Origin of the sequence: Natronomonas amylolytica (assembly GCF_037031205.1) — an archaeon.
Taxonomy (GTDB): Archaea; Halobacteriota; Halobacteria; order Halobacteriales; family Haloarculaceae; genus Natronomonas; species Natronomonas amylolytica.
In genome coordinates this window covers 54,617-111,252 of the sequence record NZ_JAYEZM010000010.1, presented here as the reverse complement: position 1 = coordinate 111,252, position 56,636 = coordinate 54,617, and the positions used below count along the sequence as shown (strand labels likewise).

The window sequence follows — 56,636 nt, the reverse complement described above, 5'->3', positions numbered from 1 at the left end:
CTCTCGCTCGGAGGTGAAAGCCGCGGTTGATCTCCCTCCCGACGCCGTGGACGATGCCATCCAACACCTCACCGAGAAGGACGTCGTCGCGGTCGACAATGACGTGATTGTCCGGAAATCAACCAACCTCTGACAGAGCCGCGATGTCGACGAGTGCGACGTTGAACACGTAGGCGTTTGGCAGCCCTATCTTCTGGCGCCGTCGTCGGCGCCTGTTCGACCTGTTTGCCGTCGACGGCAGTGTAACCGATCCCCGGTGAATCTTACTTGAGCTACGGCGCCGTCGACGGCGGTTTCGAACGTATGAGATGATTCAATCGATTCGCGCGCTTTCAGCGGTTACAGCGTTTAAGACGGCTGTCCACTTCCGCCCTAGTTGTCTTGGATTTAAGTACTCAGTCGCGGTCAGAGCGGTTTCAACGGTTGATTTGGAGGTTGTTGACGGACAGTTATCCGGAGGAACTGGAGCCGCGGCCGCGTGACGCGCTGCGGATGGTCATCGATTCAGGTCACATGATTGATCTCCTCTGACGCGGCGCCGACGACGGCGCCAACCGATTTTTGGACACTACTGTGGAACCTGTCCGAGCAGTTGGAGTACTATCCTTACGTCCGGTTCGAGATGATTCTACCCGCGAGGGCTCGGATCGGCTTATACGTCTCGATAGACAGATTCTGTGAGTGCTGCTTGAGAGGGGGTGAGCCCTTTTGGCCATCTACGGGCACGAGGAGCATGCGATTATGGCAGAAGAAACCGAATGCGAGATAGAGGCGCTGGCCGACAAGTACGGTCTATCTCTGGATGTTCTGGACGCAGACATCCGTCAGGACTGGACGGAGGGAAAGAGTCTTCAGGAGATTACTGATTGGTTCAACGAGAGGTTGCTTCGCGCCGCTGGCGATCACCTCGGACGGTCTGGGCGCCCAGTCGAGGAATACAGAGCGAAGATGACGGAATCGGAGGTGAGTGAGTGTCGATTCGCGCGTGTTGCGGGAGATGCAGCAAGAGGGAATCGATCCCGCCGAAATCAGTAATGACCAGGTGACGCCAAGCACGATTCGACGGCACCTCCGGGAATGCGTGACACCGGAGAGGAACAATGAAGCGACGGTCGATTTTGCGGCGACGGAGGAGAGCTTACGCGCGTTGCAGTCGAAGACACGGATTGTCTTCGAGCGGACTATCGACCGCTTGATGCGCGAGGGGTTCGTCTCGTCCGGTGATTTCAACATCGAGGTTCACATTCGTTACCGCTGCAACGAGTGTGGCGATACCCGCGACGCGTTCCAGTTTCTCCGAATGCATGGATGCTCGTGCAGTAGCGAGTCCAACACGTGACTGGTTTCGAGGCGGCGCCGACGACGGCGGATTGATTTTAATCACTATCTTGTCCGTGTTTAGTGAAGGATTCACCTCACGCCCGGGATAATAGACCCTTGTTTTCTGGAGGTAGATGCGGTCTTCTCGTTATTGGTGTTCCCGACGTGGCGCCGTCAACGGCGTCGTGCCGATCTCGATTGGTAAGGGGCGCAACGGCACGTCGACGGCTGCCATCCCCCAACTGGTTCCAATCGGACTACGCAGTAAGGGGAATAAAAGGGGGATGAGGTGTTGTTGTTGTAGCTATAGTATTGGGGTCGGGTATGGTGTCGGTGCTCTTCACGTGACGATGGAGAATCCGGTACAAAGGGCAAGACACGCGACTGTTGACGCGCGGTCGACGCTTGGACTCAAATCGGGTGAATGCGGTACGCTCGTTCGCATTCACTCACTCACTGTACCGCAAACACGGTACCCTCGCTTCGCTCTAAGAACTAGAGACACTTAAGCTACTCCCTTGTTACCGTGTTACACATTATGGTATGTCATAGAATGTAGTGTAGTGCCAACTCACGTGGCTAATCTTGGGGCCCTCTGCCGTGAAGATGGATGAGCGTCAGCCGCCGACTGGAGTGTTCACCGTACCCTATTGGTGGGTTAGCAACAACAACACGTTTTGTTTAAGTAGGGGTGTCGGAACTCCCCGTCGTTTGGGTGAGGTAGCGTCCATTGGAGCTCTATCGCAGCATAACAACAACAACCACCCGTTACGTTATAAGTGACTAATGGCAACCGCCGAGTACGATGCAAGAGACGACCGAAGAGAACCACGACGAGGGCGAGGTCGTCGTGAAGCTGGCGGACGAGACTGTGGATCGGCTTGCCACGCGACTGGCAGTCGCCCTCGGTGACGGAACCGGAGTTGACGGGGCGGACGAGCAGTTAGAGGAGCGAGTTAGCGATTTAGAGGCGCGTCTCGAGGAGCTGACCGGCAGCGGGAGCAACCCGAACAGCGACGAACCGGATTCTGTACTCGACAACTACGTCAGCAAGCGCGAGGAGGGGACGTGGGGAGGCCGACGACTCCCGCCCGCGGCACTCGGAGAACTCGTCGAGCGAGATGCAATGGAGATGCCGGCCGTCGAACCGGAGCACCTCCCCGAAATTAGCGCACAAGGCCATAGTCGCAAGAAGAAGGCAGCAGCTGTACAGGCTGCCCTCGCAACGGAACGGAACATCGTCGAGGAGCCGGAGGTGAACGATATGATTGTGAGCGTGGTGCCAACGAGCACCAAAAAGAACGTACGAGCGATTCGGTCAATCTGCCTCGATCGTATGCTCACTATGGGGGATGTCTGGTCGGACAGTGGACGGAAGAGTGACCTACTGAAGAAGATGGTCAATGGCACGCACTTTCCGACTGAGGCATGCGTTGAGGGATGGCTTGAAGGCGTGCTGGATGAGGTGCAATCTAATCTAGAGGCAACAGCTGCCGCCGACAGCGTGGAAGACGTGATTTCGACCCTCCAAGCGCGAGACCGCGACGGGGCGGTGCGTGCCTTCCGCGATTACGCGGCGGCGGTCATGGATGTTCAAGATAGCGGCCTCGATCTGGATGGGGCCGTAGAACTCGGGAAATGGGCGATGATGGCCGCTGATTGGGCCGATGAAGATGCGGGCGTTGAGGAGTTTCCTAGTCGTCCTGAGATTTCAAGCACCGCCGAATAACTCTTCTACTTCGGGCGAGGATTCTGTGGGACTCTTCGTATGGCGCCGTCGACGGCGCCGTGGCTGAGGTTCGGTTTTGTGAATTGACACCCTGCCGTCGTCGGCGCCGATACTCAGAACTAATCGGGTGTACAACCCCCGTCTCTCGGTGTTCCTCTGTCGTCACGGGTACTGTTATAGATGGTCTGTTTTCTTCATCTAGAATCGAACTGAAACAGCCGCGAGAACGAGCGTGCGGACTAATCAATCTGTTTTCAGGTGTTTCCGTACGCATTCGTGCGTACATCTATACGCGAGACTGTGGTAACGTGACTCATGCGAGAGTTCACACTTCGAGCTGATGAGACTGGCACGCTCGAACTCGTCTGTGAGCGGAACGACAAAGAGGCCCCCGAACCCAATGTTCGCTCATTCGCTGAACGTGACGAGTTCGGATTGCTCGTTGATGATCTGACGCCAGGAGAACAGGTACTGCTGTTTGTTCCCGATACCACCTCTGAGGAGTAATGCTGAAAGATACGATCAACCCCCTGTCGGCAGGAAGGATGCACTACGTCTCCGTCACAACGCTCACTAACTGATTTACACCGACCGATCCGTAGACATCCTGTATCGACCGATAGGTGAGTAACCTATATCGGCCGAATCAAGAGTGGCACTGTTACAGACGCAGCGAGACTGAACCAGCCGTAATAGCGAGCGTATGGGTCGTTCGAATCTGTTGAAGGAGAGGCTATGAGGAGGTGTAGCCGTTAAAGCTCGAAATGTTAGTAGCGGCAGTAATTTGCTCGGTACAGCGTCTTCACACTCTGAAAGCCATAGAACCAGCTTAATACGCCGCAGACCTACCAATCCCTTGAGTGACCGATTTAGCCAACCAAGATCGGGCAATCTCGCCAGTGATTGGTATCGTATTGCTGGTGGCGGTTGTCGTGGGGCTATCAGCTGTATCTGCTGGAATGTTCTACTCGCTTAACCAAGAGAGAGATCCTGCACCGGCCGTCACGATGTCGCTCGAACCAACGGATGTCGGTGCCGTCCAGACGTTGAGTGTGGAGCAGGGTCAAACCCTAGAGGGAGAGAACATCGAGATTCGTGGCGGGGTCAAGTTGGCTGATCTCTCTTCCCGAGAACTCGCGGCCGGCGATCAACACCGGATCGTACCGACAGCGACGACTGTCGAAGTCGTCTGGTTCGGCAGCCAAGATACAAGTTACGTCATCTGGGAAGAGTCAGTCTCCCAAGAGGCGACAGCGCCCACCCCGGACAAGGGTTGCTCGTGGGTGGAAACTGAATCAGATAGCGGTACGGACAACGTGAAAGTCATAGGCGAGGTCGTTGCTTGTGATGTCGAGACGAGTAAGGGCATCGAGGTGCAAGACGGCGGTGTCATCATCGGCGAGACGACGAGCGGCGCGAAGGACATCGACGCCGACGACGCCACCTTCTACGGCGATGTCGAGGTGGAGACGGTGTTCAACCTCCAAGACGGCCTCGTGACGGGATCGATCCAGTCGCACACAGCGGATATAAAGCTCGATAACGGAACTGTCACCGAATCGGTATCCGCGGTCAAAGTACTCGAAGTCGTTCACGGGAGTTCGGTCGGCGGCAACGCTACCAGTGACAAGCAGGTGAAAGTCCTCAACAGTGAGGTCGCTGGTTCTGTCGTCTCGGATGATAGCGTCAAGCTTCAGGATGCCACCGTCGAAGGAGAGGTGTATGTCGACGCCGCTTCCTTCGACTGTACGAATTCAACGATAAACGGCCAGAGTTGTGCCTCGTACTCCCCGAGAGACCCAGCGACATACTGAGCAATCTCCCGCACTCACTGACGCCTACGGCACTTTGAGGAGTTCGGGAAAATTCCTGAAGTAAGAGGTCAACCACGGATTGCTCTGTAGCTCACCTGTAACCACCACACTAGTCCTACTGAACCGACGTACTCTGGGCGATTCGTACGGTCGTTCTTACGGCTGGTTCAGTCTCGTCGTGGTGTAACAATTCCACTCCCGATTCAGTCGATATAGGAAGCCGACAGACCACCTCCGACGGTCGAATAGTAATCTAGAATAACTGCCGTTCGACCGCCCGACGAAGGCGCCCAGGCTGGCTTTCCCCGTAGACGACCAGCGTGCCGTGTTCCGTCCCCGCAGTCACCGGGTCAGCGCGACCGAACAGTCGGTCAGTAAGACCGCGCTGGACGCCGCTGACAACAACGACGTCGGAGTTCTCAGCCGCGAGTTCGATGGCATCATCGAGTCCCGACCCGATAACCCTGGTCTCGACCGGCGACTCACACAGGGCAACAAGTTCGGAGAGATAGTCGTCGGTCGTGTTCCGGCGGCTCTCCGGGGCGTCCGCCCCAAGCGGGAAATAGAAAGTGACCGTTCCCCCAACAGCCGTGGCGAGGGCGTCGGCCAGCCCCACCTTCGTGGGGTCGAACGGCCCTTCGTCGGTCACGACGCCGATGCGTTCGGTGGCGTCGTGGTCGAGATTCGAGACCTCGATAACATCACACGGAGCATGGTCTTCGATCCAGTCCGCGTCGCTGCCCAACAACGGGGTCGATCCGGTCGAGCGCTCGATAATCAGCGTGTCGGTTCCAACCTCGGCGGCGTAGTTGACAATCGCGTGGCGGGTGTCGTGGCTGACGACTTCCCCGTACCGAATCGGTATCGTCGAGTCGGTCGCCCGATCGGCCATTCTCGCCTCGAAGGCCTGGTCGGCCTCGGTGAGGGTATCGGCGGACTGCGGAAGCGGCGTCTGGTCGGGCGCCTCATCGAACTGGACGACCCGGACACCACCCTCACGAGTCTGCGCCAAGTCCACAGCGAGGTCGATCAGCGACCGCTCAACGGCGGGGGCCGTCCGCTCGGTGACCGCCACCAGCACCTCGTCGCCACCGGTGTCCACCTCAGCTTGGGTCTGCTCGACCACGTCTCGGCCAACGCTCCGTCGGACGGCGTCAGTCATCGCGCCCTCGCGGCCAACCCCGCCCCGGCGGGCAACGAAGAGATGGTACCACACCATCGAGCCAGCGGTGATGACGACAGCCCCGACCAGCGGGACAAACCCGATGTAGCGCAGGAGAACAATGCCACCGACAATGCCGACCAACTGAGGAAGGGGGTATAGCGGCGACTTGAAACTGGGGTCGTACGCCTCAATCGATCCCTGACGGAACGCGATGAGCGCGACGTTGATGAGAATAAACACCAGAATTTTGAACGCGCTGGCGAGTTTGGCGATGTCGTCGATGGGGACGAACGCGATGAGGACGAGCAACACCCCGCCGGTAATCGTGATTGCGTTGACCGGTGTCTCGAACCGGTCGCTGACGTTCTCGAAAATGTCTGGGGCGAGGCCGTCACGACTCATCGCGAAGGGATACCGCGATGAGGAGAGAATACCCGCATTGGCGGTGCTGATCAGCGCGAGGAGGGCCGCGATAACGACAGCGATGACTCCAATAGCGGGTAGTGCGGTACTGGCGGCGACTTCCATCGGGGTTTGGGTGTCGGTCAGGGCGGCCTGGTCGGCGACGCCGACCATGACGGTCACGATGGCGACGTAGATTGCGGCGGTGATGATGAGTGATCCAAGGATACCCAGCGGGAGGTTCCGGTCGGGGTTTTCGACCTCTTCGGCGACGCTGGCGATTTTGGTGACACCGGCGTAGGAGACGAAGATGAACCCGGTCGCCCCGAGGATGCCCTCGAACCCACTATCGAAGAAGCCCTCGAAGCGGGCGCTCTCGACGTCTGGTGCGCCGGCGACGATGAACCATACCATTACTGCCAGCATAACCGCGACGATGGCGACTTGCATCCGCCCGGTCTGCTTCGCACCGACGATGTTCAGGATGATGAGAAGTGTCGCGACGGTGAGCGCAACCGGTGTCACCGGCAAATCGAACAAAAGCACTAGGTACGGTGCGCCGCCGACCAGCGCCAGCGCTCCCTTGAACGTCAGCGAGAACCAGGTTCCGACCCCGGCGATAGTCCCGAACAGCGGGCCCATCGCTCGCTCGATGTAGAGGTAGGTGCCGCCGGCCTCGGGCATCGCCGTCGCCATCTCGGATTTGCTGAGTGCCGCGGGCAACACCAGCACCCCAGCGAGGAAGTACGCGAAGACGACCGCCGGCCCGGCCATCTTCATCGCCAGTCCCGGCAGGATGAAGATGCCGCTGCCGACCATCGCACCTATGCTGATGGCCGTTACCGACGGGAGTCCCAGGTCGCGCTCGAGTTGTTTTCCCATTGTGTAGAGATGCCAACACGCCAGTAGTATGCGGGCGATTCCACAATCGACGCGGCCTCGAAAACGGATGGCCGGTCGGGTACCCGTATCGGATACTCAACTGCGAACTCATTAAGTATCGGGATAGGGTGAAGAGTCTACCGCAAACGCGCCGACGGAGATAGTTCATTGAACTACAATAGAAACCATTACTGTTGGAATCGATTGAGACAGGAGCGTATTTACCGCACATTGATTCCGATTAAAAGGTCAGGTATGGGGAGTCCATCCCCACCCCCATGAGGACGTCTTCTCCCCGCATAATTCACGACGGAGAGGTAGGTAATAGAAGGGCCAGAAAAACTCCAATATCTGCCAACTTCATAGATTATTTATAAGGCCACTAATATAGCATCGAATGGCTTCCAACTGGAGGCCGCTACACCGTTCCCCACCGTAGCCCCACCGGAGACTGGTATCCCCCCTCTCGGTGATTTTCAGAAGGTTACAAAGTCGTTCTCTCTAAGTAGGAGGAAGAAGGCCTGTAATCTTGGATTTGAGCATATTCTTTTGTATATCTCAGCTGTGTAGCACAGCACTCTAATCCTCTTGATTTGCACGCTCGTCCGAACGGCTGGTTCATCGGATTTCGGCGTAAAGAAACAACGCTAGACAGACCGGTGAACCACGCCGTCGTCGGCGCCGTTGTAGCTTTGAACGGGTGTGATGGTTACGCCCACGCATTGGAAGCGGCGCTGAACTCCCGCTACTGTGACTTAGCCCTTCAGTAAGGTTTCCAGTACGCTTGTGTAGCGCTCGTTGATTGGGCCACACTCGCACCCATGTGCGGATCGAGGGAGGAGAGGGATAACCACACACTCCTTCGCTCCGATGTTCTGGATCGCTTGTCTGGTTGACCTGTGAGCCGCCGCTGACGCTTGCCTGTGAGTCAGGTGTCCTGTGTAGGGGGACTGATTCCACCGCTCGCTCGAGGCCCTGTGCCTCGCCCCTGCGCTGGGCCTGCGCTCCCACGCCCGCACACGTGGTGGATGACGTGGTGCTTCGCTTCGTCGCTGATCTGGTCTCCTCCAGACCACTCCCCCCTTCCTGCTCATCGGGAGGGCCTGTGTGGCTCGCCTGTGAACCGGGGGAATCCCTGTCACTACCCCTCCCACGAGGAGCGCCATTCTCCATTATAATCTCGATAGCACCGCAGGGGGAGTGGAATCAGGGGTTAACCTTGACGCCGCTCCTGTTGTCCGGGATTGTCCGGGACTGTGTCCTACACCTTATCCTTAAGACTGCTGATAGGACAGATTGTCCGAGGGCCCTCGTGACTCGCCTGAGAACGCTGCTGCCGGTTCATCATCCTACTTGCTCCTTGACGCCGCTCCCGCTGTATATACTTGTATAAACAATTGTACAAGGTGTTTGTACAAGGGGGAATCTGCTTGTACACTCTGTAGAACGCTCTGTACAACTCCAACTCTCATATCTAATTTGACCTCAATTTTTTAAGGGGCTACCCGCCTCGCCTGTGGTGACTCTGCTGGTCACCCCAATCCCCTGTTCTATCCTTGACGCCGCTCCGCCTGATGGTTTGTGAAGGTTTACCTGAAGGTGCCCTCTGAAGGTGCCCGCCGATGCAGGTTCACCCCAAGGGTGTTCCTGGAGGTGGTCGGAATCCATGTCCTACGTGACATAACTATTTACGTCTCATTAGGGGCATCCGCCTCGCTTGTGGGGTCACCGGGGAAACCCCTGCTCTTTTCTTGACGCCGCTCATTCTTTATATCAATTTATATATCGTTTGACATGGGTGTTTGATATGGGTGTTCAGGGGTATCAAACGTTTATATTCGATTTGATATGCGCGGACGCATACGTTAAGTGATAATAGCCTATTTGTATTGTTCGGATTGGACGGACAGCCAACCCTCTGGAATCTCTACACTGAGGTCGTCAGCGACCCCCACGAGTATGACCCTGCGCGTGTTCACCGCACCCTGATCTCCCCGTCGTCGTCGCCGTTTGAAACGCTTCACACGCGTCACTCGTTTGCTCCGTTTCGGGCGTTTCATATGGTTGAAACGGCCGTTTCACTTTCACTCCGGACGACTTGGGTTTAAGTAGTCGGCCCTGGCTGAGCAGGATATGCGTGGGCCAACACGGTCGGAGCCCCCTGTCAAATTCGGGGAAGTCAAGATTACAGACGATGAACGCGCCGCTATCTCAGAGTACCTCGATGATCCAAGGTACAGCGGACCGCGCGGATATGCAGCTGTTGAGCAAATCCTGATTCGCGAAATCCACAGACGGGATGGGGTTGCTTGGGATGATTTCGTTGACCTGTGCTTGGCTATCGGACTGGCGATCGACGGCAAGCCACACACGCAGAAGTTGGTTTGGGGTTTGATGACCGACAATTATCCGGGGCAGGAGGAACCGCGGCCGCGGGCCGCGTTAGAGTTAACGGTTGATGACGAGCATCGGGCGGTCGACGACCTTGTTTAGAGCTCTGGCGCCGACGACGGCGCCGAATGGGAGTGGTAAGGCTATTCAAAACCCGTACCGCTTGTGGGCTTCATCGATGTCGAGTATCTCGACGACGCGAACTTCGTCATCGTCTTTGAGGATGTCGTAGAAAGCGGTGTGAGTCCGCCCGATGTGAAGCCGATACATCTCCTCACCGTCGACAGTAAGCTTCTCCTTGTCGCCGCTGCCGGAGTCCGGCCGCGGATACGGGTCGTCGGCTAACTTCTGGAGGTTCTTTTTAACGATTCGCTGACTCTTTTCGTCGAGGGCCGTGTAGTATTCTCGGGCATCATCTCCCAGGAGAACTTCATAGGTCATCGAGCGACGTCAGCTCCTCTGAATCTGCGTCCCTGACTTCGCGCACCCGGTCGGCGAGTTGACTTCGGTTGTGTTCCTGTACGAGTTGTTCGAGGAGATCGTCGTAGGTCTGTCCTGCATCTTTGAGTTCGTTCAATTCTTTCCATCGTTCTTCCGTCACCGGAATCCGCTTGTTTGCAGTAGTCATATGCTGGTACCCATTTGTTGCCTCTACGCCCGCAGCGTAGAGGGGAAGGGAGCTACCCTTCATCCCTGCGCGTACGTGCAATCCTTACAACTCTTACAGCATAAGCTTTCGGCGCCGTCGACGGCGCCAACGCACCGATGGAAGCTCCCAGGCCTGAATCAAGAGCTGAGATGTGTTCTACAGAGGAATCAAGGCGAGTGCCTCGGGGCTTGACTCCGAGGCGGTTCACTGAGGAGAGTACACAGTATGCCGATTCCAGAGCTGCTCGTGTCGAGTCGAGCAGTCGCTTGCGGGCGACCGGGATGGAACGAGTCTGATTGTGCTCTCTACGGCCGTGCCCCAGGAAAGCGGGTCACCTTCGTTCGTCCAAAGGACGGCCTCGTGCTCTCCGACCGTCGGTTGCTCTCCTTGCAGTTCGAATCCGACGCGAACAGTCGCTGGCAACTCGACGGGGTCGCAGGCAGTCCACCACACCAATCCCTTGTATCTATCTTCACGGTAGTAGGAATCCGTGATGAGGGGAGCCGATGTCCCATCTATCGAGATCGACCACCACATCCGTTCTTGATGGTCGACGCCTTCGTTGAACAGGCGACTTCCCAGCGGTGACCGGATTGGAGGGATACGCGTTGGAGTTCCTACAGCGAGAGCTGTCCAGCAAAACAGCGTCCTGTCACGTGGAATCTCGAATTCGTGCGTTTCCCCGTCAAGTGGGAGTGGAAGCTCGACCGCGGGGTGGTCGAGGCCGTCAATCCGAGCCATCGGAGACTTCGGGGTCGTGCTGTAGCACTCGGGTGTTCATCGTTATTCCTCGTCGGTGGCCTCGATCTCGGCCTCGTAGTTCCAGCCGAGGTCTGCGTGTTCCGCATCTCTTGACCCAGAGATGTGGCCCTTGATACTGCGTATAGAATCCGATCGGTACTCCCCGCAGATCGGACAGGTGTATCGCCCCTCGTCATTCCGCTCGTCGGAGATGATCTCATCGAACGAAAACGGTGGCGTATCTGAACTCATATGCCCCTCTTGGCGGGATACGAGCAAAAAACCCGTTACCGTTTCCTAGATGACCGCTAAACGCTGTTTTCCTAGATGCAGTCCCTAGGTTCCACTGCAGTCACCGCCGAGCGTATCGTTGGCCCACTCCATGAGGTCGCCTATCTCCTGTCGGGAAAGCACGCGCCGCTTGACTGCGCCGGTGTCGGTAAACACGAGGGCGACTTCGACCGACTCGGCGTCGCCGTCATTCTGGATGAGAGCCCCAGCATACGCGACCAGTTGCGGGAGGTAGTGTTCCGTCAGCGTGGCGAGGGACTGCCGCTCGAGATCGCTCGTCTTGTAGTCGACCACGAGATAGTCATCGGCGGTCACCGACAGGTGGTCGATGTCGCCCACCACGCGTGCATCGGGTAAATCCAGCGTGACCGAGAGTTCGCTGTGCCGCGAGCTGATCGCATGGTCTGCCTCGAGGCGCTGCAGCCCCTGTAGGCCTGCTTCGGTGTGCTCGACGATTGCATCGATGGCCGACGACGACACCGCGTCGGGGTCGTCGACGCAGCGGCAAACGATGTCGGGCCAGTCCGACCGGGGTGGATCGAGTTCGCAGAGCTTGTGGACGGCAGTACCGACGGTCGCCGCATCGAGCGCGTCGATTGCGGCCTCGTCGTCGACCATGCTTGTCCCGTCTTCCTCCGTGGTGTCGGCCTCGCGGAGCACGGCGGGCCAGTGGGTCGCCATCTCGGCGAGGTGATCCCGGAACCCCGTCGCAGAAAAGCGGGTTCGTGATGGCTCCTGCGTGGGTGCCGGAATCTCGAGATCGGTCGGCAGTGATTCCGCCTCGTCGACCGGCGACCAGTCGGCCGGCGGCGTCGGTCGCCGGATGGAATACGGCCCCTCGCCGAGCGTCGTCTCGAGCGTTCCGTCTCGCCCGAGGTGCGTCACGAGATCGGGCACATCAAGCATCGTCGGCTGCACCCAATCGCTCCAGTGCCAGGCCTCGTCCCAATCGCCCACTTTCGAAAGTCCGGACGCTGTCTCGGTATCGACGCCGTGCGTACCGCTCAAGAGGAGGTGGTCGCGCGCACGGGTCGCGGCCACGTACAGCAGTCGCCGTTGCTCGGCGCGTTCGCGCCGGCGGTGGTGCGTTCGAACGTGTAGGTAGGTGGCCGTGTTCGTGCTGCGATATGCGTTCCCTGCGGAGGGGGCCTTCATTCCGATAACCGGATCATCGTCGATGCGCTCGATGTGTGCCTTGGAGAGCGAGGAACGCATGTTGAACTGTCGGGTGATCTCGGGGATGAGGACGATCGGAAACTCCAGGCCCTTGGCCGAGTGAATCGTGCGCAGTTGGACGCCCTCGACATCGCCGGGAACGGTCGCTTCGCTCGGGTCGGCGTCGCCATCGCGGGCACGTTCGATACGGTCGATGAGGTCGGTGACCGACCGGGCGCTGCTTTCCTCCCAGTTGCGCAACTGTTCGCGGAACTTCTCGACGTTCGCGATCGCTTGCTGGGGGCGGTCGTCCGCACCAATCGAGATCAGGTAACCGGTGTCATCGATGATTCTCGAAAGGAGCGTGCTCCACTGGCAGATCGTGTCGGTATCTTCGAGCCCGGCGGACTGCCGCCAGTCGCTAATCTGTTCGCGCGCGGCCCGCAGTTCCGACGTGGTCGAGGCGAGACCATCCCAAAGCGACATATCGGGCGCTCGCGCTCGTGCGATTTCCGAATCGGTGAACCCGAACAGCGGCGACCGGAGAACGCCATAGAGGGGAATGTCAGCTGTCGGGTCTTCGAACACCTTGAGCAGGTTGAGCAACGGAACGACCTCCGGGGTGTCGTAGAAGCCGCTTCCAGCGAGGTTGGTGTACGGAATTCCTTCCGCGTCGAGTTCGCGCTCGAACGCGGCCAGTCGGTTCGAGGAGCGGAAGAGAAGCGCCACGTGACGCGGCTGAGCGGCCACACGGGCCTCCGCATCCCGGTCGTAGACCTTTCCGTCGCCGTCGAACAGTTGCGTCAGCCGCGCGGCAACGGCCTTGGCCTCCCGTTCGGCCTCCGAGACGAACGTCTCCTGCGTGAACCACGAGTCCGCCAGGCCGAGAGCGGCGTCGGCATCCTCGTCCTTGGGAACGACCATGTACTCGACCGACCCGTCGATGGACGTCCCGTTCTGTCGCCGCGTGTCGAGCCACTGTGGCTCCGCCTCGTACGGCTCGTGGTCGACCTCCTCGCCGTCTGACGAACCGTCGGTGTCTGCTTCCGAACCCTCATCGTGAGCTGCCGGCTGGAGAACCTCCTCGAAGAGTTCGTTAATGACGGTCAGGGTCGGGTCGATCGTTCGGAAATTGCCAGTTAGCTCGAGGTTGCCGTCGACGGCGGAGGGGTTGTCGTCCAAAAGCCTCGAGCGCGCCGCTCGGAACTGGGTCACGTCTGCATCACGGAACCGATAGATGCTCTGCTTCTCATCGCCGACTAGGAACACGTTCCCGCCGTCGAAGCGGTCTGGATCGTCGCCCGAGAGCAGTTGTATCAGGTTCCACTGCCGCGGATCGGTGTCCTGCACCTCGTCGATCATGATGTACTCGAATTGGTCGCGCAGGGTTCGGCGGGCGGTGTCGTGTTCCGCGAGGAAGTCGATGGTTTCCGTAATCAAATCGGAGTAGTCGAGGGCGTTCCGTCGATCCTTCAGCCGGTCGTATTCGACGCGGACGGCTTCGAACACGCGGGCGAGTGCGATCGCCTGCTCCGCCCCGTTCCGGGCGACGACCGGGTTGTGGTCGAGATTGCGCGCCTCGGGTTCGATGACGTCGGCCAGTGTGTCGAGGGCCTCCTTGAGGGCTGCGCGCTCGTCTTCGCGACCGTAATCGCTCCATGTCCCCTTCGATCCGGCGTATCGCCACGTCTGCGATTGCAGCGTTCCCGATCCGGTCGTCACGGCATCGGCCGCGTTCAGGAGGAACAATTGGCGATCGATCGTGCTCCCTGTCGGCGTATGAGCGCCGGTATCACGCAGGAATGCCGTGAGTTCGTCGAGTATCTCCACCCCGTTGTCGTCCTCGGGGATTTCGAGGGCTAAGTCGCCCAATCGAAGCAATTCCGCGATCGCCTCCTGCGTGGCGTCGGCTTCCATCAGCCTCTCGGCCTCCGTGGCGGGGATCGAGACATCGACGAACTCGGAGCAGTGGGCCAGATACTCGGAGGGTGACTGGTCGGCCCACCGATCGGCCCATTCGGTGCTGTCGGGCCGCTCGGAGAACAGGCTCTCCAGTGTCGATTCGAGGTTGGATCGTGAGTACAACTGCGTGAGTGTGGCCAGTTCCTCGCGGACGTCCCAATCCCACTCGCCCATGGCGTGTTCGTCGGCCGCTTGCGTGAGGCGGCCTGTATCACTGGCAGCGCGTTCGTCGAGGCCGTAGCGATCCAAGACCGCCGTTATCGCCTCTTGAATGAGCGTTCCCGCGTCGCCTTCATCGAGCGTCTCGAATTCGGGGTGGACGTTCGCCTCGACGGCGAACTCCCTGAGTACCCTGCTACAGAAGCCGTGGATTGTGTGGATGTACGCATCCGTGAGTTCGTCCTTGGCACGCCGCCAGCGGTCGTAGGTCTCGTCGCTGGCCGCCGCGAGTTGCTCGTCGATCACCTCCCGAATCTGGTCGTGCATCTCGTTGGTGGCGTCCTTCGTGAAGGTGAGCGTGAGAATTCCGTCGGGCCCAGTCTCGGGTTCCGTCGTCAGAATCTTTCGATACCGCTCCTTCAGGGTCGTGGTCTTGCCGGTTCCGGCACCGGCGGTGACCGCGATGTTGTGACCGAGCGCGAGTGCATCCCGCTGCTCCGATGTGAGTGAAACCTCGTCGCCGGTCTCGTCGGCCCCGGTCTGTGACTCCTCACTCATCTCTATCCCTCCTCGGCAGATACTCGACCGTATCGCCGGGCCTTGCCCCATCCGGAACGTAGGTGGAGGCGTCCGTCTCGTCGATCTGTTCGATCACGTCGTACCGACGGTGGTGGCGAACGTCGCATACGTCGCTGAACTCGCAGTACTCACACTGGGCGGTGCTCTCGCCGACGAGCGCCGGCTGGAAAGCGCCGTCGTCGATGCCGTCGATGGCGTGCTCGATTCGATCGGGAACGACATCGTCCAAAAACGCACCCATGTCGACCTCGTCGAAGCGTTCCGCGAGACTCGGACGGAGCGTCGCCGTCGGCCCATCGTTGAGGAGATAATAGCCCGCATCGACGTGATGTGGACGCAGCCCGTCTCGGCCGTCGAACAGGGTCGGTGCCCCCAGCATATAGAGTGGCAGCTGGAAATCCACGCCGGCAAGCGCCTGATTCTCCCGCCGTCGGGCACCGGCTTCGCTCGACGATTTGTAATCGAAGAGCGAGACTCGATTATCGGCCTCGTTGGTGTCGATCCGGTCGACGCGGCCACCGATTGGAACGGTTCGCTCGCCGAGTGGGACGCCGTCGTCGGCGCCGATTTCGATCTCGAAGTACGTGGGACGGTGTCCGTCAGTTGCCCGGTCGAGTTCGGTCTCAAGGAACTGCAGGAACAGTCCTGTGGCCTCGCCTGAACGCGTTTCGGCATGCGGGTCGTGATAGTCGTTCAGCTCCGGCGTCGCCAATCCCGCAAACAGAGTCTGTAGCGTCGCCCGATCGAACACGCCATCGAACGATTCGTCGGCGCCGTCGACGGCGCCGAGGCCGGCCTCCAGCAGGCGCCGCTCAAGGTCATCTCGGTCGAACGCGGTCGGGTCGACCGGCTCACCGACATCGGGCTGAAGCCCCCGGTAGAATCGCTCGACGGTCTCGTGGATGACCGATCCTATCTCGAGGGAACTCACGCCGGGCTCGAGATCGTCGTCCGCCTCGAACTGCCAGCCGGTGCGGAGCATGTACTTGAATCCACACTTGGCATATCTCGTCAGCCGAGTGTGACTGAACGGGGTCTTGGTGAGCCGGTCGTCGAGTACCGCAATCGCTTCGGTCGAAAGCTGTCCGTCGTGCTCGCTCAGCGCGTCGGCTGCTCGGGACGAACCGCATTCGGCTCCGCGAAGCGCCATTTCCGAGAAGGCCTCCGGTACGTGGCCGTTCTCCTTGGCCGCGGTGAGTGCCGGCGCTAGCGACTCGGGGTCGGCACCGGCCATTGCTCGCTGTAAATCTTCACGAGCGCCCCGCGCTTCGGATGCAACGCCCGTCGTCGGTTCGATGCTTGTCACTCTGGCGAGCTCATCGACGAATGGTGACACCAGCAGCGGCTCGTCATCAATGGTCGTCTCGGGTGTCGTGATATGCACTCGCTTTGCGTTCGCCAGCAGCATCCCGAACCGATAGCGGTCGCGATCCCGCTGGGTGTGCCGCTCGAAGAGGTCGAGCGCCTCGCCAATCGACTGGAAATACCGGGGGCGGGTTTCCGTCCCCGACAGGTTTCCGTCGGTCGCCCCCAGTACGTACAGCTCGTCGAAGTCGGCCATCGGGGTGTCCTGTAACCCGATCAATTCGACGCAGTCGTCGGTCACCTGCGGGGGCGGCGGGACGCGGACGCCCTCGAGCGCCGTCGCCACTTCGGTCAGGGGCTCGTCCGGGTCGAGTTCCTCACAGACCGTCTGGACGGATTCGAGGATTCGACTGATTCGGGAGAACGCAGCGCCTTCGTACCCGGCGTCGATGGTCGCCTCGGGCGCCAGCGTTTCGATGGCCTCCTCGAGTCCGAGGTGCTCCAGCAGGCGTTCGAACGTTGGGACAATTTCGGCGGGACGGGCATCCCTGACGGCCGCCACGTGGTCGAGAAGGCTCTCGACGCCGGCCTCGGAGGGGCCAAGCTCGGCCGTAAACTGGTCGATCGATGTGGTGTAGAGTCGCCGCTGGACATCCGATACCTCGGTCGCGTCGACATTGGGCAGATCGACCAGCGGGTTCGTGGCGAGTTGCCCGATTCGGTCGCTTCGTGGCTGTTCACAGAGTTCCACAGCGTCGAGGACGGCCCGTCCGACGTGCGTCCGTTCGAGGAGGATGCTTACGCGGTAGACGTGGTCGATCCCGTAGGCGTCGAAAATATCCGCGATTCCCTCCCGATACGAGAGCAATCCGGGTGCGAGGACGAGGATGTCGTCCGGTGTGCAGGTCTCGTCGGTGGCTAGCCGCCTGCGAAGCCGTCGTGCAAGGTGTCGAATCTCTCGATCCGGCGTCGGTGCTTTGTGCCACGAGATTTCTTCGGGCGGCGTCTCCAGTGGGCTGACTTGCCGGTACAGTCGCGCGGCCGTCTCGGTTAGTGGCTGTTCGTCGGACGAGGATGTCCGCTCGGACTCGAAGCCGCGCTTGACGAGCGCATCAACTGTCTCCTCGATGGCGGAGCCGATACCCGCCGTCGGAGTGTCGGGTGTCGGTGTCGGCAGCAGAACGAGCACCGGGAACTCATCGGCGAGTCGCTCCAGTACGGCCAGTTCGACGGATGAAGGGTCGATGAAGCCGGAAATGACGATGGCGTCGAGGTGTGGAAACGCGTCTTGCAGTGAGCGTTCGCTGTTGGCGACGGCAGTCAGCTTGGCGTTTTGCGAGCGGGCCTCCGGATGAGCGATGGTCTCACGCAGGTCGAGATACTGCGTGTATGCAGCCACCAGCATATCCCGCTGCGTACTCGAGCAGTCGGTCGCACGCAGGCGTTCACGAAGTGTCGAGGCATCTCGAACGCCGTCGGCCTCGAATTCGCGAAACAGTTCGGAGATTGATGGGGTGTGATGCCGGGGCGTCGCGAGATCGTCTCGCTCGTCGAGTGCGAGGAGCGCCTGTTCGATCATCCGGCGCCGGTCGAGCGTCTCAATATCGGGATATGGCCCGAAGAGGCGCTCGTGAATCGTGAGCGCGAAATCCGAAAGCCCGGAGACGGTCAACCGTAGCCCGTTGTGTTCCTCTCGCCACGCGTCTTCGATTTGGTCGCGCTGGTAGTCGTTCGTCTCCAAGAAGCGGGCACTTTCCGGCGTTGACCCCGCGTTGCGGTTGAGCCACCGAAAAGCGCTGTTGCGTAACGATATAAAAGACGAGCCGAAGCAAATCTGGCCTCCGGACATGCGATGGGCATCACGATGAGCGGGGCGTACTTGGCTATTGGGACGAGAAGTAATATGCCGGATGAGTGAGTTCACAGCGCTCCCTATGACGCAGCTATCGACTCCAACAGTAGGCAATCCTGGAGAACTATTGGGCTAACCAGTCCGAACGAGATAAACATCAACTACTACAGTATCTCCCGTAGACACGCACACCTATGGCAAGCGGTACGGGCGTCATTATCGGGCTTTTCATCATCGCATTGAGTATACCGATGCTCGTCGTCCCGGAGAAGGCAGCACGATTCAGACACAGACATGCGACCGACCCGGAACCGACGGAAGCCGCAATCACGAACGCCCGACGAACAGGGGTCGTCACACTTGTCCTGGGGATTCTGGTCGCCGTGACGTTGTAACTCAGGGGTTCTATAACGACCGATTTAGCGTTGTGGACAGGTCAAGAGAGTTGAATCAGCCACAAGGGTGCGTTCACGTGGCTATAGGAGACGTTTAGTGGCAATGTACATCACGACAACCGCAACCCTCCCGACTGTTTTGCTGAATATAGGACGCATATCGGTCGCACGCCAATCGTTATCTACGCCTGTTCGGAATGACCGACACAGGCTGTTCACAGATCGGTCAGTTGAGGCCATACCGAGTCATCCAAATGAGTTGAACAAGGAACTGGGGACTGGTTCATCTCTCTTTGGCGTACATACTTAATGGCAGGCGGAGATGTCCCGCTTAATGGACGTCTTGCAGTCTCTTTCATTCTCTCCACTTTGGGGGTACGTGCTGGCGTTCGGCGTCGCTGCGGCCATCTGTTTCGGTAGTCTCCCCCGTACACGCTACATCGAGGATGCCGATTCGCGGCGAGGCCTTGCCGCCTTCCTCCTTCTGAGTGGTGGGTGGGCGCTCGCACACGTCGGGTATCTGATTGCCCCCACGCCAGCCATCCAGTACACGTTGTACGTCGTGGGACTCGTCGTCGGGTTTGCCGCCGTCGGCCCGTGGCTGTACTTCTGTTCGGCCTACACCGGACGGTCACTCCATCAAAACCCGACCGTCCGCTGGATCGCCATCAGCGTCCTCCTCGCTATCATCGCCCTCAAGGTCACGAACCCGCTGCACGGCCAGTACTTCACAACCGAACCGACGACCACGCCGTTCCCGTATCTGGTAATCCATCACGGGCCGCTGCATTGGGTCGTGATGGGGCTGGCCTACGCGCTGGCCTTCATTGGCTTTTTCATACTCTTCGAGTTGTTCGCGCAGGTCGGCTATGACACGAAGCCCCTCTTCGGCGTCGTCTTGCTGACGGGACTTCCAGTCGGCCTCGACGTACTCGGGGCAACTACCCCGTACCTTCTCCCGCTTACGTACTCGCCGCTGGGTGTGGCAGCTTTCGCTGTCGGCGTGTTCTACGTCTATCTAGAGCGATTTCAAGCGATTCACCTCACGGGCGAGACAGACGATCCGATGATACTGCTCGATGCAGAGAAGAAGATTCGTGATTGGAACCAGGCCGCCCAGCACCTCTTTCCAGACCTCGCGGGGACACGGGGCGCCCCCCTCGCTACTGCTGTCCCATCGGTTGCCGATCTATCAGATGAACCAGATTCGATACTCGAACTCGACCGGCACGGGCAGACGCGGTATTACCGGATGACGGTGAACCCGTTTTCGGCGAATAGCGCTCGGTTAGGCCAACTGATTACGCTCACAGACATTTCCCACCGAGAGCAATACCGACAACAGTTGGAGCGGCAAAACGAGCGGTTAGAGCGGTTTGCGAGCATCGTCTCCCACGACCTTCGGAACCCACTGTCGGTAGCCAAAGGCCGCGTCGAGTTGGCGCTGGAGGAAGGCACTCAGCAGGAACATCTGGAGCCAGCGAGTGAAGCCCTCGATCGAATGGAGGAACTCATCGACGAATTGCTCACGCTGGCCCGCACCGGGCAGCAAATCGACGAAACCGAGGCCGTTCGGGTAGAGGCCATCGCGACGAAGAGTTGGGAGATGGTGGATGCCCCCGAAGCCTCGTTAACGGTTGAGGGCGAGTTTACTGCGTCGGTAGAAGCCGACCCTGAACGGTTCCAGCAATTGTTCGAGAACCTCTTTCGGAATGCTATCGAACACGGAGGAACCGATGTCACGGTCACGGTTGGAGCGTTGGACGGTACCCGGGGATTCTACATTGAGGACGACGGGGCTGGGATTCCAGCTGAGGTTCGAGAGGAGGTGTTCGAGCCAGGGTTTTCGACGACCGAACAGGGGACTGGATTCGGGCTACCGATTGTTCGAGAAATCGTCGAAGCCCACGGGTGGACGATTCACGTCACGGAGGCCGATGATTCCGGGGCACGGTTCGAAGTTCGAACGGACTCGTCTCGCTAGCCATCGCAGACGGGTCTTGCGTGGGTTGTGGAACCACTCAACCTAAGTCACTCTAGTTCGATACTGCCCTAGGGTCGGTCGGTGTAGTCTCTATATTCAGAATGTCATTCGTATCAACCACCTGGGTTTCAATAGAGCCAATTGATACTCTACAATGGCGTCAGTCGTAGTAACTCACGCGCTCAACAACTTCCGCGAAGGCAACGTTCTCACGTACATCGGTGATCTCGATGGCGACACGCTCGCCCTGTTCAGTATCGGGAACGATGACGACGAAACCACGCTCGACACGGGTGATACCGTCGCCTTGCTCGCCAATATCGTCAATCTCTACTCGTCGGGTTTCGCCTTCCTCGACAGGTGGTTTCTGGGGGCCACTCTGACGGCCTTGTCGAGTATTTGTAGCTGTGTCTTCGCTCTCATCCGCTTCTTTCGATGGTGACGGAAGAATCGCCACGCGATACGTCTCACCTTGCTGAATGTTATCAAGTCGAACTTCTTGTTCTGGAATTTCAATCAGATATGATTCATCTCGCTTTTCGACAGTAGCAGAGAACAGACAGCGAAGTTGGTCGGAAATTTCCATCAGTAGTATCTTGGACGAGTTACCGAGACCGAACACTTCATTCTACTGTCTGACGTACTACGGCGCTACAGCGTCCTTACTGGCCGGACAGTCGACTCACACCCCAACTGATTCCACGCTCAATTCAGGGAGTGCACAGATCAGTCTGTACCGTGGTTATCCCCGAGGGGTGTTTCCTTTCGAGTGGACGTTATTCCTATCCCGGGTCTGCCACTTCCGAGCTCACTTCGAGGGGTCTGTCGGATGGTTCTTGGATCGTAACAGTTGGAGGACGTGACGTTCTCCACTTCGGAACATGTGGGGCTTGCGAATGACGAGGGGATACCGACCCACTTCGTCAGTGCGGTCGGCCGCGATAGCCCGTATCACCTCGACTAGCATCTCACGCAGCCGTGTGTTCTCGACCTCGCAGTAATCGAGGATATACTCGTAGTCCTTCTGCTTGTCGAGCCGATAGATGATCACCTCCGAGTCCTCGTAACAGACATCGCAGGTGCGGTCAAACTGCTCGATTCTGGCCTCTAACTCGCGCTGTAACTGGGCGAATTCTCCACGAACCGCGACCATCGAACACGCGTCGTCCTGCGTGAATCTCTCTCGTGACTGAATCCGGGTTTTGAGTATCTCATCCGGTAGGATGTCCGTTGCGTCACCTCCCTTCGACACCCTCGGCTGATCGACCTCGCTAACGGAGGGTGTCTCCGTGGTGCCTGCGTTCGTCGACGTGTCCTCTCGTGTCTCTGGCAGGTGCACTATATCCATAATGGGTTGGTAACATGGTTCGTACTACAATAATTGTAACTCCAGTACTGGAGGCGAAACCCTGCTAGCATTCGATAAATCGAACACTAAGCAGACTTGGTATTGCGGGTGGCTCACCGAATTTTACCTGTAACCTTCTCTAATCGATTTATGAAAGAAGGTGGTTAGTTCGATCAATAGAGGAGGTAGCTATCGATGAGGGGTCACTCGATAGTGACGTTCTCTTGGTTATCGATACCGATACTAACCGTGTCATCGTCGGGGGCGAACGTATGCGTCAGGACAGTCGTTTTTCCATCGACAGTCACAGCCACCTCGTACTCACCCGTGCCTTCGAATGGTTCTAACTCCACATCAGACTCCCCATCGAGGGTTCGACCTGCGGTGTAGTCCGGATTCGGGTCGTCTGTGAGAGTTCCGATTTCAACGACTACTGCATGATCTACGTCGTCTTGGTTGACGACGGTCAGGGTCGTAGAGGACGATTCGGTTCCTTGAATCCCGCTACAGCCCGCTGTCAGTACGATAAGACAGACGAACAGGCTCAGCGCGATTTTTCGAGTGGAGGGCCGCACACGGAGGCATTTTCTGCCGGTCTAATATTATTTTGGATTCCCGGCTAATAGTATCCACCATTCTATATATTAAAAAGTGAGACTCTGTTGAAATACTCAACAGTTGATTCGCAGGCTTACTGACCGGCTAATTCGTCAGAGCCGGCGTGAAACCAACAATGGTCGACTGCTGACTACATCCTCTATATTCAGCAGGCACCTATGTGGTCGCTGGTGTCCCCCCATACCAATTGCTCCCTATACGATTAGTTGCTAAAAAAAGTAGGTGGAGAGACCACCTAAACCACGGTATATAACGGCGATGGGGCCTTTTGAGCGGGTTAAACGCGCTTTCCAACTACTGACCTCGGTCTGTTGCGCCTACTAATTGAGGCCGTCAAATCGCCGCCAGTCGCCTTCTAGAAGAACGAGTACCGGCCGCTCGTGTTCCCAGAATCAGAACGCGATGATGACGTCCTCGGTCGAGAAGAGGCGGAGGTCGTCGCGCTCCTCTGCGGCCTCGATTAGGCTCTGGCTGAAGCCGCTCCGAGAGAACAAGCAGAACTCGTGGGCGACGTTGCCCCTGCTCTGCGGCGTCCAACGGATGTCTTCCACGTCGCTCTCGAGGACGCTTAGCACGTCGTACCCCATCGGCTGGCTGGTGAACTTGCACTCGCCGGCGACCATCGTCTCGTCGGTCGTCAGTCCGACCACGTCGACCTCCTGCTCCTGATACCACCAGCGACCGACTCGATCGAACGTGTACCCGTCGTAGAGGTTGTACACGGCGGTTCGACACAGTTCCTCGAACTTCGGGCTGACCGCATCCGCGAGGTGTGGTTCGATCAGTTCCTCGTAGGCGCCGGTGCCTGCCCGGTCGTACTTCTCGCCCTGTCCGTAGACGAATCGGAACCAGAACCGGAATAGCGCATCCTTCAACACGTACTGCCCGCGTCGAGATTGCGCGGGGTTCTCGGTCACCGGTACTTCCCGGTCGACGATTTCCAAGTCCTGCAGATTCTTCAGGTAGTGGCTGATCTGGTCGGAGTCGATGCCGGCTGCCTGCGCAATCTCGTTCGACGTCTCGTTCCCAGCGGCGATCGTCTTCAGGATCGAGAAATAGCGGTTCGGATTCTCCAACTCGGTGCGCAGCACGTACTCGGGTTCATCGTGGAGGAACCCGCGCTTCGAGAGGACGGCATCCCGGATGTTCTCCTCCAGTGGCCGATCATCGTCGACGGCCTGCAGGTAGTGGGGCGTCCCGCCAAAGACGCCCCACGCCAGCACCGTCTCCTCTGGATTGTAGTCAGGAAAGAATTCCGTGGCGGCGTCAAACGGCAGCTCCTCCAACTGGAGGCGCATATCGAACCGGCCGTGAAGCGGGCTCCCGCCACTCATCACCTTTTCCTTCATCATGCTGATCGATGAGCCGACAAGCACCAGCGTGGCGCTCGTGCCCTCGACCTCGTGATCCCATAGTCGCTGGACGACCGAGGGGAGGCTCTCGTCGCTTTCGATCAGGAACGGGAACTCGTCGAGGACGATCAGTGCGTCCTGCTCGATGAGATAGCCGAGAACGTCCTCCCACTCGCGGCGGATGCGCTCGATACCCGGGAAGGTTCTCGCCGCCTCCGCCACGAAATCGTCGAGTTGCACCTGCTTGGTCGTCTCCGTGGCTTGGTAGTAGACGACGTCGTCCCGATCTCGAATGGAGTGTTCGACCAATTCTGTCTTCCCGACCCGCCGGCGTCCCCAGACGGTAATCAGCGATGGCTCGTCGGTGTCGTACCGCTCTTGGAGGGCGGCGATGTCTGAATCGCGGTCGACAAACGCGTCCATACGGTCACAGTCTGAGGCCGTCGCAATAACAGCGTCGAATAAGGTAGGGTGAAATAGGGTATTTTAGAATACCTAATTCTGAGATACCTTATCTGGAACGTCCGGTCAGCGAAGCAGGGTGGGGTAGTTGACTAGACCAACAGTATCGGTATCATCTCGACTCCTTAGACCGTAATCCACAACGGGTCTCGGCGATTTCGACGTACTCGGGGTTTAATTCGAACCCGATGAACCGACGGTTGTGCTCAGTTGCAACCTGACAGGTTGTCCCTGATCCGCAGAACGGGTCGAGCACGATGCCCGGTTCTCGTTCGTCCGTGTCGCACTCGCAGTCCTGTGCCCACCGGGCGCCGTCGTCGGCGCCGGTACTCGACTGCTCCGAGGTTTGCCGGGTGTAGGGGTTGCCACAGTTGGCACAGACGTTCGGTGGGCACGTCGTCTGAAGGGGAGTGCGAACGATTTCAGTCGGGAACGACGCAGGATGGTTGGACGACTTCGCTGTAGGTACCTCGATGACATCGCCGGGGTTCTTGCCGCCGGGATGAAGAACATCTCTGCGCGTATTCTCCGCAGTTCCGATGCCTTGGTGAGGGTCATCGACTCCTCTATCGGTGTCCGACTCCTGCCGCTCGAGGTTCTGCCGGGTGTACTCCGAGTAGGGCTCGCGAACGCTATCCAGGTCGTAGAAGTAGTATCGCTGTGGAACCACGTGGAGGATGCTTTCGGTGCGTTCTGCGAGGCGATCCTTGACCGATTCCGGCGTTGCGTCGGGCTTGACCCACGTAATCTCGTTTCGAACCCGCCATCCGCGCCGTTGCATTGCGATGGCGATACGCTCGGGCAGGAACAGTTTCTGTTTCCGTCTCGCTTCATACTCGGTTAGTGTGACATCAGATAGGATACCCGGACTGTCGGCATCTGCGGTCTGCTGACCTCCGGGAACGTACGTATCCCCGAGAACGAGCCAGAGGCTACCGTCTCCCCGGAGGATACGGTGAATCTCCTCAATGACGGTGAGCAGATTCGAGATGTACTCACCGACAGTCTCCTCGCGACCGAGTTGACCGTTGACCTCGTAATCCCGGGCCTGCCAGTACGGTGGGGACGTGATGACAGTATGAACGCTATCGGCAGGGAGTCGTTGGAGTATCTCCGTACAATCCCCGTGGTAGATACCAGAGGCCCAGTCTCCTATGCCATCAGGTTGTTCGGGGGGTTTCATCGTTGAGTCGGATATTGTGCTGCTTCAATCGCCGTGCGTCGAATCGTTGGTATCACCCATAATGTTGCTGCCGTCGTCGGCGCCGTGGGTTGTCGCCGTCGACGGCGCCGAGGAAAGACCGCGAGGATTGGAGGGCAGAAAAATGAGAAGTACATCCAACTCGGCGCCGTCGACGGCGCCGCGGAACGTATGGTTCGGTACCCGCTGGCGACGGGGAAGCCGCTGCCAACGAGAACCCTCTATTGAACCACTAAATCCCCCAATAGATAGCCACCAACGCCGTATATCGGCAACTTTGCCGATTTGTGTTTGAGTCGTAACAAGTCTGCTATCCCTTTTATGCACACCCCCCTCAATGGCAATCAGGTTCGCAACGCAGGGGAGTCGGCTACAAAGACTGACGAACCCATTCAAAATACGACGGGTTCCTATTGCGACTCCGATAGCGGCGCGTATCGCTATCATCCCTGGGAAGTTGCGGCCACCCAAGAAAGATGAAAGAAGATATGCAGCAAGACGGGGGAACAAAGGGCCCGTCGTGTACGAACTGCAGCGAAATCAGTCGTAGTGTGCCGAGAACCGCTGCCGCAGATACCGAGATGAAGGGGAGGAATTACTGATGTCCACCGATCGTCCGTCGGACGACTCGCGGTACTACGATATAGCCCCAGAGGACGCCGTCCAGAGGTTCGTCCAGAGCAAGAGTCGGTGCGTCAATTCCACGAAACGGTCGTACAGGAACCAGCTGACGTGGTTCGCTGAGTGGTGCGAAGCGGAAGGCATCGAGTCGATGAAGCACCTCGACGGATACCTCCTGAATGAATACAAGGAGTGGCGCCGCACAGAGGGCAACGCAATCGAGGAAACCCTCAGCCCCAGTACCCTGAAGGGAGACATGAAAACCCTGCGAGACTTCCTCGAATGGTGCTGGCGGCGCGAGTACGTCGGCAACGGGCTCCACCTTAAGGTCGAGATACCGAGGCTGGATTCACCGAAGGAACGGTCAGAAAACAGACTCACGGCAAGTGAGTCGATTCCGATTTCGAACTACCTCGAGAAGTTCGAGCACGCGGAATTACGCCACGCCGTCTGGGCGCTCCTGATGTCGTTCGGCGGACGTCCGACCGGCCTAGTAGCGCTTGACGTCAAAGACTTCGAGCGCGACGGATTGCGGGGCATCCTCCGGTTGCGCAACCGCCCCGACGAAGGGACGCGGCTCAAGAACGGAAACGACAGCGAGCGGAACATCACCATCTCACCGTACTGGTGCGAGGTGCTGGAGGACTGGCTCGCGGAGAAGCGACCTGACATGACCGACGATCACGGCCGCGAACCGCTGCTCGCAACCTCTCGAGGCCGCATCAGCCCGACCACCATCCGACGGTACACGAACCAGCTGACGAGACCCTGCGTGACGCAGTCGGGATGTCCCCACGGTAGGTCAACAGACGACTGCGAGGCGCTGACGAAAGACACCGCACAGCAGTGTCCCTCGAGCAAGCCCCCGAAGGCCGTTCGCTCGGGCTACATCTCGTTCTATCTGAAGCGAGGTGTGCCGGTCTGGGCGGTCGCTGAACGATGCGACGTATCGCGAAGAGTGCTGCGTCGCCACTACGACCTACGTTCGGAGGAAGAAAGGAGAAAACAACGGACGGAGGAGTTCTTCGGCAAACCTTCGGGCCATCAGTCTCGAGATGGCGGAGAGCTGAGTGGCCGGGAAAGGGACGAGTGGTTCGTCGGTTCAGACCACGAAAGCTACGGGCGATGACATCCTCCCCGGCGTGAACGTCGGGGGTAGGAGTTGACCACGAAAACGTTCGTTTTGGGTGGGGTTAGGTACCCCAACGAAGACCGGTCATAGTGAGAATAATCGCCAGCATCAGGATGGTTTGAATCAGTCCCCACTGGGTGGTCTTGCCGAATAGTTCCTCTATCCGGTCGCCGTCTGGTTCCGGTATCGAGAGCTCGACAGCCATCTTTGTCGTCAGGAAATGAATCGGGCCGAACCCGATAATCAGCATGAGGATGCCGATGCCGAGCGCTGCCCACAGCCATATCGAAGGGGTCGCCCAGTATCCCATGAGATCGGCTAACCCGATTCCAGACGCGATTACGCCGACGCTCAATGGCTCGGCGACGAGCACCATCTTCGGAATAATCTGCGCGTTGACTACTGCCGCTGCATCATCCGGGGCAGCATCAAGTGATGGGCCGAGCACGAATTTGAAGAAGAAATCGAGCCCAAACCAGAACGCGCCGAGTGCCACATGAACGTAGAACAGTCCACGAGGATCGCCGGCGAGGTAGGCGACGAGCGGTGCTCCGAGAAAGAGACCCGTTGCGACGGCTGCGAAGCGTTGGCCTGCGGAGTCGAGCAGGATACCCAGTTCACCTCGGTGACTAGATGGACGGTCGACAGTTGCCATCGGTGACTCAGAGCTCCAACTCGGTCGCGTCGCTGACGTCAAACTTGACGACCTCAGGTTCGCCGGCCAGCAACTCCGGCAGTTTCTCTTCGAACGTTTGGAAGTGCTCAGTTTCGTTGTGGGCCTCGAGTGCTTCGGCGTCTTCGTACTGTTCGAAGAACCGAATCATGTGGTCGTCTTGAATGTCGGTAGTCGCCCGGTAGTCGAGCATACCGGGTTCCTTGTTAGATTCGGTGACGAGTTCGTCCGCGAGTTCCAGTGCCTCGTCCAACTTGTCCGGCTTGACGGGGAAGGATGCGTGCAACACAATCATACGTCAGTGTACGGATTTGTGTTTTCCATTCGGGATAGATATATCTTAGTGACGCAGAAGGTGTCTCTTATCGACCACATCGTGTACCGGCAACCTGCTCCAGTTCGCTGCTACATACAAAACCAGTCAATATTGAGCGAGTAGAAACCCTGAATAGACATCCAAAACCGATGTATGGCGTGGTGGTAGGGTGGTGGGAAATCTGTGACGAGCCGTCGGCTACGTAGCGTCATCTCTACCACCCGGATTGTTCCTCTCGAGGTGATGACACGGTAGATGACGGAACACATTCGACGACGTGATGTCCTTGGTGTTGGTGCGTTAGCAGTCGTTACGGGATTGAGTGGGTGTGCTGGAGATACTGAGACGGCCGACCCAACAGAGGACGACGATACCGAAGGAACAGACACGGAAACAGCGACTGAAGACGAACGCGAATCTGAACCTGCAGCCATGCCATCGACGCCACTCAACGGAGACGTCGAACAGCACGGAGAACTGTCGCTTTCCAGTCCGGATTTCGAAGACGGCGAGCGACTCCCCGATTGGACTGGAAAGGCGAATGCCGACGAAAATCCGGCACTGGAGATCGCCGGTGTCCCGGACGACGCTGCCTCGTTGGTTCTCGTGGTCGATGACCCGGATGCACAGCCGGTCACTGGCCACACGTGGGATCACTGGTACGTCTGGGACATCGATCCGGAGATCGGGACGATTCCCCGCAACTGGGACGGTAGCGATGCAACGGAAGGCCACAACGATTTCATCGAATATGGGTACGGCGGGCCGTCGCCACCGGAGAACAGCCACGGCTATCGCTTCAAACTCCTCGCGCTTGATGCCGAACTCGGTGTGCCGGCGGAAACGCGAAAGACGCGGGTTGGCTCCGCGATTTCGATGAACGCTGAGGTGCTGGGAGCCACCCAGATCGTGGGTGAATACCACGCCGACCAAGGGACGACGTTCTGAAACGACGTCCGTTTGGCGAGCCGCTGCGTTCCCGCCCGAGTCGCCCCACCTCGATGGGGCCGCAACTCGGCCGGCGAACGTAGAAGCGACCCTGAACTTACGTCTCAATCACTCGTTGAGCGAACGGTTCTCCGAGTTACGGACATCGGTTCCGCTGATTTCGAACCTCGTACCGCCTTCCTCGCTGTCGGTCAGCGTTATCTCCCAGCCATGCGCTTCGGCAATCTCGGAGACGATTGCCAACCCGAAGCCCGTCCCGTCCTCCGCCGTCGAGTACCCGTAGGTGAACACGTCGTCTCGCTCGGCCTCGGGGATTCCCGGCCCGGTATCGGCGACATAGAATCCGGCCGTGTCGGAAAGCCCACCTACGCGAACGGTAACATCCTCTCCGGCGTGATCAATCGCGTTACGAAAGAGGTTTTCAAAGAGTTGCTGGAGCCGACCGGAGTCGGCCTTGACTGTCAGGTCGTCGTCGTCGACCTGGAGCGTCGCCGCTTTCGTGTCCACGGTCGCCCACGCGTTGTTCGCAACCATCGACAGGCTCACCCAGTCAGTGTCATCGATGGTCTGTTCCTGCCGGGCGAGGGCCAGTAATTCGTCAATGAGCGTTTCCATGCGTTCGAGGGCTGTCTCCATGGCGTCCAGATGCTCGCTATCGCCGTCCTGTCGGGCGAGTTCGAGGCGGCCCGCGGCAACGGTAAGCGGGTTGCGCAAGTCGTGGGAGACGATGTGAGTAAACCGCTCTAACCGTTCGTTTTGGCGTTCCAGCTCCCGCTCGCGGGCGGCGAGTTCCGCCCGTTCGGCTTCTAACGCATCCCGGTACTGCCGATGGCGAGCGTTGTAAATACCGATTAGAAACCCGCCGAGGGCGCCCGTCGTCGCCCAGTTTACCATGAGGAACGGAATATCGGCAACTGTGATTCCATGTACGGCCTGATACGGTACGACCGGATAGCCGAACGCGACGCCGCCGAAAAGGCCGATGCCCGTCCATGCCGCGACCCGAGCCGTATACGAACTCTCGAGTGGGCTCCGATACAGCCAGATACCAGCGAACACGAGTATGCTTGACAGGATGAGTGGGAAGACGACCCCCAGCAATCTGCTGTGGATGCTCTCCTCGATACGTAGGTGATAGAGATGAGCGAGAACGGTGAGACAGCCGATCAGGACAACCCCACCCGCAGTAACCTCACGTCGCGGCGACCCTAGAGCCATCACGATTTTGAAACCGTATCTATTCTATATTACGCTGGTGTTTCGGGGGCGGTATCGTGTTCATCGGCTACTTGTGGTAGACGTACGCCGGCCGACTGAATATCAATCTCGACCCCTGAGCGTCGAACGAATCCAGAGACCAACACAACTCGCAGGAATCCACGAGTAGGGTCATTCCTCGGTGTCGAAGACTTCGAACCGCGCGCCACCGTCGATGCCATCCCGTACCCGAATCCGCCACCCGTGGGCGGCGACGAGTTGGGCTACGCTCGCCATCCCGAATCCAGTACCCCCCTCCTTCGTGGTGAAACCCGGTATGAACACGTCGTCCCGCTCGTCTACCGGGATTCCGGGGCCATCGTCCTCTATATAAAATCCGTTTTTGTCGTCCAGTCCGCCTACGTGAACCGTCACATCCTCCTCACCGTGCTCCAGTGAATTCCCCAGCAAGTTCTCTAGCATCCTTTGCAACGCTCTCTCGTCGGCGTACACGTCCGAGATTTCGCTATCTACGTCCAGCGATGCGTCCCTCGCATCCAGCGTGTGCCACACGTCCTCGGCCAATTCAGCTACGTCGACGGACTCCCTGTCGCTCACTAATTCCCCGGTCTGCATCACGTCGGCCAAATCTTCGGTCAACTCCTCCACTCGGTCGAGCGTCTCTTCTACATCCTCGAGATGGTCGACAACTCCTGTTTCCTGCGCCAACTCTATGCGTCCCTGGATTACGTCGAGTGGCGTCTGCAGGTCGTGTGCCAGCACTTGCCCGAACCCCTGCATCATCCGAATCCACTCCTCGTGTCGCTCTTGTAACTCGCGGCGTTTGGTCACATCCTGCTGGAAGCCGACGAAGTAGTCGGGCGTTCCGCCCTCGTCGAGAATCGGCGCGAGGCTAACGCGGTTCCAGAACATCTCGCCGTCGTTTCGGTAGTTCCGCAACTCGACGGTGACGGGGTCGGCGTTGTCGATTGCCTCCCGCATCTCCGCTCGCAGTTCCTCCCGGGTCTCCACGCCCTGCAAGAACCGGCAGTTCCGACCGATGATGTCTTTACGGAAGTAGCCGGTCAGTTCGACGAACTTGTCGTTCGCATAGATAATCGGATTGTCCTCTTGGGCGGGGTCTGTAATCGTGATGCCGACCGGCGCTTCGTTCATCGCGCGTTCCTTCAACGACAGTTCCGCCCGTACCTCCTCTGCCTCCGACACGTCGGCGATAGTGCAAATCAACGTGTTATCCGTCGTGTAGGTGAGTCGGTGATCGACATCGACCAGATCGCCGTCCTTCCGCCTGTAGACTGTCCGTCCTTTCCATTCGTTCTCTCGAGCCTCGGGAAGCATCTCCTCGTAGGCTCGATCCAGTTCGTCGTCCGGGTACAAGACGTCCCAGTGGCTGCCGAGCAACTCATCGCGGCCGTACCCAGTAATGTTGGCGTAGGCCTCGTTGACGTAGATGAACTGCCCGTCGTCGTCGAGGAGGCTGATGCCGTCGTGTGCGGTTTCGATAGCGTGAAACCCTCGGGTTACCTGCCGTTCGGCTCGGTATCGGGCGACTGCCTGTTCGATACGATTGGCCAGTACCTCGTACTGCTCGGTGCCGCCGCCCTTCTGCAAGTATTCGGTGACGCCCTTGGAGATGGCTTCGCTCGCGATTTCCTCGCTTCCCTTGCCGGTAAACAGGATGAACGGCATATCCGGATACTCGTCTCGTACTCGTTCGAGCACGTCCAACCCGTCCACCTCCGGCATCTCGTAGTCGCTGACGACGCAGTCCACATCCTCGTTTTTGAGATATTCGAGTCCGTCTCGAGGATGGGTCTCGGTCTCGACGTTGAAGTAGTCGTGCTCGCGTTGGAGAAACGTTGAAACGAGATCAGCGAAACTTCGGTCGTCTTCGATGTGGAGGACGTTTACCTCCTCCCCGACATCGGCAATGAGGCGTTGTTCATCAAGTGCCTCACTAGCCCCCCGAAGAAGTGTATCTGCCATTATTATATATGGTTGACACAGGTTTAGTTAAAGTGTTGGTTTAAAACATTCAGCGACACTCCTAATGCATAACTGATGGATTATTAAGCAAATACATATGAAAATATATGGATGGGGAATTCTGACGTTAAACTGAACCGGTGGTGAGTTAGACGAAATCGGCGCCGAACTTCCGACCGGATCGTTCCCCGGGAACGAGCCGATAGTACTCGGTAGTGAGGTCTTCGAACTGGCGGTCAGGAAGCACGTTAAGCGTCGGGAGTTCCGAATTTTCGGCGATGGCCTCTGTAGCGAGAAGCTCATCATCGGCAGGAATCCGCTCCAGCGTTCCACGAACAATGACACTCTGTGGCGGCGTTTCAGTAAAGGCCGTGAACGTTACGGTATCCGTCGTTTCCATGAATGCCATCTTTCGGCTGTCTTCGTCGTAGATGAACTGAAAATAGAGGTGGTCACCGTCATAGCCAAAGGACTCAGGAACTGCGTATGTGTCTGTCTCACGTGTCAGGGAGAGTACTCCCGCCCCCCGTTCTTCGAGAAAATCGTCGATTTCACGGCGACTCATCTTCCTCGTGGGCATCGTTTTTGAAAAAATGGATGTGTGATTTTTATACGTCTCGGTGAATCCCACCAGACAGAGAAGGCTTGCAGCCAGGTTTCTGTCGTCGGCGGCTACGAGTCAAAGTACGGTGTCCCTCTGTACTCAGACCAGTTGTGGGATGAACTCGCCAAACTGTGACTGATAGATGCGGTCGGAGGGTTCTCTGCGAAGACGTGACGGAATCTCGCTTACGCATCGCCGTCGGCTACTCGTCCGATCTCGACGCCGACCAGTCCATAGATGAGTACGAGGAGACCGAGGTAGAACCCCACGTGGAGCGCCCACAATTCGCTGGTCAGGTCAGTGGCCATTACCGTAAATCCTCCATAGAGGACGAGCAGAATCGAAAACAGTTCGAGAAGGAGGGCTTTCTGGAGGGACATCCCTGTGACGCCCCCGTTCTGACCGCAATAAGTTACCGATGGTGGTTCACATCGACTGACTAATCGATGAAACGTGTGAATCGACAGTACGCCGACCGCTCTCCCGACTGAAATCGGGGGGCTTGAAACGAAAGGCGAACGCGGCCGTCAGAACGATCCGCCGATACCGAGATAGACGAAGATTCCGACGACCGTCGCGATTACATCGAGAGCGAACAATATGGCGTAGTCTTTGGGCTCCATACCCCACCCCCTCGGCCCGCTCACTAAGGCATTGGGTGACATCCATTCAGCGTTCGTACGTCTGCTGAACGACCACGTTGGCCGAGAACGGTCTCTGAATACCGAAGCTGCAAGTCAGTTCACGTATCCGACGCGTCATCTGCTGATTTCCAGCGAAGCGTTGGCCGAGTCATGAGTGAAGCGACCCGCAGTCGCCCACGGACGCTGTAATACCACGCCACGACCAGCCCGATGCCGATGACGGCACCCAGCAGACGGACGACGACCGACTCGAGTGGAAGTGCAAGCGAGTCCTGTACTGTCGTTTGGCTCGTTATCTCGAAGAGACTCGCCTGCTGAGCATTCGTCCCAGCGAGTACCCCCGCGAAGTTGAACCCGAAGTGGATACCGATTGGTACCGAGAGATCACCACTCAGCACGTAGCCGAGTCCTAACAGGAGCGATAAGCCACCCATCTGGAGCCCGACCATGAGACCTTTTCCGGCCGCATGCGTCATGTAAAACACCCCGGAGGCTGCGACGATTCCGATTCCAGCAGCCACCCATCGTGGCATCTGTTGTATGCCTTCGAAGCCCTCTATTATGTTGGTGATGAGGTATCCACGGACGAACAGTTCCTCCGGGATAACGAAAATCAACTGGAAGACAGCGCCGCCAACAGCCAGCAGTAGCCAGACGAGTATTGAGGGTATTGAGGCGACGCCCGCGAATTCGTAGTACCCCACAACGAGGCCAACACTGACCGCCAGTAGTGTGATACCAACACCGAGGACGGTGCCCCCAGCAAGCCCATGCCACCATCCTCGATCAACCTGTAGCCCAAGATCGGTGAGGCGTCGCCGATCAAGCACGAACGCGGCGATGACGACCGCAAGGGTGAGCCCGACTGCGTTGGGGAGCTGTCGCCCGATCATATTAATCGTCCTGATGAGGGGACTGTCACCCGCCAGCAGCGTCGGACGAAACTGGTTTCCAGCCCCTGCCAGCACGACGAACAACACGAAGGCGGCGACGAGGCGAATGGGAAAGCGGGGCCGTCGGTCGGTGTCGTTCCAGACGAGGCGGAACGGTCGCCGTAGCTGCTGGTTCGCGTCCCGGAAGATGGAGGGCTTTCGCATAGGCGTGCGTCCAAGGCCCCCTTGATAAAATTCACGCCGGGACTCAGCAGGAACCCCCATCAGATAGATGAAACCCCATAGAGGCTTCCACCGGTAACTAATCTCAGAGGTACTCTCGTCGTTGCTCCATCTTCTCCTGTTCGCTTCGTCGGTCGTAGTGCAACTCCAGCACGCGCTTCGTCACGTCCGCGCGGTCGCTGACGACTTCCTCCGGCATTTCCGTGTTGAGATGGTTGGTGATCGAACCTCGCCGGACAGCATGAGGACTAACGCTGGAGGGACAGTCGTAGGCTCTATTGACGGCTTGGGCTGCGTCGCAGTCCTCGGGCGACCTGTCGTGCGGGCAGCCATCACCACGGATGCAGGGCCTCGTCACGCCGTAGACGTACTTCTGAATGGTGTTGACGTGTGGACGGCCTTGACTGGTCGCGAGCAGCGGTTCGCGGCCGTACTCGTCGGTGACGTCGGGTCGCTGATTCGCCAGCCAATCGTCCAAGAGTGAACAGGTGTCATCGCGAAGTGCGATGTACCGTTCGCCATCCTCGCCGTTCTTGACAGGGGTATCCGTCTCGGGACGATGTTCGACGTGCAGGTACTGCTCGTCGGAGTCGTAGTCATCCACGTCGAGTGCCCGGATGGCGCTTCGGCGCATCATCGTCTGCCACAGGAGAGCGATGGTGACGTGGGAGAGACTGGCGTACTCGTAGGTTGAGTAGTACTCCAGGATGGAAGCTGCCTCATCAGCCTCGACGCGGACGTCCCGGACGTTGTCGCCGCCGGTGAGCGTCGGTGATTGCACCTTGGCGTGGAGATCGCCGTCGACGGCGTCGATGGTGCCGAGCCAGCGAACGAACACGCGAACGGTGTCCATCTGGGTCTTCTCGGTCGACGTTGAGAGGTCACCCTCGTTGCGTCGCCACAGTCGGTACTCGTGGATGTCGCGACCGGTGAGAACGTTCAGGTTGTCGATGTCCTGCTCGTCGCACCACCTGAGAAAGTGGCCTAGCCGCGAGCGGTGGGCTCGGAGGGTCGATTGGGCGATCTCCCGCTCGCGCGCGGAGAGGTACATCTCAAGTGCGGTCTCGGGGTCGATGGGTTCGAGTTCGTCGGTTGGCATTGGTCGTTCCCAGAGACCGCGCGTCGGCGTCCGGGAGCCGTCCCGTGGTTTGGGCCCGGCAGACTGGGCGGGAATCCCTGCAGCGCCCATGTTTTCGCGACACGTTCCGGATTGATCAGACAGAGGACCATCACATTGCCCCTTCGGCGGGCGCGTCGGTCGGGAGTGGCCCTCGCTGGCGGCGGCGTCCGTAGACGCCGAGCGCTACCGCTCCCAGACCGAGCAGGCCGAGCAGGAGGTTTATAAGCTCCCCGACGACGGGGAGTAACGCGAGTATCCCGCCGGCGAGCAGGCCGAGGACCAGCGCGACCCACTTTGGGGCGACCCCACCGAGTCGTTCTTCATCGTCCGTTTCCGCCTCCGCCTGTCCGGGAGCCACGGCCGAGAGGAGCCACATGCCGAGTGCGAATCGGCCGTATACTAGCCCGACCCAGAGGACGAACAGGAACAGGAGGGCGCCGACGAGCGCCAGCGGGATTCCGACGATGGTGAGTGTAATCGCCACGAGCGCTAGCGGGATTCCGACGAGGACGCCCACGCCGACGAGGCCGGCTCTGACGGGGTCAGTACGCACTCGGTCGGCGACACCCTCCGAGAACCGCGGGAACAGGGCGAGCAGGATACCCCCAAGCAGTAGGTTGGCGACGAAGGCGTAGACGGCGGTCACCCACGACGCCAGCGGCCGGAGTTCGGTGACGGTCGTCGGGCCGAGCGTCCTGTCGCGTGTGATGTCGCCCGCGACGGCGTTGCGGTTGCCTTCGAGTCTGCCATCGTAGGTCAGCGACCCGCCGACCGAGGCCGTCTCTCCCAGTCGAATCGTCTCGGCACCGATTCTCGCATCGCCGCCGATGCTACCGTCGATGCGAACGTCGCCGGCCCCGACGTCGAAGTTCCCGTCCACGGCTGCGCCCTCCACGAGGTGGACGCGCCCGGCACCGGCCGAGACATCGCCCCCTACGTTGCCGGCGATTCGCAGGTCGCCCGTCGCGACGTTGAGGTCTCCCTCCACGGTACCGGTTACGAGCACGGAACCGGCCGCGCCGCTTACGTCGCCGGTCACGGTCCCGTGGATGATTACGGCGCCGCCGACCGCGTTCACTTCCGAGACCGTTTCGCCCTCTTCGACGACGATATTCCCGCCGAGACCGCTCTGTGCCGCGGCGAGTCCGGGAACCAGACTCACGACGAGGACGACAGCGAGAAACAGGACGCTCACCCGCCGACGGGTCGACGCGGTCATTCCGCCCATCCTCCGGTTTGCGGCCGAGCCGCTTGTCGCTGTGGGGGACGGAGGGACGGTCTGGAGCCGACCGCTTCGAAAATGGTGGTTCTCGCTATCATGGCTTATAAAACGAGCCAGCATAGATATATCAGCGCGATTGTTCCCAAAAATAGGGACCGTCTAGTCGGGTAATCAGTCCGTAACCGAGACACCGCCGAACGCTGCGAAGCCGGTTACCACGAGGTCGACCTCGTCGTGTTCGCCGTCTCGACGCGGGCGGTCGTCGGATGCCCCACCGAGGATGGGCAGGACGTCCAGACGAACGTTCCACTCGCGGGGAACGACGATCTCGACGCCACCGAACATGGCGACGGCGTTGATCTGTGCCGGGCGGTCGGTGACCCTGGCGTCCCGGAGATCGAGTTCGGTTCCGCCGAACAGCGCAGTCAGGTCGGCACCGGTGAACTCCTTCGAGGAATTACGCTTCTCGACGCCACCGAAGGCGGCGAACGCCGACGTGAACGCGTCTTCGGTGTGGGCCATCCGCGACCGGAACTGTCCCAGCAGAATCGACAGGCCGACCGCGATTACGAGGAGTGGCCAGTAGACGACGACCTGGTCGGCCGTGACATAGCCGAGGACGACCAGCTGCGCCGCGCCGGCCACGCCGATCAGGACGAGCGGACCGACGATGTTCCGAAGCCGGCTCTGAACGAGCGCCCACAGGCCAACGACGACGAACAGCGATGGGACATACAACAACGCGTTTTCGACCGGGAGGACTCCCGTGGTGTTGAGCAGGAGCAAGACCCCAACGAGCACGACGAGCGCGCCGAGGAGGAACTGGCTGGTCGGAATCCGCCGGGCAGATATCGAGGACATACCAGAAATACGGCCAAAGAGATTATATAACGCCTGTATCGTTCTCCGGTGTCGAGATGCTGCGTCGTTTTTAAGCGCGGACGTCGGCACGTCCAAGACCAGCGGTTCGAATCACGACCTACCGGTCACCGAATAAGTGCCGATTATCGAAGACACTTACGAGCGTGGTCTTCAGCGGTTCCGGAGTGCTCGCTCCCACGAGCGGCGCCCCCGTCGTAAATCGGGCGTCGATTTCGGAGTCGGGACGACTAAAGACTCATCACTCGTGCAGGCGAGTAGTGGGTATGCATCGCCGAACGCTTCTGTCGGGCCTCACTGTGTCGGCAGCAGCGGGTTTCGCTGGGTGTATCGACGACGTTCTCCCCGAGGATCAGCCTCGGTACGACCTCGAAGTGACTGTCCAGAACGACCACGACCGGGCATACGACGTACGAATCGTCGTGACGGACGGTACCGACGCTACGGTCTTCGAACAATCCTTCACGCTCGGTCCGGGGGAAGGACGGGGATTCAGCGACGATTTCCCGGCAGGGGAGTACACCATCGTCGTCGAACTCCCCGACCGCGGCGAGTCGCGGAGCTACTGGAACACCGACCTCTGCGAGGCCCATCGGGTCCGAACCCACATCGCGGCCGACGGGCACCTCACGCATCACGTTACGTGTCACTCGGGCGATAGGGGTTCGACAACGGCGTAGTCTCCGCTCCCGCGTTCTGCCACATCCGACGGAGTCCCGTGCGGGCGGCTAGATGTCGTCGCCGGGAATCCCAGTCGCGACCCAGTCCGGCCGACGACGTGGCGGGTCATTCGGTCGCGCTGTCGCGGCCGCCGGCGTCGGCCGCGCCCGGAATCTCGCCGCGAGCCAGTTTCTCGCGCCCGTAGTACGCAACGAGGGCGACGACGACGAGCAGTTGGACACCGAGCTGTACCACCACGACCGTTCCGACCGCGGTTTCGTCGATGACGCCGTCGACGAGGATCAGGTCCGGCGCCAGCGGCAGGAGGACATCGGCGGTGTTCGCCATGGCGTGGAGCACCATCACGATGAGCACGCTTCCGGTCCCGTTGTAGGCCCACGCGAGGATGACCGACAACAGGAGGATGCCGACGAACCACCCGACCTGATTGACGACCGTGAACCCGGAGTGGGGTGCGACGGGGATGAAGAAGTACGGGAGATGCCAGCCGGCCCAGACGACGCCGATAATGAGACTCGCCGTCAGGGCGCTGTACCGGTCGTTCAGCCGAGGCTGAGCGAACCCGCGCCAGCCGGGTTCCTCGTTGAGGCCACCGCTGACCGTCATGCCGAACACGAAGATGACGAGAATCAGGACGGGCGATGCACCGAACTGGTCGATATCGACCGGGCCGCCGACGCCGAGGAGGACGGCGGTGACGACGCCGACGATGGCGAGTGGAAGCCCGAAGGCGACGACCCACCAGTACCAGCCGACGCGCCATCTGGTGATCTGTCGGGCCCACGCCCTGACGTCGTCGCCCCGAAGCCACGTCACCGCCGCTGCGCTCACCGGCGCGCCGAAACTGCCGACGTACATGAGTATCGCCGCGGACCAACTGGGCTCCATGAACACGGTCGGCGCCGAGATGACCCACGTGTACAGATACGCGCCCACGAAGAACGCCGCGACCGGATGCTCGTCGATCAATGGTATCCGCGTGTTCGACATAATATGAATGTTTCACACTAAATAGATAAATCTATAATGGATGTCTTATCAACGTGTATATATTAGCTTGTTTACGTGTGTCGCGATAGTCAGAACCATTCGGACAAGTCGGTACCTCTCGTATCGCGGGCGGCGTTCGCTCGTCTCTCCGGCACCATCGCGGCGGCCATGACGGTGCTGAACTCCTCGATCCGCCACTCCATCGGATAGAGAGCGGCGACGAAAAACGAGAGGCCGGCGACGAAAAACGAGAGGCCGGCGACGAAAAACGAGAGGCCGGCGACGAAAAACGAGAGGCCGGCGACGATGGCCGCGACGTATCCGCGGTCCCGGACGGGGATGAAATCGATCATCGGCGCTCGCGAGCGAATTCGAATAGCTTCATGCAGTCGGTGGCCTCGATAACGGCCGACTCGTTACCCCGCCAGTCGCATAATCGTTGTCGCGTCGAATCACGGTCCGTGTTGGACGGCGGACACCGACCGTCGGATATGGGCCCGTAGCGCATCGGTCGCGAGCGACCCGGTGATGTGGCCCTTCTCCAGTACGTCGACCTCGAAGCCATCGTAACAGGGTCGCTGGGTTTCGAACTCGATGATTCGGTCGTAGCGGGCCAACAGCGGGTCACAGTCGTCGACATCGACGGCGACGAAATCCTGCTCGAAGTCGAGCGCCTCGGCCAGTCTCTCGGGTCGGCCACGCGCCGAGTCGGCGACGAGTTTTCGGTAGACGGAGGAAACGAACAGGTCGTCGAGCCTCGCGCCGGCGAAGATCGGAACATACCGGTCGAGACCCCCGTAGTACGCGCGATGAAGATTGACAACCCACCCACCGAGACTGATACCCGATGCGAGAACTGCCGGACAGCCGACTTCACGAAGCCGCTCGGTAAGCGCCTGCATGAGTGCCGTCGAGGCAGCGAGCATCCCCACGAAGTTCTTCAGTCCGCCCATCGCCTCAACGTATTCGCTGCTCGAACCGCCGTGGAACGGCGCACGAATCGCGATCAGGTTGAGGTCGAAGCCCGAGTCCGTGGCCAACAACCGCTGAAAGGAATTCGAACTGAGCCTGCCGAAATCGAACGGGTCCTCGCCGCTCCCGTGGTGATACAGCAGCGTGGGAGCGTCACTTCCGACCCACCGATGGACCAGATATCCCGCGTGGAACTCGCCGGCAGGACCCGTAGCAGTCACCTCCCGCGGGGTCGTCGGTCGGAGGTTTCCGACGGTACTCGCGGTGTTGGCCACGACGTCGTCAATCGGGTCGCTCTCCAGCGACCGTGAAAAGAACCCACCGCCTCGAAGGACGAGCGAACCGGCGATAATCGTCGCAACGTCGATGAATTCGTGTCGGTTCATGACGTCTCCCTTCGCGGACCGTGGCGCCCCGAACGGCCCCGGAGCCCCGCGGCTAGATGGCCGACAACGCGGAGGATCCACGATTCCGTGAATCCATCGTGCGTCCTCTGATGAGCGCTTTTCATTGGACTCGATGTATGACCTGATTCGCTATAAGTGCGAGCCGTCGTTCCCGGGTCTCGGGGCCGTCCGCGAACTACTGCTCGCCCCCGGAAGCGCCCTCGGGCTTGAAGACGCTGGCTGTTCTCCGGTCACGTATGAGCCGGTCTGGGGTGGACACGTCGCGACACGTCGAGGAGGACCGCCAGTTTCCGGCGTACGGACCGATAGAGGCAGTCCTTGGCTACCTTCTGTTCTACGTCATCGTGGGCCGCGTGACGCCGGCCGTCGTCACGGTGTTCAGCGAGACGGTCCTCGACCTGTCGCCGTCGGTCATCCGACTCGGGCTCGCGGCAGCGCTGTGGTTCGTACTCGCGGTGACCGTCATCGATCAGGCGCGCCGCCAACTCGCAGCGCTCGGTTTCCTCACGTACGAGGACCTCCAACTACGCGTGTGGTCGAGGGTCTCCCCGTGGTCGCTTCGAACGGCGGGCTATCTGCTGGCGTTCGTCGCCGGGGCCGCCGTCGCGGCGGCGACCTTCGAAGCCGCTGTCGAGGCCCTGCTGTCGTTGATTCCCGTCGTCGCCACGATCGATGCCGGGGCCTTCGACGTGCTCGCGTTCTTCCTGATGGTCGTGTTCTTCCTCGCCTACAGCATCGCGGCCCACGCGCTCGACAGGCTCGTGATCGACGGCATCCGTGCGCTGACGGCCGGCTAAGTGGGCGGCGGTCAACAAATCGCCGTGTGTGGGCCGTTCTCGGGAGCGTGGCATCGCGTTTCGGGTCGCCGAAGCTAGACTATACCGGGATTCCGTATGTGGAAAACGGCGTATAATTAAGCGGGGATGAGCCGTACTGGGGGCGTATGATACGGCTGCTAGTCGGGTTCATCGGCGTCCTCACGGCTCTGGTTCCAGACAGAGTACTCGGCGTTTTCGAACGGCTGGCCCTCAAGAACCCCGACGAGTCGATAATCAAGCCGTGGGTCGGACCGGCGATGCGAGCAGAGGGCGTTGGCATCGTAGTCGCCAGTTTGGCCGGCGGAAAGGCCTATGCCTGGACGATGAACCTGACCGGTATCTTTGGGGGCATCGTACTGGCATTTCCCGACCTGTATCCTCGGCTGGCTGCCACCTTCCTCTACGAGCAGCCGGAGCAAGTCGAGTGGCACGACCGGTTCACGACCGATATCCGTCTCATCGGCGCGTTCTACGTCTTCATAGCGGCCAGGGCGTTCAACAGACGACGCCGTTCGGCGTGACCGCTACGGACGGTTCCGACTACTCGTCGAGATAGCGGAAACGTGTGGTGTTCGCGGTCGTCTCGACCTCGGTGACGGGTTCACCATCGAGCGTGATCCGCAACGACTCGGCGTCCGTCGGCAGAGCGACCGACGCATCGAGTCGCGTCCGGGGCTGGCAGTCCTCGGGAATCTCCTTGTCGCCGTCGGCCGGTGTCGTCGTCACCGCGAGGACCCACGCGCCCGGGTCGGATTCGGTGAGTTCGGCGCGAATCTCGATGTCAGGCTCGTCGTGGACGAATGTATAGTTCGTCAGATAGACGGCCCGGTAGTCGGCGTCGGGGACGTGCCCCACCCAAGCGCGTGGTTCCTCCGCGTCCGCACATCCTGTCGCAGTCGTCAGGCCGTGGGACGGAACGCTCGTGCCGGAAAGCGGCGGTGTCATGGCCTGCATCAACAGGGCGCCGACGACCACGCCGAGGACGAGTCCGGAGATGAAGGGTAGAAGCCGGTATCTCATGTGCCCGGTAGGACAAGCGAGAATATATACCCGGAGCCTGAATCCCCGTTTCGAGGATTCGTACGCAGCGGTAGACGAGTACCGCGGGTGACCCACACCGAACTGGTGGCTCTCTACTCGGGTGGGTCGTGGATACCGGCGAACTCGAAGTGAGGGTACCTGAAAACGGGAGGGCTACGCCACGGTGTAGGCGTCATCGCGCCGCTCGACCACGGCTTCGGATTCGAGGTCCGAGAGGATCGGCAGCAGCGTCAACAGTCGAAGTCCGAGCGCCTCCCGGAGTTCGTCGGCCGTCGCCTCGCCGTACTCTCGGAGGTAGAGATACACCAGTTTCTTCCGCTCGGTCGGAAGGTCGTCGAGTGTCATATTCCGGGCGATGAATCGACTATTACTAAAGCTTTCTACGACGATTGTCGAAACGCCTGCCTCACAACGACATCGCCATCACGACGGCGTGGCCCTGGTCTTCGGTGACGACGAACCCGACGTCGTCGTACAGTCGTCGTGCGGGGCGGTTCGACCGCTCGACGAGCAGCCAGACGTCCTCGACGCCCTGCCGTTTGCCGTAGGCGAGCAACGCCTTCATGAGTCGGGTGCCGATGCCCGCGTGGTGGTACGCCTGATGGACGAAGATGGCCAGTTCGTGGGCGCCGTGTTCGTCCTCGACGAGCACCGCCTGTCCGACCGCTCGCTCGCGGTGCCACGCGAGGACGCAGTAGCCACCGAGTAGTTTGTCCTGCCACTTCCGAATCCGCGATTCCCGGACCGGCGGAATGCCGAGCGAGCGGTGGCTGGGGTCGAAACCGAGATACATGTCGACGAGGGCGTCCCGCTCGTCGTCGACGGGCCCATCACCGAAGGCCCGCAGCGCTATCTCCCGTCCGGCATCGTCCTCGAAGTCGACCGGCGGCCCCCGTCTGGTTCGGATGGAGCCCGGTCGTGGGAAACGGCCCGTGTACATCGAGCCGAGGTTCGACGGGCAGGCCCGTAAACACCACTCCCGACTCCGGCCGGTTCGGCGAACCGGGACGGTCAGTTCCAGTCGTCCATCGGCCGGCCACAGCGTTCACACTCACAGGAGGGGCCGGAGGCACACTCGACGACGTGACCGTACGCGTGACAGACCAGCAGGATGCCGCTCGTGAACACGGCGCCGGCGGTGCCGACCGACGCGAGACAGACGGCGACCGTAGAGCCGAGCGAGGTCTGCAGACACACGAAGGCAACGACCCCGAAGGCGACCGCGATGGCGGCGATTATCCGCCGCTGGGCGGTCACCGACTCGGTCACGGTCCGGACCACGGAAACCCGAGGCTCCCTGTCCGGTTCGGTGTGTGCCATGATGTACTAGCACAGGGTTGCGACCGACAAGTACGTTTCCCACCTCGGCAGGAGCGGGTGGGGGAACCAAGGGTTTAGGCCCGTGAGTCTCGAACCGGTAGATATGCCAGACGTAGAAGTGTCGCTGCCTGACCGCATCGACAGCGAGATCGACCGCCTCGTCAGCCAAGGCGAGTTCCTCAACCGCGAGCAGGCGGTCGAGGAACTCCTCACGATGGGCGTGTCCGCGTATGCGCCGACCGAGGAGGAAGACGACGAGGAGCAACTCTTCACCCAGATGACCGACGACCAGCAGGACCCCGCCGCCCGACAGGACGACGAGGGCGACGAGTTCACCCTCTGAGAGGCTTGTCGTAACGAATTACCGGCGAGCGCCGAGCCGTGCCGCGCGCTGGCGGCCGCGGGGGCGCCGTGACTGCCGGAGACGAGTTCTCGACGACTGGCCTCCTCGGGTCGGGTAGTCAGGACACCGGACGCGGCGTCGCTCGGCGGCGACGCGGGCCCCTCTGACCCTCGACCGCGGACTGCCGCGTACGACCCTTCTCTCGTGTCCCTCTCATGCCTCACGCGGCACGAATCGGACGACGATATCCCGGTCGGGTTGGAGGTTGATGGCGGAGTCGACGCCGACCTCGGGGGCCTCGTGTGGGTCCTCGACGTCGGGGCCGGCGAACTCGATGCGGTGGGTGGCGAGCGTCGTCGCCAGCACCGTCGCCGCCTCCGTCGTGGCGATGGCCTCGCCGAGACAGGCGTGACGGCCCCCCGAGAAGGGGAAGTAGGCGAACGACGGCCGGTCGTCGTCGCCGTCGAACCGCGAGGGGTCGAACGCCTCGGGGTCGTCCCACCAGCGCTCGTCGCGGTGGACGACGTAGGGACTCGTCAGGACGTGACTGCCGGCATCGACCTCGGTACCGTCGAACTCCACGGGGTCGGCGACGGTCCGTCCGAATATCGGCAGGGCCGGATAGAGCCGGAGCGTCTCCTTCCAGACGCGCTCGGTGTATGGAATCGAGTCCAGAAACACCGCGCCCTCGACGGGGTGGCAGGTGCTGACGCTGTCGCTCTCGAACCGGCCGTCGCCCAGCGTCTCCGTCCCGGCCAGAAGCGTCGTCTCTCGGGCCTCCTCGTGGATGCGCTCCTGTACGTCGGGGCGGGCCGCGAGCAGGTACCACGCCCACGTCAGACCGGCACTCATCGTCGCGTGCCCGGCGATGAGCAGGCCCATCACCTCCTGTCGGAGCGCCTCCGGCGGAACGTGTTCGCCGGTGACGTGGTCCCGCCGGCGGAGCCACGCGCCGAGCGCGTCGTCGAAGACCAGCGGTGTTCGCTCCCGTCGGGCGACGACGTCGCTGGCGGCGGCATGGAGGGTCTCGACGGCTTCCCTCGTTTGGCGCTCGTGGCGGCCGGTCAGCCGGATGTGTGGGTCGACCCCGAGCGGTCGGTGGACCCATCCCGGCAACGGCACCCGGTTCGGTAGCTGTCGGGTCATGTAACTGGTGACGAGATGGAGCTGTCGCCGCTTGAACAGCGACCGGAGAGTGTGAACCGCCTGAATGACCTCGACCTCGTGGGCGCGCATGTCCCGGCCGAAAAGCGAGACGCCGAGCAACCGGAGCGTCAGTCGGCGCATGGCGGGCAGCAGACGGACGCCGTCGCTATCGGGCGTCCACACCCGAGCGCCGTCCGGCACCGTCGAGGGGTCGCCCGCACTCACCTGCCCCGGGAGGCCATCGGCGAACTCACCGAGGGTCGCGAGCGTGGTCTGGGCCAGTTCCGGGACGTGGTCCTGTGCGGCGTCCTCGGCGAATTCGGGGGCGACCAGCCGGAGTCGCTGGGTCCACGACCCCTCCTCGCTGTCGGAATGGAGGCTGACGATACTGTTTCGGACCACGCGACTGAAATCCCGCGACCCCGGCACGTCGAGGGCGCGAAACGACGAGGGATGCGACTGGAGGACGTACTGGATGTCGTCGGGGTTCGACAGGAGATAGACCTCCGAATCCAGCGCCGGATGCAGCGGCGGCACCGCGACGACGTCGCCGTATCGCTCCTGAAGCACTTCGGCGACGACGACCGGGTCGTCGTTGACGAGCGTCGGGAGGAACTCGACGAGTTCCGTCAGCGTCGGTCCCGTACCGTCGCCGTCCCCACCCCGATTCAGGATACTCATATATGTATGTTAGCATTGCACACATTTCAACGCATTGGCCGCCGCTCCGAACGAATCGACAGCGTAACGGACGATAATGGTCGATTAGAAAGAAGCCGCTACCGCGTTACGGCCACGAGCCGGCTTCCTCGTAGGCCGAGAGGACGCGCTCGAGGGCGACGACGTAGGCGGCCGTCCGGAAGTTCGGCAGGTCGTGTTCCTCGTAGGCGTCGACGAGTCCGGTGAATGCCTCACAGATGTGGCGTTCCAGTTCCTCGTTGACCTTCTCCTCGGTCCAGTAGAAGCGCTGGCGGTTCTGGACCCACTCGAAGTAGGAGACGGTGACGCCGCCGGCGTTGGCGAGGATGTCGGGGAAGACGTAGACGTCCCGGTCGACGAGCACGTCGTCGGCGTCGGGCGTCAGCGGCCCGTTGGCGGCCTCGACGACGACGTCGGCCTCGACGTCCGCGGCGAGGTCGGCGTCGATGGCGTTCTCCAGTGCGGCGGGCACCAGCAGGTCGACGTCGAGGGTCAGCAGTTCCTCGTTGGTCAATTCCCGGGCGGAGTCGCTGCCGAAGCCAGTGACCGACCCCGTCTCGTTTTTGTGTTCCTTGGCGGCGTGTGCGTCGAGGCCGGCCGGGTCGTAGACCGCCCCGGAGGAATCGGAGACCGCGACGATGTTCGCGCCGAGTTCGTCCTGCAGGAGTTGTGCGGCGATGCTGCCGGCGTTACCGTAGCCCTGTACGGCGACCGAGGCGCCGGTCATGTCCTTTCCGAGGAGGTCGAACGCCTCGCGGGCGGTGAGCATCGTCGACCGGCCCGTCGCCTCGACGCGGCCGCGAGAACCGCCCGACTCGATGGCCTTCCCGGTGACGACGCCGGGTTGGGTCGTGTTCTCCAGCGTCTCGTAGGTGTCCTTGATCCAGTTCATCTCCCGCTGGCCGGTGTTGACGTCCGGTGCGGGGATGTCGCGGTCCTCGCCGATGAGCGGCCGCAGTTCCTCGGCGAAAGCGCGGGTGATGCGTTCGAGTTCACTCTCGGAGTACTCGTGGGGGTCGATGACGATACCGCCCTTCCCGCCGCCGTAGGGGATGTCGACGACGGCGCATTTATAAACCATCCAGCCCGACAGCGCCTTCACCTCGTCGCGGGAGACGTCGGGATGGTACCGGATACCGCCCTTGTACGGCCCCCGGTCGCCATTGAACTGCGAGCGGAAGGCCCGGAATACACCGAGCGAGCCGTCGTCCATCTCGACCGATAGGTTCGTCTCCAGTACGCGTTCGGGGTTCTTCAGACGCTCGAGCGTGTCCTCGCCGATGTCGAGGTGTGCGGCGGCGTCGTCCACCTGCTCCTGCAAGCTCTCAAAAGGGTTGACATCCTCTGACATATCCGAACAATCGTTTAGTCTGCGCTTAAGAGTGGCGACCTAATGCCAAACAACAATCGTGAGGAAAGCGCGGGCGATTCCGTGATTTCCGAAACCGAACCGCCGACTACTCCTCGGCGGCCCGGTGGCGCTCCATGATGCGTTCGGCGCGGGCGATCAGCGGCGCGTCTATCATCTCGCCGTCGACCCGGAAGACGCCCCGTTCCTCGGCGTCGGCCTCCTCGCGGGCCGCGAGAACCCGCTCTGCCCACTCGACGTCGCTCTCGGCGGGCGTGAACGCCTCGTTGATGACGCCGACCTGCCCCGGGTGGATGGCCATCTTGCCGTCGTAGCCCAGTTGGGCCGCGAAGGCCGTCTCCTCGGCCAGTCGGTCGGTGGCCTCGATGTCCGTGAAGACGGTATCGATGGCATCGATGTCGGCCGCCCCGGCCGCGAGGACGACGTGCTGGCGGGCATAGGAGACCTCCTCGCCCGACTCCGTGCGGGTCGCCCCGATGTCCGCTGAGAGGTCCTCGGCGCCGAAGGCGACCGCATCGACAGCCGGCGTGGCGGCGATTGCCTGGGCGTTCAGCACGCCCGCGGCCGACTCACACAGCGCGAATATCGGCAGGTCGTAGCCGTGTTCGCGGACCAACTCGTCCATCTCCCGAACCCCTGCGGCCGACTCGGCTTTGGGCACCATCACGGCGTCGACGCGGGGGTCGCCGGCCAGCGCGGTTTCGAGGTCCGCATCGGCCGTCGCGGGGTCGGCGTTGACCCGGAGACAGACCTCACAGTCGGGGTCGAACACCGAGTCCGTCAGGACGTCGTTGACTGCCTCACGTCCGTCGGCCTTCCGGCCGGGAGCCACCGCGTCTTCGAGGTCGAACACGACGGTGTCGGCCCCCGTGTTCGGTGCCTTATGCATCAATGCCGGCTGGTCGCCGGGCGAGAACAACACGCTTCGTCGAGCCATACGTGGGCCATCGACCGGATTCCTGTTAAGGATGTCCCGGTCGAGGGCACCCCGCTATTCCTGCGAGCGGAACAGCCAGCGCGTATCGACGTCCGCATCCGTTCGCGTCTCGGCCTCGCGCATGAGATACAGACAGCCGAGTATGGCCAACGCTATCAACCAGAGCACGCCCGCGGACACGTGCCAGTTCGTGAGGGGTGTCGGGAGAAGCGCCGCGATAACTTGTGGGAGACTGATAACGAGGATGGAACTACCGACGCCGAGGACGAATACCCGCCTCCGAAACACCAGCGAACCGATGACGGCCGCCACGAGGAGGTAGCCGAACACCGGTGACGACCCCCAGTTGGTGAGGGTAAGGACGTTCACGGGAAGCGCAACGACGGTTCCAGCGAGGAGTCCGATGGAGAACTTGAATCGCTCTTCCGGACGACCGCGAAGCAGTTTGATGCTCATTCGTCGTTTCCTCCGGAGCATCCGACGTGGCGACGAGCGAGTCGTACAGATACCGTTCGTACTCGATAGTGAACCATCAGATATCACCCTCCAGCGCGGCGAAAATGTCGTCGTTGAACTCCGGTGGTGGGCCCGTCAGCGGGTCGCTGTTCCCGCCGTCGGTGACGAGTTCGGGGATGGGGAACTTCCCGCCGCCCATGCGTGAGTGGCCGCCAGCGCTGGCTTCGGGTACCTCGGCGGCCACCGCCTCCAGCGCCGCGCCGATATCGACCCGGTCGTCACGGGACCGCCCCGAAACGTGGGTCATCCCGGCGCGAGAGCCGTGAACGACGGCGGCGGTCACGCCTTCGAGGCGGATGAGTTCGTCCACGGCCTGGGGAATCGCATCGATGTTGTTGACCTCACCGACGTCGCTGACGAGGAACGAGCCGCGTTTCTCACGGTTGGAGAAGGCGCGGCCCTTGATAGCCAGAATCTCGGTATCTATCTCGGGGCTGGCAATACGACCGAGGAGTTTTTCGTCGACACCCTGACAGAGGTACGAGGCGGCTTCGTAGTCGGCGCCGATGGCTCCCGAGGTGAGTTGCTCCGTATCGGAGTGGATGCCGTACATGAGTCCGACGGCGAGATTCGGCGGCAGGATGGAGGTATCGGCATCGTTCCCCCCGGCGTCTCCGGGGTCATCGTCCACGTCGCCGGGTGCAACTGGCGTCACGCCCACGTCCCGGAGGTACTCGGTCACGATGCTCGCGCAGGAGCCGTAGTTGGTCCGCTTATCGGTGAAATCAAGCCCCGTTCCGTCGCCGGGGTGGTGGTCGATGATGGCGATAGGCATTATCGAATCCATGCCTTCGAAACCGCGTGGCGTGTTGTGGTCGACGAGAACGACGTCGTCGGCCGCGATCTCGTCCGCACGAGTTATCCGGTCGAAGTCGGGGTCGAGAACGTTCTCGAAGACGCGGTTTTCCTGATGTCGAATCTGTCCCGGGTACTGGATCGTGTACTCCGTATCCACCATCGAGGCCAGATGGGCGATACCCATCGCCGATGCCATCGCGTCCGGGTCGGGGTTCGGATGCATGAGGATGGCAATCTCGTCACGCGTCTCGAGGACCGGTTCGAGCCGTTCGCCCATCGGCCGATAAATCCAGCTAACGAACAACCACAAGGAGATACTGACGGCGACGATACCGAGAATAGTGGCCACGAAGGCAGCGGGGGCGGGGATATAAGAATTGATCACCCCAGCTATGGTGTCTACCGTTGATTTTAGTGCCGATAACATCTCTCTTGATTCTTGTTCAAGAGTTACTCTACTTAAAAACTATCCTCGCATCACAGGTTGTGCCAGTTAATACGAGGGGGTGTTCCACCCTCCGAACGGCTCTCCGAAGCCCGTTTGAACGGCCGCCGAAGCCCGGTCGAACCCCGCACCGCTACCCGGAAAACGAACGATTGCGGGCACAGCCGACGAAGGGCGAGCAGCACCACCGCCAGTAGCGTCGTACACCTCCGATATCGTTTTGCCTTCGCCCGCCGTCGGCCGGCCCATGCCCGGACTGTACTACGAGGAGTTCGAGGTCGGCGAGACCATCGAACACGAGAAGCGACGCACCATCAGCGAAAGCGACAACCAGCAGTTCTGCGATATGACGATGAACCAGCAACCGCTCCATCTGGACGCGGATTTCGCCGCCGACACCCAGTTCGGCGACCGACTGGTCAACGGCCTGTATACGATGAGCCTCGCGGTCGGCCTCTCGATTCCCGACACCACCGACGGCACCATCGTCGCGAACCTCTCCTACGACAACGTCGAACACCCCAATCCCGTCTTCCACGGCGATACCGTCTACGCGCGGACGACGGTCACCGACAAACACGAGACCAGCGACGGCGAACGCGGCATCGTCGAGATGCACGTCGAGGCTTATAAGGTCGAAGACGGCGGCGACGATACGCTCGTCTGCGAGTTCGACCGGACGGCACTCTCCCTGAAAAAACCGGAGTGACCGCCGGACCGTCGGCGTGCGTTTATAATGGAGGGCGAACAACGGCGGCGTATGGCTGCCGCCTCCACCGATTCGCCGTCCCTCGAGTGGTTGACGCTGGACGACGACGAGGAACTCCTCTGGTCGAGTCGTCCCCACCGGAGCAGCCTCGTCCCCGCGCTGGTCGTCGGGATTCCGCTTTCCTTCGTCCTCGTCGGGATACCCATCCTCGTCGGCGCGTATCTCACCTACCAGAACACTCACTACGTCGTCACCGACGCCGGCCTCTACAAGAAGACCGGCATCCTCTCGCGTGATGTCCAGAAAATCGGCTTCGACAAGGTCCAGAACACCTCCTACAGCCAGTCGGCCATCGGCGGCTACTTCGGCTACGGCAACGTCGACATCTCGACGGCCGGCGGCAGCGGCGTCGAGATGCGGTTTCGCTCGGTTCCGGACCCCGCCGATGTCCAGCAGCGCATCAACAAGCGCGTCAAATCGAAGGAACCGGCCAGCGACGACAAAAGCGAAGTCCTCGAAGAGGTTCTCGACGAACTCCGGGCCATCCGCGCGGAACTCGAAGCGCGATGACGGACGCGTGGCTTACGCCCGACCCCGGTGAGACCGTCGCGTGGGAGGCACATCCACGGTTGATGCGCGCCGTCCCGGCGATTCTCGTCAGCCTCGCGCTCGTCGCCACCGCTGTCGCCGGAGCGGTCATCGTCGACCGACTCGCCCTCGCCGTCCTGCTGGTCGCACCGCTTCCGGGGGCATACGCGTACCTCCGCGTGGTCAACACACGGTTCGTGCTCACGAACCGGGCCCTGTATCGCAAAACCGGAATCCTCGGCCTCGACGTTCGAACCGTCGAACTCGACCGCGTCCAGAACAGCAGGTCCTCGCAGGGGATTCTCGGGACTGCCTTCGGCTACGGGACCGTCACCGTCGACGTTGCCGGTGGGTCCGACCTCCGGTATTTCGACATCTACGACCCCGACGAGGTCCGTGCGGACATCGAACGTCTCGCCGCCGGCAGCAACGAGGTTCCCGGAACCCTCGCACAGTGGCGCGAGGTGCGCGAGGAACTCCGGGCGATTCGGCGCCTGCTGGACGGTCAGCCGAAATAGGCATCGTAGGCGACGGTGACGTCCGTTTCTGCGGCCGGAACTGCATCCGCTACCGCGTCCGCGACTGCCTCGACCGGTGAGGGGTCACTCCGCGCGAAGGCGTCACCAGTCGTCCACGAGAAGGCGACGTCCCAGTCGGCGCCGACGAGGAAGACCGCCCGCTTCGGCGGCCCGTAGTGGCCCTCCCACTCGTCGTACCGGACGCCGTAGTAGTCGGCGGCGCTCCCGCCGTCGCCCAGCAGGGCCATCGGCAGGTCGTACTGGTCGGCGTAGGCCGACGCCGCGTAGATGCTGTCCATCGAGATGCCCCACACTCGCAGGCCGTCGACGTCGTGCCAGCCGGCATCCCGAATCGCCGCGAGTTCGGCGGTCGCCGTCGGCAGGAAGGTCGCAGGGAAGAACCACAGCAGGACGGCGTCCCCGCCCTCGACGGCCCGGAAGAGTTCGTAGACGTCGGGGTCGCCGCGTTCGACGCCCGGTAACGCGAAATCCGGGGCTTTCTGGCCTTCTCGAATCATATGCGACGATGTGTCGGAGACGCCTTCGTCCTGCCGGTCGTAGCGCGGGTCGACCCCCGACCTACTCGGTCCCGTTTATGAAACAGACGTGGGCGCCGTCGCCGATGTGGCTCATGCGGAGTTCCTCCCGAATCCGCGTCCCGTCGGCGCGGACGGCCGTCGCGGTCCCCCGCCACGACCGGTGCTCGTCGAGGTGCGGGAGGATCTGCTCCTCGAAGCGGTCGATCTCCTCGTCGGGGTACAGGCGGTGCCACGACTTCCCGATGAGGTCCTCGGGTTGCATGCCGTAGGTCGCCGCATACGAGGGATTGACGAACAGATACCGGCCGTCCGGGTCGATGATGCCGACCGACTGCTTTGCGCTGTAGAGCGAATTGAACGCCTGATACAGGCGGTGCTGAGCGCGATACCCCTCCACGGCGTTGATGACGCGATTCAAGAGGACTGCGTACTGGTCGGTGCCCGCCTCCTTCTGGAGGTAATCGGTCACGCCGCTGGAGATGGCCTCGCTGGCGACCGCCTCGCTTCCCTTGCCGGTAAAGAGGATGAATGGCACCCGTGGGTCCGCCTCGCGGACGCGCTTGAGCAGTTCGATGCCGTTCATGTTGGGCATGTCGTAGTCGCTGACGATGCAGTCGATGTCCTCGTCAAAGGCCTCCAGACCGGCCGTGGCGGATTCGACGGTCCGCACGGAGAGTCGGTCGTCCGCGGATTCGAGGAACTGGGCGGTGAGGTCGGCGAATTCGGGGTCGTCCTCCACGTAGAGCAGTCGGATGGTATCCGGGAGTAACGACGGGAGGAGGTCCTGAACGGAGCCCATCTTCGTCTAGTCGTTCGAACAAAACGACAAGAGTGTACCGGGCAACTCAGCGTAAAAAACGCCGCCGTCGACGGAGGGCGGTGCGTATCAGAGGACCGTGCCGTGTTTCTTCGAGGGCCGGTCCTTCTCGACGTCCTCGTAGAACCGGAACCGCGTGGTCAACTCCTCGCGCAGCGAGGAGGGCGGGATGATCTCGTCGATGACGACCTCGCTGGCCATCCGCCGGACGTCGATGTCCTCGCGGAACTCCTCGCGGAGTTCCTTTTCGGTTTGCTTGCGTTCTTCCTCGTCGTCGATTTGAGCGAGTTTTCGGGCGTAGACGGCGTTGATGGCCGCTTCCGGACCCATGATGCCGATTTCACCGGAGGGCAGCGCGATGGTGGATTCGGGGTCGTAGGCCGGCCCGGACATGGCGTAGATGCCGGCGCCGTAGGCCTTCCGGACGACGACGGTCTGTTTGGGGACGGTCGCCTCGCTGGTGGCGTAGATCATCTTCTTGCCCTGCTCCAGAATGCCGTCCTTTTCGACCTGCGAGCCCGCCATGAATCCGGGGGTGTCACAGAGGTACAGCAGCGGGATGTTGTAGGCGTCGCACTTCCAGACGAACTGGGCGGCCTTCTCGGCGGCGTCGGGGAAGATGGCCCCGGCGCGTTCGGCGGGCTGGTTGGCGACGATACCGACCGGCTTGCCGTCGAGATGGGCGAAGCCGGTCATGATCTCGGGGCCGTAGTCGGGTTGGAGTTCGAAGAAGGAATCCCGGTCGACCACGCGGTCGATGACATCGCGCATGTCGTAGCCCTTGTTCGGTTCCTGGGGAACGATGGAGTCGATGCCGTTGGGCTGGTATTTCGGCGGTTTCGAGGCGATTTCCGGCGGGTCCTCGTCGCTGTTGTTCGGGAGGTACTGGACGAGGTTGGCCACGAGTTCTCGGGCGTGTTCCTCGTCGCGGGCGACGAGGTCGGCGCTGCCGGATTCGGTGGCGTGGACCTGCGGGCCGCCGAGTGCCTCCAGGTCGATGTCCTCGCCGGTGACCATCTTCACCATCCGTGGCGAGGCGATGGCCATCGAGGACATGCCCTCGACCATGATGGTGAAGTCGGCGAAGACCGGCGTGTAGGCGGCGCCGGCGATACACGGCCCGTAGAGGACGCAAATCTGCGGGACGCGACCGGAGAGCCGCGAGTGGTTGTAGTAGTACTTCCCGATGCCCTCTCGATTCGCGAAGAAGCCGGTCTGCTGGTCGATGCGGCCACCGGAGGAATCCATCAGATACAGCACCGGCTTGCCGGTCTTGAGGGCGCGCTGCTGCATGCGGAGGAACTTCTCGACGCCCTTGGCGGCCATGCTGCCGCGTTTGACGGTGTAGTCGTTGGCCATGAAGTGGAGGTCACGGCCCTCGAACTCCGCGCCGCCGGTGATGAGGCCGTCCGCGGGCAACTGGTCGTCGGCGTCGAACTCGGCGAACGTGCCGTCCTCGAAGAGGAAGCCGTCGTCGTCGCCAGACTCCGTCTGGCTGCCTCCCGAGCTTTGCTCGGGATTGAACCATAAATCGATGCGGTCCCGGACGAAATGCTTGCCCTGTTCGGGCAGTTGTTCCTTGTACTTCTCGGGGCCGCCTTGTTCGATCTCCTCGATCTGCTCGATGAGCTCTCTTTCTCGGTCGGTCGGCCCGAGGTCGTCCTCGATGGGCGAGTGGTCGGCTTCGCTGGTCGCGGCCGGTTCGTCGGCGTCACCGATGTACACCTCCACATCGGCTTCAGCGTGGGTCGCCATGGCCTGTGCGATGGCCTCGGCTTCCTCGACGCTCGCCGCTCCCGCGATGCGGACTTTCATACTCCTACCGTCCCACGTAGCCATTAAACCGTTTTCCATCCGCTAAAACCGACACTCCGTTCGAAGTTTATCAGTCCATTTAGGCTGGCCTAAATACCGACAACCTCTTTAGGGTAGCCTAAAACTATCCGGGCAGGATGAGTCAGGACATCTGTGTCGTCGTTCCCACGATACGGGAGTACGACTGCATGCGGGCGTATTTCGACAACGCTCGGCAACACGGGTTCGACCTCTCGCGACTGCACGTCGTCCTCGTCACCGAGGACTTCTGTGAGACCGACGAGATGCGGGCGATGCTCGACGAGGAAGGCGTCTCCGGCGAGGTCTTCGACGGTTCCCGCCGCGAGGAGTGGTACGACGAGCAGGGCATCGAGGAGTACAGCCACCTCGTTCCGGCCGCCAGTCACGCCGAGACGAGTTTCGGCCTGCTGTACATGTGGGCCAACCCGCAGTTCGAGTACGGCTTCTTCATCGACGACGACACCCTGCCGCACGACGAGGACGACTTCTTCGGTCAGCACCTCCGGAACCTCGCCTTCGAGGGCGAAATCGAGTCGGTGTCCTCCGACGAACACTGGGTCAACGTCCTCTATCAGAACCACGACGACCACGGCCTCTACCCCCGCGGCTACCCCTACTCCGCGATGGACGAGACCGTCGAGACCGAGACGACCCACGTCGACAGCGTCGTCGCCTCACAGGGCCTCTGGACGAACGTCCCGGACCTCGACGCCGTCCGCATCCTCATGGACGGCGACCTGCAGGGACAGGCCCAGACACGCACCACGCGCGAGGACTTCACCAACGATTTCGTCGCCGCCGAGGGCGACTACCTCACCGTCTGCTCGATGAACCTCGCCTTCGAACGCGAGGTCATCCCCGCCTTCTACCAGTTGCCGATGGACGACAACCAGTGGGACGTCGGCCGCTTCGA

General features: G+C 60.8%; 55 protein-coding genes (2 of these 55 running past the window's edge). 19 read left to right on the top strand and 36 right to left on the bottom strand.

What is annotated here, in order from left to right; translation table 11 throughout:
• The 6 genes from U5914_RS14380 to U5914_RS14360 form a co-directional block, all read left to right on the top strand.
• On the top strand, positions 1–133 hold the 3' end of the coding sequence (locus tag U5914_RS14380; RefSeq protein ID WP_336136444.1) for a hypothetical protein. Its footprint begins 344 nt before the window's first position; the window shows 133 of its 477 coding nt (coding positions 345–477); its start codon lies beyond the left edge, outside the window; the stop codon is at positions 131–133.
• 608 nt (positions 134–741) lie between these two features.
• On the top strand, positions 742–1,035 hold the full coding sequence (gene rdfA / locus U5914_RS16895) for a rod-determining factor RdfA (RefSeq protein WP_418766771.1): 294 nt from the start codon (positions 742–744) through the stop codon (positions 1,033–1,035).
• Positions 968–1,339 (top strand): rod-determining factor RdfA, encoded by a 372-nt coding sequence (rdfA, locus tag U5914_RS14375; protein WP_336136443.1) that lies wholly within the window; start codon positions 968–970, stop codon positions 1,337–1,339. Before rdfA (U5914_RS16895) ends, rdfA (U5914_RS14375) begins: the two co-directional genes overlap by 68 nt.
• 786 nt (positions 1,340–2,125) lie before the next feature.
• On the top strand, positions 2,126–3,049 hold the full coding sequence (locus U5914_RS14370) for a hypothetical protein (RefSeq protein WP_336136442.1): 924 nt from the start codon (positions 2,126–2,128) through the stop codon (positions 3,047–3,049).
• A 315-nt stretch (positions 3,050–3,364) separates the two neighbouring features.
• The gene (locus tag U5914_RS14365; RefSeq protein ID WP_336135728.1) at positions 3,365–3,556 is read left to right on the top strand and encodes a hypothetical protein; all 192 of its coding nucleotides are present in this window, start codon (positions 3,365–3,367) and stop codon (positions 3,554–3,556) included.
• Between the two features lie 353 nt (positions 3,557–3,909).
• Positions 3,910–4,863, top strand: coding sequence for a type IV pilin domain-containing protein (locus U5914_RS14360; protein ID WP_336136441.1), 954 nt, complete (start codon positions 3,910–3,912; stop codon positions 4,861–4,863).
• 253 nt (positions 4,864–5,116) lie between these two features.
• On the opposite strand, the gene U5914_RS14355 is transcribed toward U5914_RS14360, so the two are convergent.
• A complete protein-coding gene (locus U5914_RS14355; RefSeq protein ID WP_336136440.1) occupies positions 5,117–7,312 on the bottom strand; it encodes an amino acid permease in 2,196 nt (731 codons plus the stop codon).
• 2,133 nt (positions 7,313–9,445) lie between these two features.
• Here U5914_RS14355 and U5914_RS14350 point away from each other — a divergent pair.
• Complete coding sequence (locus tag U5914_RS14350) at positions 9,446–9,805, top strand: hypothetical protein (RefSeq protein WP_336136439.1); 360 nt, start codon at positions 9,446–9,448, stop codon at positions 9,803–9,805.
• A gap of 45 nt (positions 9,806–9,850) precedes the next feature.
• On the opposite strand, the gene U5914_RS14345 is transcribed toward U5914_RS14350, so the two are convergent.
• The 5 genes from U5914_RS14345 to U5914_RS14325 all read right to left on the bottom strand — a co-directional run bounded on the left by U5914_RS14345 (position 9,851) and on the right by U5914_RS14325 (position 18,285).
• Positions 9,851–10,144, bottom strand: a complete 294-nt coding sequence (locus U5914_RS14345) for a type II toxin-antitoxin system RelE family toxin (RefSeq protein WP_336136438.1) — start codon at positions 10,142–10,144, stop codon at positions 9,851–9,853.
• Positions 10,134–10,331, bottom strand: a complete 198-nt coding sequence (locus U5914_RS14340; protein WP_336136437.1) for a hypothetical protein — start codon at positions 10,329–10,331, stop codon at positions 10,134–10,136. Before U5914_RS14340 ends, U5914_RS14345 begins: the two co-directional genes overlap by 11 nt.
• 804 nt (positions 10,332–11,135) lie before the next feature.
• The gene (locus U5914_RS14335) at positions 11,136–11,345 is read right to left on the bottom strand and encodes a hypothetical protein (RefSeq protein ID WP_336136436.1); all 210 of its coding nucleotides are present in this window, start codon (positions 11,343–11,345) and stop codon (positions 11,136–11,138) included.
• Between the two features lie 84 nt (positions 11,346–11,429).
• Complete coding sequence (locus tag U5914_RS14330; protein WP_336136435.1) at positions 11,430–15,218, bottom strand: UvrD-helicase domain-containing protein; 3,789 nt, start codon at positions 15,216–15,218, stop codon at positions 11,430–11,432.
• On the bottom strand, positions 15,211–18,285 hold the full coding sequence (locus U5914_RS14325) for a PD-(D/E)XK nuclease family protein (RefSeq protein WP_336136434.1): 3,075 nt from the start codon (positions 18,283–18,285) through the stop codon (positions 15,211–15,213). Before U5914_RS14325 ends, U5914_RS14330 begins: the two co-directional genes overlap by 8 nt.
• A gap of 305 nt (positions 18,286–18,590) precedes the next feature.
• Between U5914_RS14325 and U5914_RS14320 the strand changes: the two genes are divergently transcribed.
• Together U5914_RS14320 and U5914_RS14315 are read left to right on the top strand one after the other, a co-directional pair.
• Entirely contained in the window at positions 18,591–18,791 is a 201-nt protein-coding gene (locus U5914_RS14320) for a DUF6199 family natural product biosynthesis protein (RefSeq protein ID WP_336136433.1), read from the top strand.
• Between the two features lie 334 nt (positions 18,792–19,125).
• Entirely contained in the window at positions 19,126–20,775 is a 1,650-nt protein-coding gene (locus U5914_RS14315) for a sensor histidine kinase (protein WP_336136432.1), read from the top strand.
• Positions 20,776–20,935: 160 nt separating this feature from the next.
• Here the strand turns inward: U5914_RS14315 and U5914_RS14310 are convergent, their stop codons facing one another.
• The 5 genes from U5914_RS14310 to U5914_RS14290 all read right to left on the bottom strand — a co-directional run bounded on the left by U5914_RS14310 (position 20,936) and on the right by U5914_RS14290 (position 25,738).
• The gene (locus U5914_RS14310) at positions 20,936–21,361 is read right to left on the bottom strand and encodes a TRAM domain-containing protein (protein WP_336136431.1); all 426 of its coding nucleotides are present in this window, start codon (positions 21,359–21,361) and stop codon (positions 20,936–20,938) included.
• A 222-nt stretch (positions 21,362–21,583) separates the two neighbouring features.
• Positions 21,584–22,123, bottom strand: a complete 540-nt coding sequence (locus U5914_RS14305) for a hypothetical protein (protein ID WP_336136430.1) — start codon at positions 22,121–22,123, stop codon at positions 21,584–21,586.
• A gap of 203 nt (positions 22,124–22,326) precedes the next feature.
• Positions 22,327–22,698 carry an Ig-like domain-containing protein gene (locus tag U5914_RS14300; RefSeq protein ID WP_336136429.1) on the bottom strand — a complete coding sequence of 124 codons (372 nt, stop codon included), beginning with the start codon at positions 22,696–22,698 and terminating at the stop codon, positions 22,327–22,329.
• A 435-nt stretch (positions 22,699–23,133) separates the two neighbouring features.
• Positions 23,134–24,516, bottom strand: a complete 1,383-nt coding sequence (locus U5914_RS14295; RefSeq protein ID WP_336136428.1) for an ATP-binding protein — start codon at positions 24,514–24,516, stop codon at positions 23,134–23,136.
• A gap of 151 nt (positions 24,517–24,667) precedes the next feature.
• The gene (locus U5914_RS14290; RefSeq protein ID WP_336136427.1) at positions 24,668–25,738 is read right to left on the bottom strand and encodes a DNA-methyltransferase; all 1,071 of its coding nucleotides are present in this window, start codon (positions 25,736–25,738) and stop codon (positions 24,668–24,670) included.
• A gap of 619 nt (positions 25,739–26,357) precedes the next feature.
• On the opposite strand from U5914_RS14290, the gene U5914_RS14285 reads away from it, so the two are divergent.
• Positions 26,358–27,506, top strand: a complete 1,149-nt coding sequence (locus U5914_RS14285) for a tyrosine-type recombinase/integrase (RefSeq protein WP_336136426.1) — start codon at positions 26,358–26,360, stop codon at positions 27,504–27,506.
• 64 nt (positions 27,507–27,570) lie between these two features.
• On the opposite strand, the gene U5914_RS14280 is transcribed toward U5914_RS14285, so the two are convergent.
• On the bottom strand, positions 27,571–28,164 hold the full coding sequence (locus U5914_RS14280; RefSeq protein ID WP_336136425.1) for a hypothetical protein: 594 nt from the start codon (positions 28,162–28,164) through the stop codon (positions 27,571–27,573).
• Positions 28,165–28,171: 7 nt separating this feature from the next.
• Positions 28,172–28,477, bottom strand: a complete 306-nt coding sequence (locus tag U5914_RS14275; protein ID WP_336136424.1) for a putative quinol monooxygenase — start codon at positions 28,475–28,477, stop codon at positions 28,172–28,174.
• A 276-nt stretch (positions 28,478–28,753) separates the two neighbouring features.
• On the opposite strand from U5914_RS14275, the gene U5914_RS14270 reads away from it, so the two are divergent.
• A complete protein-coding gene (locus tag U5914_RS14270) occupies positions 28,754–29,446 on the top strand; it encodes a YbhB/YbcL family Raf kinase inhibitor-like protein (protein ID WP_336136423.1) in 693 nt (230 codons plus the stop codon).
• Between the two features lie 108 nt (positions 29,447–29,554).
• Here U5914_RS14270 and U5914_RS14265 read toward each other — a convergent pair whose 3' ends face one another.
• The 8 genes from U5914_RS14265 to U5914_RS14230 form a co-directional block, all read right to left on the bottom strand.
• Entirely contained in the window at positions 29,555–30,664 is a 1,110-nt protein-coding gene (locus U5914_RS14265) for a sensor histidine kinase (protein ID WP_336136422.1), read from the bottom strand.
• Between the two features lie 171 nt (positions 30,665–30,835).
• Positions 30,836–32,650, bottom strand: coding sequence for a PAS domain-containing protein (locus U5914_RS14260; protein ID WP_336136421.1), 1,815 nt, complete (start codon positions 32,648–32,650; stop codon positions 30,836–30,838).
• A gap of 148 nt (positions 32,651–32,798) precedes the next feature.
• Positions 32,799–33,281 carry a pyridoxamine 5'-phosphate oxidase family protein gene (locus U5914_RS14255; protein ID WP_336136420.1) on the bottom strand — a complete coding sequence of 161 codons (483 nt, stop codon included), beginning with the start codon at positions 33,279–33,281 and terminating at the stop codon, positions 32,799–32,801.
• Positions 33,282–33,439: 158 nt separating this feature from the next.
• The gene (locus U5914_RS14250; protein WP_336136419.1) at positions 33,440–33,562 is read right to left on the bottom strand and encodes a hypothetical protein; all 123 of its coding nucleotides are present in this window, start codon (positions 33,560–33,562) and stop codon (positions 33,440–33,442) included.
• Between the two features lie 434 nt (positions 33,563–33,996).
• Positions 33,997–34,995, bottom strand: coding sequence for a CPBP family glutamic-type intramembrane protease (locus tag U5914_RS14245; RefSeq protein WP_336136418.1), 999 nt, complete (start codon positions 34,993–34,995; stop codon positions 33,997–33,999).
• A 103-nt stretch (positions 34,996–35,098) separates the two neighbouring features.
• Complete coding sequence (locus tag U5914_RS14240) at positions 35,099–36,112, bottom strand: tyrosine-type recombinase/integrase (protein ID WP_336136417.1); 1,014 nt, start codon at positions 36,110–36,112, stop codon at positions 35,099–35,101.
• Positions 36,113–36,242: 130 nt separating this feature from the next.
• Positions 36,243–37,352 carry a bactofilin family protein gene (locus U5914_RS14235; protein ID WP_336136416.1) on the bottom strand — a complete coding sequence of 370 codons (1,110 nt, stop codon included), beginning with the start codon at positions 37,350–37,352 and terminating at the stop codon, positions 36,243–36,245.
• A gap of 174 nt (positions 37,353–37,526) precedes the next feature.
• Positions 37,527–38,216 (bottom strand): LiaF transmembrane domain-containing protein, encoded by a 690-nt coding sequence (locus U5914_RS14230; RefSeq protein ID WP_336136415.1) that lies wholly within the window; start codon positions 38,214–38,216, stop codon positions 37,527–37,529.
• 284 nt (positions 38,217–38,500) lie between these two features.
• On the opposite strand from U5914_RS14230, the gene U5914_RS14225 reads away from it, so the two are divergent.
• Entirely contained in the window at positions 38,501–38,914 is a 414-nt protein-coding gene (locus tag U5914_RS14225) for an Ig-like domain-containing protein (protein ID WP_336136414.1), read from the top strand.
• Between the two features lie 106 nt (positions 38,915–39,020).
• On the opposite strand, the gene U5914_RS14220 is transcribed toward U5914_RS14225, so the two are convergent.
• The 3 genes from U5914_RS14220 to U5914_RS14210 all read right to left on the bottom strand — a co-directional run bounded on the left by U5914_RS14220 (position 39,021) and on the right by U5914_RS14210 (position 41,263).
• The gene (locus U5914_RS14220) at positions 39,021–39,905 is read right to left on the bottom strand and encodes a CPBP family intramembrane glutamic endopeptidase (RefSeq protein ID WP_336136413.1); all 885 of its coding nucleotides are present in this window, start codon (positions 39,903–39,905) and stop codon (positions 39,021–39,023) included.
• A gap of 89 nt (positions 39,906–39,994) precedes the next feature.
• A complete protein-coding gene (locus U5914_RS14215; protein WP_336136412.1) occupies positions 39,995–40,258 on the bottom strand; it encodes a hypothetical protein in 264 nt (87 codons plus the stop codon).
• Positions 40,259–40,357: 99 nt separating this feature from the next.
• Complete coding sequence (locus U5914_RS14210; protein ID WP_336136411.1) at positions 40,358–41,263, bottom strand: hypothetical protein; 906 nt, start codon at positions 41,261–41,263, stop codon at positions 40,358–40,360.
• Between the two features lie 257 nt (positions 41,264–41,520).
• Here U5914_RS14210 and U5914_RS14205 point away from each other — a divergent pair, with 257 nt between their 5' ends.
• Positions 41,521–42,081, top strand: a complete 561-nt coding sequence (locus U5914_RS14205) for a hypothetical protein (protein ID WP_336136410.1) — start codon at positions 41,521–41,523, stop codon at positions 42,079–42,081.
• 146 nt (positions 42,082–42,227) lie between these two features.
• On the top strand, positions 42,228–42,623 hold the full coding sequence (locus tag U5914_RS14200) for a hypothetical protein (protein ID WP_336136409.1): 396 nt from the start codon (positions 42,228–42,230) through the stop codon (positions 42,621–42,623).
• 19 nt (positions 42,624–42,642) lie between these two features.
• Here U5914_RS14200 and U5914_RS14195 read toward each other — a convergent pair whose 3' ends face one another.
• The 4 genes from U5914_RS14195 to U5914_RS14180 all read right to left on the bottom strand — a co-directional run bounded on the left by U5914_RS14195 (position 42,643) and on the right by U5914_RS14180 (position 44,463).
• Positions 42,643–43,122 (bottom strand): hypothetical protein, encoded by a 480-nt coding sequence (locus U5914_RS14195; RefSeq protein WP_336136408.1) that lies wholly within the window; start codon positions 43,120–43,122, stop codon positions 42,643–42,645.
• A 174-nt stretch (positions 43,123–43,296) separates the two neighbouring features.
• The gene (locus U5914_RS14190; protein WP_336136407.1) at positions 43,297–43,488 is read right to left on the bottom strand and encodes a TrmB family transcriptional regulator; all 192 of its coding nucleotides are present in this window, start codon (positions 43,486–43,488) and stop codon (positions 43,297–43,299) included.
• 61 nt (positions 43,489–43,549) lie between these two features.
• Positions 43,550–44,083: a GNAT family N-acetyltransferase gene (locus U5914_RS14185; RefSeq protein WP_336136406.1), complete on the bottom strand. Its 534-nt coding sequence runs from the start codon at positions 44,081–44,083 to the stop codon at positions 43,550–43,552.
• Between the two features lie 71 nt (positions 44,084–44,154).
• A complete protein-coding gene (locus tag U5914_RS14180) occupies positions 44,155–44,463 on the bottom strand; it encodes a hypothetical protein (RefSeq protein ID WP_336136405.1) in 309 nt (102 codons plus the stop codon).
• Positions 44,464–44,566: 103 nt separating this feature from the next.
• Here U5914_RS14180 and U5914_RS14175 point away from each other — a divergent pair, with 103 nt between their 5' ends.
• Positions 44,567–44,806 (top strand): DUF7120 family protein, encoded by a 240-nt coding sequence (locus U5914_RS14175; RefSeq protein ID WP_336136404.1) that lies wholly within the window; start codon positions 44,567–44,569, stop codon positions 44,804–44,806.
• A 213-nt stretch (positions 44,807–45,019) separates the two neighbouring features.
• Here U5914_RS14175 and U5914_RS14170 read toward each other — a convergent pair whose 3' ends face one another.
• The 5 genes from U5914_RS14170 to U5914_RS14150 form a co-directional block, all read right to left on the bottom strand.
• Positions 45,020–46,633, bottom strand: a complete 1,614-nt coding sequence (locus U5914_RS14170) for a cytochrome P450 (protein ID WP_336136403.1) — start codon at positions 46,631–46,633, stop codon at positions 45,020–45,022.
• Between the two features lie 106 nt (positions 46,634–46,739).
• Positions 46,740–48,002 (bottom strand): Glu/Leu/Phe/Val family dehydrogenase, encoded by a 1,263-nt coding sequence (locus U5914_RS14165; RefSeq protein ID WP_336136402.1) that lies wholly within the window; start codon positions 48,000–48,002, stop codon positions 46,740–46,742.
• 106 nt (positions 48,003–48,108) lie between these two features.
• A complete protein-coding gene (locus U5914_RS14160) occupies positions 48,109–48,957 on the bottom strand; it encodes an HpcH/HpaI aldolase/citrate lyase family protein (protein ID WP_336136401.1) in 849 nt (282 codons plus the stop codon).
• A 54-nt stretch (positions 48,958–49,011) separates the two neighbouring features.
• Positions 49,012–49,413, bottom strand: a complete 402-nt coding sequence (locus U5914_RS14155; protein ID WP_336136400.1) for a hypothetical protein — start codon at positions 49,411–49,413, stop codon at positions 49,012–49,014.
• 76 nt (positions 49,414–49,489) lie between these two features.
• On the bottom strand, positions 49,490–50,548 hold the full coding sequence (locus tag U5914_RS14150) for a DHH family phosphoesterase (protein ID WP_336136399.1): 1,059 nt from the start codon (positions 50,546–50,548) through the stop codon (positions 49,490–49,492).
• 415 nt (positions 50,549–50,963) lie between these two features.
• Between U5914_RS14150 and U5914_RS14145 the strand changes: the two genes are divergently transcribed.
• Genes U5914_RS14145 through U5914_RS14135 form a run of 3 tightly spaced genes read left to right on the top strand, consistent with a single transcriptional unit; the run spans position 50,964 to position 52,531 of the window.
• On the top strand, positions 50,964–51,425 hold the full coding sequence (locus U5914_RS14145) for a MaoC family dehydratase (RefSeq protein WP_336136398.1): 462 nt from the start codon (positions 50,964–50,966) through the stop codon (positions 51,423–51,425).
• 51 nt (positions 51,426–51,476) lie between these two features.
• The gene (locus tag U5914_RS14140; RefSeq protein WP_336136397.1) at positions 51,477–51,995 is read left to right on the top strand and encodes a PH domain-containing protein; all 519 of its coding nucleotides are present in this window, start codon (positions 51,477–51,479) and stop codon (positions 51,993–51,995) included.
• A complete protein-coding gene (locus U5914_RS14135) occupies positions 51,992–52,531 on the top strand; it encodes a PH domain-containing protein (RefSeq protein WP_336136396.1) in 540 nt (179 codons plus the stop codon). Before U5914_RS14140 ends, U5914_RS14135 begins: the two co-directional genes overlap by 4 nt.
• Here U5914_RS14135 and U5914_RS14130 read toward each other — a convergent pair.
• The 3 genes from U5914_RS14130 to U5914_RS14120 all read right to left on the bottom strand — a co-directional run bounded on the left by U5914_RS14130 (position 52,519) and on the right by U5914_RS14120 (position 55,702).
• Entirely contained in the window at positions 52,519–53,049 is a 531-nt protein-coding gene (locus U5914_RS14130; protein WP_336136395.1) for a redoxin domain-containing protein, read from the bottom strand. The genes U5914_RS14135 and U5914_RS14130 overlap by 13 nt on opposite strands.
• A gap of 61 nt (positions 53,050–53,110) precedes the next feature.
• Positions 53,111–53,869, bottom strand: a complete 759-nt coding sequence (locus tag U5914_RS14125) for a response regulator (protein ID WP_336136394.1) — start codon at positions 53,867–53,869, stop codon at positions 53,111–53,113.
• An 87-nt stretch (positions 53,870–53,956) separates the two neighbouring features.
• Complete coding sequence (locus U5914_RS14120; RefSeq protein WP_336136393.1) at positions 53,957–55,702, bottom strand: acyl-CoA carboxylase subunit beta; 1,746 nt, start codon at positions 55,700–55,702, stop codon at positions 53,957–53,959.
• 137 nt (positions 55,703–55,839) lie between these two features.
• On the opposite strand from U5914_RS14120, the gene U5914_RS14115 reads away from it, so the two are divergent.
• Positions 55,840–56,636: the 5' portion of an alpha-1 4-glucan-protein synthase gene (locus tag U5914_RS14115; RefSeq protein ID WP_336136392.1), read on the top strand. 412 nt of this gene lie beyond the right edge of the window; the window shows 797 of its 1,209 coding nt (coding positions 1–797); its start codon is at positions 55,840–55,842; its stop codon lies off the right edge, out of view.

Excerpts from the sequence above, each read along its gene's own strand:
- U5914_RS14305 (WP_336136430.1), bottom strand. The coding sequence starts at position 22,123 with ATGGATATAGTGCACCTGCCAGAGACACGAGAGGACACGTCGACGAAC.
- U5914_RS14315 (WP_336136432.1), top strand. The coding sequence starts at position 19,126 with ATGGACGTCTTGCAGTCTCTTTCATTCTCTCCACTTTGGGGGTACGTG.
- U5914_RS14330 (WP_336136435.1), bottom strand. The coding sequence starts at position 15,218 with ATGAGTGAGGAGTCACAGACCGGGGCCGACGAGACCGGCGACGAGGTT.
- U5914_RS14210 (WP_336136411.1), bottom strand. The coding sequence starts at position 41,263 with ATGAACCGACACGAATTCATCGACGTTGCGACGATTATCGCCGGTTCG.
- U5914_RS14230 (WP_336136415.1), bottom strand. The coding sequence starts at position 38,216 with ATGTCCTCGATATCTGCCCGGCGGATTCCGACCAGCCAGTTCCTCCTC.
- U5914_RS14340 (WP_336136437.1), bottom strand. The coding sequence starts at position 10,331 with ATGACTACTGCAAACAAGCGGATTCCGGTGACGGAAGAACGATGGAAA.
- U5914_RS14335 (WP_336136436.1), bottom strand. The coding sequence starts at position 11,345 with ATGAGTTCAGATACGCCACCGTTTTCGTTCGATGAGATCATCTCCGAC.
- U5914_RS14190 (WP_336136407.1), bottom strand. The coding sequence starts at position 43,488 with ATGACACTCGACGACCTTCCGACCGAGCGGAAGAAACTGGTGTATCTC.
- U5914_RS14160 (WP_336136401.1), bottom strand. The coding sequence starts at position 48,957 with ATGGCTCGACGAAGCGTGTTGTTCTCGCCCGGCGACCAGCCGGCATTG.
- U5914_RS14175 (WP_336136404.1), top strand. The coding sequence starts at position 44,567 with ATGCCAGACGTAGAAGTGTCGCTGCCTGACCGCATCGACAGCGAGATC.
- U5914_RS14355 (WP_336136440.1), bottom strand. The coding sequence starts at position 7,312 with ATGGGAAAACAACTCGAGCGCGACCTGGGACTCCCGTCGGTAACGGCC.
- U5914_RS14120 (WP_336136393.1), bottom strand. The coding sequence starts at position 55,702 with ATGAAAGTCCGCATCGCGGGAGCGGCGAGCGTCGAGGAAGCCGAGGCC.
- U5914_RS14295 (WP_336136428.1), bottom strand. The coding sequence starts at position 24,516 with ATGGACGCGTTTGTCGACCGCGATTCAGACATCGCCGCCCTCCAAGAG.
- U5914_RS14285 (WP_336136426.1), top strand. The coding sequence starts at position 26,358 with ATGTCCACCGATCGTCCGTCGGACGACTCGCGGTACTACGATATAGCC.
- U5914_RS14125 (WP_336136394.1), bottom strand. The coding sequence starts at position 53,869 with ATGGGCTCCGTTCAGGACCTCCTCCCGTCGTTACTCCCGGATACCATC.
- U5914_RS14170 (WP_336136403.1), bottom strand. The coding sequence starts at position 46,633 with ATGAGTATCCTGAATCGGGGTGGGGACGGCGACGGTACGGGACCGACG.
- U5914_RS14165 (WP_336136402.1), bottom strand. The coding sequence starts at position 48,002 with ATGTCAGAGGATGTCAACCCTTTTGAGAGCTTGCAGGAGCAGGTGGAC.
- U5914_RS14370 (WP_336136442.1), top strand. The coding sequence starts at position 2,126 with ATGCAAGAGACGACCGAAGAGAACCACGACGAGGGCGAGGTCGTCGTG.
- U5914_RS14200 (WP_336136409.1), top strand. The coding sequence starts at position 42,228 with ATGATACGGCTGCTAGTCGGGTTCATCGGCGTCCTCACGGCTCTGGTT.
- U5914_RS14180 (WP_336136405.1), bottom strand. The coding sequence starts at position 44,463 with ATGGCACACACCGAACCGGACAGGGAGCCTCGGGTTTCCGTGGTCCGG.
- U5914_RS14130 (WP_336136395.1), bottom strand. The coding sequence starts at position 53,049 with ATGATTCGAGAAGGCCAGAAAGCCCCGGATTTCGCGTTACCGGGCGTC.
- U5914_RS14145 (WP_336136398.1), top strand. The coding sequence starts at position 50,964 with ATGCCCGGACTGTACTACGAGGAGTTCGAGGTCGGCGAGACCATCGAA.
- U5914_RS14215 (WP_336136412.1), bottom strand. The coding sequence starts at position 40,258 with ATGATCGATTTCATCCCCGTCCGGGACCGCGGATACGTCGCGGCCATC.
- U5914_RS14245 (WP_336136418.1), bottom strand. The coding sequence starts at position 34,995 with ATGCGAAAGCCCTCCATCTTCCGGGACGCGAACCAGCAGCTACGGCGA.
- U5914_RS14220 (WP_336136413.1), bottom strand. The coding sequence starts at position 39,905 with ATGTCGAACACGCGGATACCATTGATCGACGAGCATCCGGTCGCGGCG.
- U5914_RS14205 (WP_336136410.1), top strand. The coding sequence starts at position 41,521 with ATGAGCCGGTCTGGGGTGGACACGTCGCGACACGTCGAGGAGGACCGC.
- U5914_RS14275 (WP_336136424.1), bottom strand. The coding sequence starts at position 28,477 with ATGATTGTGTTGCACGCATCCTTCCCCGTCAAGCCGGACAAGTTGGAC.
- U5914_RS14270 (WP_336136423.1), top strand. The coding sequence starts at position 28,754 with ATGACGGAACACATTCGACGACGTGATGTCCTTGGTGTTGGTGCGTTA.
- U5914_RS14260 (WP_336136421.1), bottom strand. The coding sequence starts at position 32,650 with ATGGCAGATACACTTCTTCGGGGGGCTAGTGAGGCACTTGATGAACAA.
- U5914_RS14345 (WP_336136438.1), bottom strand. The coding sequence starts at position 10,144 with ATGACCTATGAAGTTCTCCTGGGAGATGATGCCCGAGAATACTACACG.
- U5914_RS14280 (WP_336136425.1), bottom strand. The coding sequence starts at position 28,164 with ATGGCAACTGTCGACCGTCCATCTAGTCACCGAGGTGAACTGGGTATC.
- U5914_RS14235 (WP_336136416.1), bottom strand. The coding sequence starts at position 37,352 with ATGACCGCGTCGACCCGTCGGCGGGTGAGCGTCCTGTTTCTCGCTGTC.
- U5914_RS14365 (WP_336135728.1), top strand. The coding sequence starts at position 3,365 with ATGCGAGAGTTCACACTTCGAGCTGATGAGACTGGCACGCTCGAACTC.
- U5914_RS14195 (WP_336136408.1), bottom strand. The coding sequence starts at position 43,122 with ATGAGATACCGGCTTCTACCCTTCATCTCCGGACTCGTCCTCGGCGTG.
- U5914_RS14350 (WP_336136439.1), top strand. The coding sequence starts at position 9,446 with ATGCGTGGGCCAACACGGTCGGAGCCCCCTGTCAAATTCGGGGAAGTC.
- U5914_RS14240 (WP_336136417.1), bottom strand. The coding sequence starts at position 36,112 with ATGCCAACCGACGAACTCGAACCCATCGACCCCGAGACCGCACTTGAG.
- U5914_RS14290 (WP_336136427.1), bottom strand. The coding sequence starts at position 25,738 with ATGAAACCCCCCGAACAACCTGATGGCATAGGAGACTGGGCCTCTGGT.
- U5914_RS14185 (WP_336136406.1), bottom strand. The coding sequence starts at position 44,083 with ATGTACACGGGCCGTTTCCCACGACCGGGCTCCATCCGAACCAGACGG.
- U5914_RS14140 (WP_336136397.1), top strand. The coding sequence starts at position 51,477 with ATGGCTGCCGCCTCCACCGATTCGCCGTCCCTCGAGTGGTTGACGCTG.
- U5914_RS14135 (WP_336136396.1), top strand. The coding sequence starts at position 51,992 with ATGACGGACGCGTGGCTTACGCCCGACCCCGGTGAGACCGTCGCGTGG.
- U5914_RS14155 (WP_336136400.1), bottom strand. The coding sequence starts at position 49,413 with ATGAGCATCAAACTGCTTCGCGGTCGTCCGGAAGAGCGATTCAAGTTC.
- U5914_RS14250 (WP_336136419.1), bottom strand. The coding sequence starts at position 33,562 with ATGGCCACTGACCTGACCAGCGAATTGTGGGCGCTCCACGTGGGGTTC.
- U5914_RS14320 (WP_336136433.1), top strand. The coding sequence starts at position 18,591 with ATGGCAAGCGGTACGGGCGTCATTATCGGGCTTTTCATCATCGCATTG.
- rdfA (WP_418766771.1), top strand. The coding sequence starts at position 742 with ATGGCAGAAGAAACCGAATGCGAGATAGAGGCGCTGGCCGACAAGTAC.
- U5914_RS14150 (WP_336136399.1), bottom strand. The coding sequence starts at position 50,548 with ATGGGCGAACGGCTCGAACCGGTCCTCGAGACGCGTGACGAGATTGCC.
- U5914_RS14310 (WP_336136431.1), bottom strand. The coding sequence starts at position 21,361 with ATGGAAATTTCCGACCAACTTCGCTGTCTGTTCTCTGCTACTGTCGAA.
- U5914_RS14265 (WP_336136422.1), bottom strand. The coding sequence starts at position 30,664 with ATGGCTCTAGGGTCGCCGCGACGTGAGGTTACTGCGGGTGGGGTTGTC.
- U5914_RS14225 (WP_336136414.1), top strand. The coding sequence starts at position 38,501 with ATGCATCGCCGAACGCTTCTGTCGGGCCTCACTGTGTCGGCAGCAGCG.